54 protein-coding genes (2 of these 54 only partly in view) are annotated in these 57,671 nt (G+C 37.9%); 22 read left to right on the forward strand and 32 right to left on the reverse strand.

What is annotated here, in order from left to right; all coding sequences use genetic code 11:
* The 7 genes from H4J76_RS05120 to H4J76_RS05150 form a co-directional block, all read right to left on the reverse strand.
* A protein-coding gene (locus H4J76_RS05120) for a methyl-accepting chemotaxis protein (RefSeq protein ID WP_182230210.1) crosses the window boundary here: on the reverse strand, positions 1 to 506 show its 5' portion. 1,513 nt of this gene lie to the left of the window's left edge; 506 of the gene's 2,019 nt are visible here — the first part of the coding sequence; its start codon is at positions 504 to 506; its stop codon lies beyond the left edge, outside the window.
* A gap of 224 nt (positions 507 to 730) precedes the next feature.
* Complete coding sequence (locus tag H4J76_RS05125; protein ID WP_182213743.1) at positions 731 to 1,552, reverse strand: symmetrical bis(5'-nucleosyl)-tetraphosphatase; 822 nt, start codon at positions 1,550 to 1,552, stop codon at positions 731 to 733.
* A gap of 16 nt (positions 1,553 to 1,568) precedes the next feature.
* On the reverse strand, positions 1,569 to 1,982 hold the full coding sequence (apaG, locus tag H4J76_RS05130) for a Co2+/Mg2+ efflux protein ApaG (RefSeq protein ID WP_259364818.1): 414 nt from the start codon (positions 1,980 to 1,982) through the stop codon (positions 1,569 to 1,571).
* On the reverse strand, positions 1,979 to 2,791 hold the full coding sequence (gene rsmA, locus H4J76_RS05135; RefSeq protein WP_070375746.1) for a 16S rRNA (adenine(1518)-N(6)/adenine(1519)-N(6))-dimethyltransferase RsmA: 813 nt from the start codon (positions 2,789 to 2,791) through the stop codon (positions 1,979 to 1,981). Before rsmA ends, apaG begins: the two co-directional genes overlap by 4 nt.
* Complete coding sequence (pdxA, locus tag H4J76_RS05140; RefSeq protein WP_220465259.1) at positions 2,788 to 3,771, reverse strand: 4-hydroxythreonine-4-phosphate dehydrogenase PdxA; 984 nt, start codon at positions 3,769 to 3,771, stop codon at positions 2,788 to 2,790. Before pdxA ends, rsmA begins: the two co-directional genes overlap by 4 nt.
* Complete coding sequence (gene surA / locus H4J76_RS05145) at positions 3,771 to 5,072, reverse strand: peptidylprolyl isomerase SurA (RefSeq protein WP_182213745.1); 1,302 nt, start codon at positions 5,070 to 5,072, stop codon at positions 3,771 to 3,773. Before surA ends, pdxA begins: the two co-directional genes overlap by 1 nt.
* Positions 5,073 to 5,092: 20 nt before the next feature.
* A complete protein-coding gene (locus tag H4J76_RS05150) occupies positions 5,093 to 7,351 on the reverse strand; it encodes an LPS-assembly protein LptD (RefSeq protein WP_182221739.1) in 2,259 nt (752 codons plus the stop codon).
* A 192-nt stretch (positions 7,352 to 7,543) separates the two neighbouring features.
* Here H4J76_RS05150 and H4J76_RS05155 point away from each other — a divergent pair, with 192 nt between their 5' ends.
* From H4J76_RS05155 to djlA, 3 genes are read left to right on the forward strand one after another with little or no spacing between them, the layout of a single operon-like run.
* Complete coding sequence (locus H4J76_RS05155; RefSeq protein WP_182221738.1) at positions 7,544 to 8,560, forward strand: aminoglycoside phosphotransferase family protein; 1,017 nt, start codon at positions 7,544 to 7,546, stop codon at positions 8,558 to 8,560.
* Complete coding sequence (murU, locus tag H4J76_RS05160; RefSeq protein ID WP_182221737.1) at positions 8,557 to 9,246, forward strand: N-acetylmuramate alpha-1-phosphate uridylyltransferase MurU; 690 nt, start codon at positions 8,557 to 8,559, stop codon at positions 9,244 to 9,246. Before H4J76_RS05155 ends, murU begins: the two co-directional genes overlap by 4 nt.
* A gap of 37 nt (positions 9,247 to 9,283) precedes the next feature.
* Positions 9,284 to 10,075 (forward strand): co-chaperone DjlA, encoded by a 792-nt coding sequence (djlA, locus tag H4J76_RS05165; RefSeq protein WP_070375740.1) that lies wholly within the window; start codon positions 9,284 to 9,286, stop codon positions 10,073 to 10,075.
* 100 nt (positions 10,076 to 10,175) lie between these two features.
* Here djlA and folA read toward each other — a convergent pair whose 3' ends face one another.
* The 4 genes from folA to rplU form a co-directional block, all read right to left on the reverse strand.
* A complete protein-coding gene (gene folA, locus H4J76_RS05170; RefSeq protein WP_182221736.1) occupies positions 10,176 to 10,667 on the reverse strand; it encodes a type 3 dihydrofolate reductase in 492 nt (163 codons plus the stop codon).
* A 182-nt stretch (positions 10,668 to 10,849) separates the two neighbouring features.
* Positions 10,850 to 12,007, reverse strand: a complete 1,158-nt coding sequence (gene cgtA / locus H4J76_RS05175; RefSeq protein ID WP_070375739.1) for an Obg family GTPase CgtA — start codon at positions 12,005 to 12,007, stop codon at positions 10,850 to 10,852.
* Between the two features lie 326 nt (positions 12,008 to 12,333).
* Complete coding sequence (rpmA, locus tag H4J76_RS05180; protein ID WP_070375738.1) at positions 12,334 to 12,588, reverse strand: 50S ribosomal protein L27; 255 nt, start codon at positions 12,586 to 12,588, stop codon at positions 12,334 to 12,336.
* A gap of 16 nt (positions 12,589 to 12,604) precedes the next feature.
* Complete coding sequence (gene rplU / locus H4J76_RS05185; protein ID WP_070375737.1) at positions 12,605 to 12,916, reverse strand: 50S ribosomal protein L21; 312 nt, start codon at positions 12,914 to 12,916, stop codon at positions 12,605 to 12,607.
* A gap of 227 nt (positions 12,917 to 13,143) precedes the next feature.
* Between rplU and ispB the strand changes: the two genes are divergently transcribed.
* Positions 13,144 to 14,115: an octaprenyl diphosphate synthase gene (ispB, locus tag H4J76_RS05190; RefSeq protein WP_182221735.1), complete on the forward strand. Its 972-nt coding sequence runs from the start codon at positions 13,144 to 13,146 to the stop codon at positions 14,113 to 14,115.
* 2 nt (positions 14,116 to 14,117) lie between these two features.
* On the forward strand, positions 14,118 to 14,690 hold the full coding sequence (locus H4J76_RS05195) for a paraquat-inducible protein A (protein ID WP_182221734.1): 573 nt from the start codon (positions 14,118 to 14,120) through the stop codon (positions 14,688 to 14,690).
* A 165-nt stretch (positions 14,691 to 14,855) separates the two neighbouring features.
* Here the strand turns inward: H4J76_RS05195 and mdh are convergent, their stop codons facing one another.
* Complete coding sequence (mdh, locus tag H4J76_RS05200) at positions 14,856 to 15,791, reverse strand: malate dehydrogenase (protein WP_182213758.1); 936 nt, start codon at positions 15,789 to 15,791, stop codon at positions 14,856 to 14,858.
* Between the two features lie 225 nt (positions 15,792 to 16,016).
* Between mdh and argR the strand changes: the two genes are divergently transcribed.
* A complete protein-coding gene (gene argR / locus H4J76_RS05205) occupies positions 16,017 to 16,490 on the forward strand; it encodes a transcriptional regulator ArgR (protein ID WP_070375733.1) in 474 nt (157 codons plus the stop codon).
* 51 nt (positions 16,491 to 16,541) lie between these two features.
* Here argR and H4J76_RS05210 read toward each other — a convergent pair whose 3' ends face one another.
* The 5 genes from H4J76_RS05210 to H4J76_RS05230 all read right to left on the reverse strand — a co-directional run bounded on the left by H4J76_RS05210 (position 16,542) and on the right by H4J76_RS05230 (position 21,642).
* Positions 16,542 to 17,465 carry a Dyp-type peroxidase gene (locus H4J76_RS05210; protein ID WP_182213759.1) on the reverse strand — a complete coding sequence of 308 codons (924 nt, stop codon included), beginning with the start codon at positions 17,463 to 17,465 and terminating at the stop codon, positions 16,542 to 16,544.
* Positions 17,466 to 17,727: 262 nt separating this feature from the next.
* Positions 17,728 to 18,987, reverse strand: coding sequence for an ammonium transporter (locus H4J76_RS05215; RefSeq protein WP_182213761.1), 1,260 nt, complete (start codon positions 18,985 to 18,987; stop codon positions 17,728 to 17,730).
* Between the two features lie 10 nt (positions 18,988 to 18,997).
* Positions 18,998 to 19,336 (reverse strand): P-II family nitrogen regulator, encoded by a 339-nt coding sequence (locus H4J76_RS05220; RefSeq protein WP_070375731.1) that lies wholly within the window; start codon positions 19,334 to 19,336, stop codon positions 18,998 to 19,000.
* 431 nt (positions 19,337 to 19,767) lie between these two features.
* The gene (locus tag H4J76_RS05225) at positions 19,768 to 20,613 is read right to left on the reverse strand and encodes an HDOD domain-containing protein (protein WP_070375729.1); all 846 of its coding nucleotides are present in this window, start codon (positions 20,611 to 20,613) and stop codon (positions 19,768 to 19,770) included.
* A gap of 192 nt (positions 20,614 to 20,805) precedes the next feature.
* Positions 20,806 to 21,642: a DUF2797 domain-containing protein gene (locus H4J76_RS05230; protein ID WP_070375728.1), complete on the reverse strand. Its 837-nt coding sequence runs from the start codon at positions 21,640 to 21,642 to the stop codon at positions 20,806 to 20,808.
* Positions 21,643 to 21,788: 146 nt separating this feature from the next.
* On the opposite strand from H4J76_RS05230, the gene H4J76_RS05235 reads away from it, so the two are divergent.
* A complete protein-coding gene (locus tag H4J76_RS05235) occupies positions 21,789 to 22,082 on the forward strand; it encodes a GIY-YIG nuclease family protein (RefSeq protein ID WP_182213763.1) in 294 nt (97 codons plus the stop codon).
* Positions 22,083 to 22,193: 111 nt separating this feature from the next.
* Positions 22,194 to 22,901 carry a DUF3581 family protein gene (locus H4J76_RS05240; RefSeq protein WP_182230211.1) on the forward strand — a complete coding sequence of 236 codons (708 nt, stop codon included), beginning with the start codon at positions 22,194 to 22,196 and terminating at the stop codon, positions 22,899 to 22,901.
* A 22-nt stretch (positions 22,902 to 22,923) separates the two neighbouring features.
* Here the strand turns inward: H4J76_RS05240 and H4J76_RS05245 are convergent, their stop codons facing one another.
* The gene (locus H4J76_RS05245) at positions 22,924 to 23,451 is read right to left on the reverse strand and encodes a hypothetical protein (RefSeq protein ID WP_182230212.1); all 528 of its coding nucleotides are present in this window, start codon (positions 23,449 to 23,451) and stop codon (positions 22,924 to 22,926) included.
* Positions 23,452 to 23,586: 135 nt separating this feature from the next.
* Between H4J76_RS05245 and H4J76_RS05250 the strand changes: the two genes are divergently transcribed.
* Together H4J76_RS05250 and H4J76_RS05255 are read left to right on the forward strand one after the other, a co-directional pair.
* Positions 23,587 to 24,465, forward strand: coding sequence for a DNA ligase (locus H4J76_RS05250; RefSeq protein ID WP_182213768.1), 879 nt, complete (start codon positions 23,587 to 23,589; stop codon positions 24,463 to 24,465).
* A 48-nt stretch (positions 24,466 to 24,513) separates the two neighbouring features.
* On the forward strand, positions 24,514 to 25,128 hold the full coding sequence (locus tag H4J76_RS05255) for a LysE family translocator (protein ID WP_182230213.1): 615 nt from the start codon (positions 24,514 to 24,516) through the stop codon (positions 25,126 to 25,128).
* Between the two features lie 10 nt (positions 25,129 to 25,138).
* Here the strand turns inward: H4J76_RS05255 and H4J76_RS05260 are convergent, their stop codons facing one another.
* The 6 genes from H4J76_RS05260 to hemE all read right to left on the reverse strand — a co-directional run bounded on the left by H4J76_RS05260 (position 25,139) and on the right by hemE (position 34,439).
* Positions 25,139 to 26,068 (reverse strand): class I SAM-dependent methyltransferase, encoded by a 930-nt coding sequence (locus tag H4J76_RS05260; protein WP_182230214.1) that lies wholly within the window; start codon positions 26,066 to 26,068, stop codon positions 25,139 to 25,141.
* Between the two features lie 95 nt (positions 26,069 to 26,163).
* Positions 26,164 to 27,588, reverse strand: a complete 1,425-nt coding sequence (locus tag H4J76_RS05265) for a sodium-dependent transporter (protein WP_070375723.1) — start codon at positions 27,586 to 27,588, stop codon at positions 26,164 to 26,166.
* A gap of 239 nt (positions 27,589 to 27,827) precedes the next feature.
* Positions 27,828 to 28,670: an HDOD domain-containing protein gene (locus tag H4J76_RS05270; protein ID WP_083278183.1), complete on the reverse strand. Its 843-nt coding sequence runs from the start codon at positions 28,668 to 28,670 to the stop codon at positions 27,828 to 27,830.
* A 120-nt stretch (positions 28,671 to 28,790) separates the two neighbouring features.
* Positions 28,791 to 30,449, reverse strand: coding sequence for a M28 family peptidase (locus tag H4J76_RS05275; RefSeq protein WP_182230215.1), 1,659 nt, complete (start codon positions 30,447 to 30,449; stop codon positions 28,791 to 28,793).
* Between the two features lie 195 nt (positions 30,450 to 30,644).
* Positions 30,645 to 33,212 (reverse strand): EAL domain-containing protein, encoded by a 2,568-nt coding sequence (locus H4J76_RS05280; RefSeq protein WP_182230216.1) that lies wholly within the window; start codon positions 33,210 to 33,212, stop codon positions 30,645 to 30,647.
* Between the two features lie 159 nt (positions 33,213 to 33,371).
* The gene (gene hemE, locus H4J76_RS05285; RefSeq protein WP_182222449.1) at positions 33,372 to 34,439 is read right to left on the reverse strand and encodes a uroporphyrinogen decarboxylase; all 1,068 of its coding nucleotides are present in this window, start codon (positions 34,437 to 34,439) and stop codon (positions 33,372 to 33,374) included.
* 598 nt (positions 34,440 to 35,037) lie between these two features.
* On the opposite strand from hemE, the gene H4J76_RS05290 reads away from it, so the two are divergent.
* Complete coding sequence (locus H4J76_RS05290; RefSeq protein ID WP_182213778.1) at positions 35,038 to 35,580, forward strand: DUF2780 domain-containing protein; 543 nt, start codon at positions 35,038 to 35,040, stop codon at positions 35,578 to 35,580.
* 228 nt (positions 35,581 to 35,808) lie between these two features.
* Here H4J76_RS05290 and H4J76_RS05295 read toward each other — a convergent pair whose 3' ends face one another.
* From H4J76_RS05295 to H4J76_RS20270, 4 genes are all read right to left on the reverse strand, one after another.
* Entirely contained in the window at positions 35,809 to 37,218 is a 1,410-nt protein-coding gene (locus H4J76_RS05295; protein WP_182213780.1) for a hypothetical protein, read from the reverse strand.
* A 37-nt stretch (positions 37,219 to 37,255) separates the two neighbouring features.
* Positions 37,256 to 38,344, reverse strand: coding sequence for a hypothetical protein (locus H4J76_RS05300; protein ID WP_182230217.1), 1,089 nt, complete (start codon positions 38,342 to 38,344; stop codon positions 37,256 to 37,258).
* 67 nt (positions 38,345 to 38,411) lie between these two features.
* Positions 38,412 to 38,621, reverse strand: coding sequence for a hypothetical protein (locus H4J76_RS20265; protein WP_182230218.1), 210 nt, complete (start codon positions 38,619 to 38,621; stop codon positions 38,412 to 38,414).
* A gap of 144 nt (positions 38,622 to 38,765) precedes the next feature.
* Positions 38,766 to 39,254 carry a hypothetical protein gene (locus tag H4J76_RS20270; protein WP_182230219.1) on the reverse strand — a complete coding sequence of 163 codons (489 nt, stop codon included), beginning with the start codon at positions 39,252 to 39,254 and terminating at the stop codon, positions 38,766 to 38,768.
* Between the two features lie 219 nt (positions 39,255 to 39,473).
* On the opposite strand from H4J76_RS20270, the gene H4J76_RS05315 reads away from it, so the two are divergent.
* Both H4J76_RS05315 and H4J76_RS05320 read left to right on the forward strand, forming a co-directional pair.
* A complete protein-coding gene (locus tag H4J76_RS05315) occupies positions 39,474 to 39,911 on the forward strand; it encodes a hypothetical protein (protein WP_182169200.1) in 438 nt (145 codons plus the stop codon).
* Between the two features lie 37 nt (positions 39,912 to 39,948).
* Positions 39,949 to 40,158 carry a hypothetical protein gene (locus H4J76_RS05320; protein WP_182213787.1) on the forward strand — a complete coding sequence of 70 codons (210 nt, stop codon included), beginning with the start codon at positions 39,949 to 39,951 and terminating at the stop codon, positions 40,156 to 40,158.
* On the opposite strand, the gene H4J76_RS05325 is transcribed toward H4J76_RS05320, so the two are convergent.
* Positions 40,130 to 40,747, reverse strand: a complete 618-nt coding sequence (locus tag H4J76_RS05325; RefSeq protein ID WP_182213789.1) for a flavin prenyltransferase UbiX — start codon at positions 40,745 to 40,747, stop codon at positions 40,130 to 40,132. The genes H4J76_RS05320 and H4J76_RS05325 overlap by 29 nt on opposite strands.
* A gap of 2 nt (positions 40,748 to 40,749) precedes the next feature.
* Positions 40,750 to 42,141 carry a UDP-N-acetylmuramate:L-alanyl-gamma-D-glutamyl-meso-diaminopimelate ligase gene (mpl, locus tag H4J76_RS05330; RefSeq protein WP_182230220.1) on the reverse strand — a complete coding sequence of 464 codons (1,392 nt, stop codon included), beginning with the start codon at positions 42,139 to 42,141 and terminating at the stop codon, positions 40,750 to 40,752.
* Positions 42,142 to 42,308: 167 nt separating this feature from the next.
* Between mpl and H4J76_RS20145 the strand changes: the two genes are divergently transcribed.
* The 8 genes from H4J76_RS20145 (at position 42,309) to H4J76_RS05370 (ending at position 52,554) form a co-directional block, all read left to right on the forward strand.
* Complete coding sequence (locus H4J76_RS20145) at positions 42,309 to 43,487, forward strand: MOSC N-terminal beta barrel domain-containing protein (protein ID WP_182213793.1); 1,179 nt, start codon at positions 42,309 to 42,311, stop codon at positions 43,485 to 43,487.
* Between the two features lie 498 nt (positions 43,488 to 43,985).
* On the forward strand, positions 43,986 to 45,221 hold the full coding sequence (locus H4J76_RS05340; protein ID WP_182213795.1) for an alginate export family protein: 1,236 nt from the start codon (positions 43,986 to 43,988) through the stop codon (positions 45,219 to 45,221).
* Positions 45,222 to 45,416: 195 nt separating this feature from the next.
* Positions 45,417 to 46,001, forward strand: coding sequence for an aminodeoxychorismate/anthranilate synthase component II (locus H4J76_RS05345; protein WP_070375702.1), 585 nt, complete (start codon positions 45,417 to 45,419; stop codon positions 45,999 to 46,001).
* A gap of 115 nt (positions 46,002 to 46,116) precedes the next feature.
* The gene (locus tag H4J76_RS05350; RefSeq protein WP_182169190.1) at positions 46,117 to 47,262 is read left to right on the forward strand and encodes an HDOD domain-containing protein; all 1,146 of its coding nucleotides are present in this window, start codon (positions 46,117 to 46,119) and stop codon (positions 47,260 to 47,262) included.
* Between the two features lie 335 nt (positions 47,263 to 47,597).
* The gene (locus H4J76_RS05355) at positions 47,598 to 48,812 is read left to right on the forward strand and encodes an aspartate aminotransferase family protein (RefSeq protein WP_070375700.1); all 1,215 of its coding nucleotides are present in this window, start codon (positions 47,598 to 47,600) and stop codon (positions 48,810 to 48,812) included.
* 105 nt (positions 48,813 to 48,917) lie between these two features.
* The gene (gene astA, locus H4J76_RS05360) at positions 48,918 to 49,934 is read left to right on the forward strand and encodes an arginine N-succinyltransferase (RefSeq protein WP_182213797.1); all 1,017 of its coding nucleotides are present in this window, start codon (positions 48,918 to 48,920) and stop codon (positions 49,932 to 49,934) included.
* Between the two features lie 124 nt (positions 49,935 to 50,058).
* A complete protein-coding gene (gene astD / locus H4J76_RS05365; protein WP_182230221.1) occupies positions 50,059 to 51,528 on the forward strand; it encodes a succinylglutamate-semialdehyde dehydrogenase in 1,470 nt (489 codons plus the stop codon).
* Positions 51,529 to 51,732: 204 nt separating this feature from the next.
* Positions 51,733 to 52,554, forward strand: a complete 822-nt coding sequence (locus H4J76_RS05370) for a DUF1338 domain-containing protein (protein ID WP_182230222.1) — start codon at positions 51,733 to 51,735, stop codon at positions 52,552 to 52,554.
* A gap of 495 nt (positions 52,555 to 53,049) precedes the next feature.
* Here the strand turns inward: H4J76_RS05370 and H4J76_RS05375 are convergent, their stop codons facing one another.
* Positions 53,050 to 56,016, reverse strand: coding sequence for a TonB-dependent receptor (locus H4J76_RS05375; RefSeq protein WP_182213801.1), 2,967 nt, complete (start codon positions 56,014 to 56,016; stop codon positions 53,050 to 53,052).
* A 368-nt stretch (positions 56,017 to 56,384) separates the two neighbouring features.
* On the opposite strand from H4J76_RS05375, the gene H4J76_RS05380 reads away from it, so the two are divergent.
* Complete coding sequence (locus H4J76_RS05380) at positions 56,385 to 56,528, forward strand: hypothetical protein (protein ID WP_182230223.1); 144 nt, start codon at positions 56,385 to 56,387, stop codon at positions 56,526 to 56,528.
* A 192-nt stretch (positions 56,529 to 56,720) separates the two neighbouring features.
* Here H4J76_RS05380 and H4J76_RS05385 read toward each other — a convergent pair whose 3' ends face one another.
* On the reverse strand, positions 56,721 to 57,671 hold the final stretch of the coding sequence (locus H4J76_RS05385) for a TonB-dependent receptor (RefSeq protein WP_182213804.1). It continues 2,037 nt past the right edge of the window; 951 of the gene's 2,988 nt are visible here — the last part of the coding sequence; the start codon falls outside the window, past its right edge; the stop codon is at positions 56,721 to 56,723.

Raw genomic sequence — 57,671 nt, forward strand, 5'->3', positions numbered from 1 at the left:
TCGTGGTCGGCAAGGTCTAGTAACATCGTAGCTGCATCATCAGCTTTTTCTTCAAGGTTAGCTATTTTTTCTCTTAAAATAAGCGCTTGATTAATACTGGCTTGCCTATTACTAAAAACCAATCCTATTTCTTTTTCGAGTTCTGCATAAACTGAATCGACTTGACCTAGATTAGTTAATAAAGAATTTTCATTTCGCACCACTTGCTTTAATTTCTTCAGCTCAGTAGTAAAGTCATCTTTATCTTGATTATATGCCGTAAGATTATTATTAAGTGGCGTTAATTCGGTTTGATAATATGCACGTAAAGTAAGGTTACCTATTTGGGTTAAGGTGTTAGCAAGCTTGTTACTCCCTTTTAATGTCGGGATCGCCAACTCACTTTGTTGTACAGTAGAGCCTTTAATTATGTTCAAATTCCATAGAGATATAGCACTAGTTATTACTAGTAAGACTGCAATAATGGCAAAACCACCCATTATTTTCATTGCTACCGTTAAATTCATAAATGTCACCGTGTAAATAGATAGTATTGAGTACGAGTGTAAACTAAATTAATTGCTACTTCCTTGAATGCAGGCCTATATTTTCAAAGCCAATAATCATAGCTTATTTGTCATTATTGTCGATTAGATTATCGGTTAATATTGTTAAAAACTTAACCGTTAATTTTATTATAACAAGCTTAAGCTATTTTTCACCTTTAGTTATTGCTTTATCATAAGTTTTTTTATTTTTGTTTTGCACTGTGGCAAGGCTCAGTAAACAACTGCTTGTCAGACCATCGTAATAACGTTAGATGTCCGCCCCAGACGCACCCTGTATCTAATGCATAAATATTGTCAACAGGACAGTGCCCCATTAATGAAGCCCAATGACCAAATATCCAACTATAATTTGTTTGTTTTTGTGTAAACTCAAACCAAGGTTTTATATGGGCAGGTGCTTGCTCAACTGCAAGCTTACATGAAAACTCTAAGCCATAATCGAGTTGGCAATAACGCATTCTGGTCAGTGAGTTAACGGTCACTCGAAATTTTTCATCAGCAGATTTTGCCAAAGACCATAGATTAGGTTCTTCACCATACATTATGGCTAACCAATCATTTCTTAGCGCTGATGCTAGCTTGATATTAACATCGTTTGCTTGTTCCATAGCTTCTGCAGGTGTCCAAAAGGGTGGCAAACCTGCATGACTCATATAAACATTTTCATTGGGTAACTTTTGGATAAGCGGTTGACTAGCAAGCCAACCCATTAACTCATCAACGTCTGCAGCAGCTAATAATTCATCGAAACAATCGCTAGCTTTTGCTTTTTTCAAGCCACCATAAATAGCTAATAAGTGCAGGTCATGATTACCTAAAACCACTCGAGCACTATTACCCAGTGCTTTTATATATCTCAGCGTTTTTAAGGAGTCTGGACCTCTAGCAACCAGATCACCCGCTAGCCAAAGCTGGTCAGTTTCAGGCGAAAAGGCAACTTGGTCTAGTAAGGCGCGTAGTTCGTGGTAACAGCCTTGAATATCTCCGACAAAATAGATAGCCATAAACGAAGCGTCGCAGTTAGTTAAGAATGTGTGGCTGAGCTAAACCAAAAACAGGTATCTCAACTTGTTGCAAGTCATTATCATCACTTAGCATTTGGTAATGGCCCTGCATAGTACCGACTGGGGTTTTTAAGATACAACCGCTGGTATAAGTGTACGTGTTGTCTGGCGCTATGATAGGCTGCTTACCGATAACACCTTCACCGGCAACGGTAGAGGTCTTATTGTCGCCATCGGTAATCAACCAATAACGAGACAATAATTTAACCGGTTTATTACTATTATTGGCAATACTAATCGTATAACTAAATACATAGTTCTTTTCGTTTTCAATCAATTGTGAGGCAATATACTCAGTTTTAACACTGACCGAAATATCATATCCCATAGAAATCGATTCGACTGTAGTTAATGTTGAATCGTCCTTCATAACTCAACCGGGTTATCAGTTAAGAAATTTGCCAGTTTGATATAATCTGTGATCGGTAAGTTCTCTGCACGAAGTCTTGCATCGATACCTAAAGCCGCTAATTGTTCAACCGTAAACAATTTTTTAAAACTATTGCGTATCGTTTTTCTACGTTGGTTAAATGCCGCCAAACAAACTTGGTTAAGCGATTTAATATCTTTTACTGGATTTTTAATCTCACCATGAGGAATTAATCTCACGATAGCAGAATCAACCTTAGGCGCTGGCTTAAAAGCTTCTGGGCCTATTTGCATAACAGGGATAACCTGACACTGATATTGCGTCATGATTGAAAGCCGACCGTAGGCTTTACAATTTTCACTAGCAGCCATGCGTTGAACAACTTCTTTTTGCAGCATAAAGTGCATATCTTTCACGCTATCTTTAAACGTTAAAAGATGAAAAATAAGTGGCGTAGAAATGTTGTAAGGTAAGTTGCCAAAAATTCTTAAAGGTCGTTCTGCGGTCGCTATTTCACTAAAATCAAATTTAAGGGCATCCGCTTCGTAAATAGTAATTTTATCAGCAATAAAAGGATGATGACGTAAACGATGGGCAAGATCTCTGTCAAGTTCGACAACAGAAATAGCACCGGCTCGGTCAATAACCGGTTCGGTTAATGCGCCTAATCCAGGACCAATCTCGATAAGATTTTCTCCCGGCTCAGGGTCGATAGCATCAACAATTTTACTGATCACACCTTCGTCATGTAAAAAGTTTTGTCCAAAGCGTTTTTTGGCCTGGTGGCCTAGATGAGTTTTATTATTCATGATTGATTATTTGCTAATTTAATGGCTGTGGTGATTGCTTCAATAAAGCTTCCTGGGTCAGCTAAGTTGGTACCCGCTAATTCAAGTGCGGTACCGTGATCTACCGAGGTTCGAACAAAAGGTAAGCCTAAGGTAATATTAACCGAAGCGCCAAAGCCTTTATATTTCAAGACTGGCAAGCCTTGATCATGATACATAGTTAAAATGGCATCAGCATCACTTAAGTACTTCTCCTGGAAGATAGTATCAGCAGGTAATGGCCCAATAAGCTTGATGCCTTCATCTCTGAGTACATTTAAGGCTGGGATCATCACATCGATTTCTTCTCGACCTAGATGCCCATCTTCTCCCGCATGAGGGTTTATGCCACATACGTAGATTTTAGGCTCTTTAATACCAAATTTATTAATAAGATCGGTATTTAAAATACGAGTGACTTTTTGTAAACGTTCTGCGGTGATCGCTTTAGAAACATAAGCTAAAGGAATATGCGTTGTCACTAATGCAACTCTTAAGCCTTCTGTCGCCAACATCATCACGACATCGGCACAGTTAGCTTGGCTAGCAAAATATTCTGTATGACCACTGAAAGCGATACCCGCTTTATTAATTAACCCTTTATGCACGGGGCCAGTGACAATAGCATCGATTTCACCAGAGATATTTTTTTCACTGGCAATTCTTAATGTTTCAATGACATAACTACCATTTTCAGCATTAAGCTCACCAGGAATACAAGCCTCAGCCATATCGACAGACAATATCGTTAGTGTCCCGGCTTTTTGAGGTTTAGCGGCTTTCGAAACATCATAATCAATAAATGTGAGTGGTAAACCTAAAACTTCAGCGCGCTCTTGCATTAACTTTTTACAAGCAATTACCACAAGCTCAACGGGCCAATCTTGCTGAGCAATGAAAATGGTTAAGTCTGGGCCAATTCCTGCAGGTTCGCCTGGCGTGATAGCTATACGCTTTGTCATTATTTTGTATCTCGACTAAAAATCTCTACATAGGCTTCATCACGAAGCTCTTTAATCCAACGCGCACTTTCTAAACCAAACTTTCTATTGAATAAAATGCGACGAGCTTTACTTTCATTCATTTGTTCTGTCGCATCAAGTGTTCTTCGACCCGTTAATTGCGCTAAATGCCAACCAAATGAAGTTCTAAAAGGCTTATGCATTTCATCAACTTTTAATCGCGCTAAGGCCGCCTTAAAAGTAGGATCGTAAACATCAGGGTCTGACCAACCTAGATCACCACCTCGCACTGAAGTAGGTCCGTCTGAATACTCTTTAGCTAAGTCGCCAAAATCAGCTTCACCTGCGTTAACTCTGTCCATAAGGCCTAGCAGAATACTTTCAGCTTTGGCTTCACTCAAGATAACAGAAGGTTCAATCAATATGTGCCGTGCTTTCACTTCTTCTACTTCAACGATTTGCAAACCACGAATATCTATAATTTTTACAATACTAAAACCTAAACCGGTACGGATAGGTCCTAAAATTGATTCTTTTTTCTCACCATCAACAATTGATGAGAATAATGTCGGTAATTCATTGATATTTTTCCAACCTAAATCACCACCTTCTAAGGCATTTGACCCGCCTGAAGAAGCAATAGCAATTTTTGCAAAGTCACTGCCGTTATTAAGCAATTCAATTACTTTTTCAGCGCGAACTTTAGCGGCATTCATATCATCTTGTGTTGGATTCGCTGGGAACTCAATCAGTATGTGTCCCAGACGATATTCAACATCAGTATTAATTTTTTCTTCCATAGAAGAAATCAAATTAGCCACGTCTTGTGGTGAAACATAAATACGGCGACTAACACTATTGCGGCGTACCTCGCCAGAAATAAGTTCAGTTCTGACTAGTTCACGATACTTATCGTAATCTGTGCCATCTTTAACAAGATTCTGACGAAACTGGTCTAACGTTAATTTTTCTTCTTTCGCCATATTCGTTAGCGTTTCATCAAGTTGTGCATCACTCACTTGCACACCCATACGTTCGCCTAATTGAGTGATCAACGCATCGTTGATCAACTTTTCAGTGACCTGCGTTCTTAACGCTTTATCTGATGGTAAACTTTGATCATTTTTTAGTGCTTGTTTTTTTATGGTTGCGATTAGGTCTTTTATTTCAGATTCCAAAACAACACCACCATTTACAATGGCTGATACTCGATCAAGTTCAACTTGTTGTGCTTGTACTGGAAAAAAAGATGTTACCGTCAAAGCGCTTGTTAAAAGTAAAAATTTCAATGATTTTTTCATGTATCGTCTATTTCTTATATTTAATTATTGAGAAAGTAAGGGCGTTTGTAGCCAAATATACTTGAGTTGAACATATCTGTAATGTCTTTTGTTCTCATGCTAAATCTTAGCATAAAACCATTGTTGAATTCATCGCGATTTTTATTATTACTCGATGGTTCATCAAAGTTTGCTGTAATATAACGATGATAAGCAAAACTCAGTGACCAACAGCAACTTTGGTACTGTAAACCCGCATAAGTTTCTATGCTTCGATTTTGCTGTAAATCTTGAGTTACTCGGCTAATAACTTGCCAATTTTTATTTATGCTGACATTCCCCGCTAAAGATAGTTGCTCTAATGTTATACCTGAGACATCACGAGTGTATCGATGGTTCAATTGTATTGTTTGATTTTCACCAAAAAGATAATCAATACTGGTTTGACTCTTGTTGGTAACATCATCTTCTGTATTATATTGAATGTCGCTACTGAACTGCCAACTACTATTTATACGAGCGTAGACTTCTGCCGCTAATGCCGAAGCATCGGCTACAATTCCTTGGTTTTCTTCAAAGGTAAAATTACTGTCATTAAGATAAACAATTCGTCCTAAGCTGACCCTAAGTTGTTCTTGATTGGCACTGTCGAGTAAACGACTCGTTATTCCCCAAGAATATTGATTAGCTTGAGCTATCCTATCTAAACCACTAAAACGTTTATCACGAAATAGACCGTTATAGTCATCTTGTAGTGTGGTTGTATCATATAGCCCTATATTACTTTGATCTTTTTCAGGAATATAAAGATATTGCAGTTGCGGCTCTAAGGTTTGTGTAAAACTATTTCCCCAAAAATGACTTTGCCTATCAAAATTAACCCCACCATGAAAACGGACTTTAGGTAATGTTCTGCTTACACTTTCTTCAAGCTCACTTTCCAAAGGAATATTGTCTTGTTGGTAATGGGTTTGTAGTATTTTAAATTCTGAATTCAAAAACCAAGCTGGCGTAACCAAAGGGAAGGTTAAACCCGCTTCAACATGATAGCGCTGTGCGGTTACTTGAGTTTTATCGGCATTGTCAAAATTGGTGACTTCAGAATAGACATCGAATAACCCGTCTAAAACATCAATTTTTTGATGGCTGGCAAGTTCGAGTTGAGCAAGCGCTTTATAGTTTGTTTTATTATCGCCGAGTACTTCAAAGTCTTGTAATTTTACCTTGGCTTGCCAACTATCCGCAAAATAAGCTAATTCACCTGTTTGATATAAGTAAGCATCATTATCATTGTAGTGCTTACTACCAATATCAACTAAATAGTTATCATCACTAATTGTTGTGTAGTCAACGAAAGCGCGAAAGCGCTCTGAAAAGGTGCCAACATGTTGCATACGCACTAAATATCGTGCATCGGTGCTATTTTCTTGTTCATTGTCTTGATCTAGATATTCGAGATCAAATTGTCCTTGTTGTTCATCATGCAAATAACGAAATTCTGTCATTAATTGACTGCCACGCTTCAACATGTATTTTGGGGTAATCGTCGCATCAATATTAGGGGCAATATTCCAGTAATAAGGAATTGACGTGGTAAAACCTGATTTACCTGAATTACCAATTTCAGGATATAAAAAACCCGATTGTCTATCATCACCAATAGGAATCGTAAAATAAGGTAGGTACAAGACCGGCACATTAAAAACTGAAAACCTTGCATTATAAGCTTCTAAATAACGTTCATCTTTAGAAATATTAATTTCGCTGGCATTCATTTGCCAATCAGGTGAAGCGCCATAACAAGTAGTAAAAGAAGAGTCAATTAATGACAAGGTACCTTCTCTAGACACAGAAATAATACCAGCACCACCGTGTCCTGCTATTCCCGCGAGTTGATACTGAGTATTTTTCAAGGTAGTCGCGCCGAGCGATTCACTTATGTTCAATTGGTCGGCAAAAATATCAATGCCTTTATTTTGAAAGTGAATATCGCCCGTGGCCTTAACCGATGAACTTTCTCTATTAAGCTCAATCTCATTAGCAAGAATTGTCTGCTGACTGTTAATCAACATTACATTGCCGGTAAATTTAGCGACTTTATTTTTATTAATACCCGATTTATCAGCTAAAATAGTGATCGCTTTACTCTTTTCAGTAGATTGAGTAGCGGTTAACTGTGGGTAAGTCGGTATAGGGCATTGAGCCATACCATCGAGAATATCGGTAACTTGTTGAGCAACACTATATTTAGCCATTGATAAACAAGTAATTATTAAAATTAAATAGCGCGGAAATGACATTAAAAGTCCGATAGATGAATGATTAAAGCAACAAAGATGAAAGCGAGCCACATTTTATACTCAAACACTTAGATAATATAGCAATTTTCTTTAGGGTGCTAATTCGGTATATTGGTAATACGGGTTGGCATTACTCATTTATGCCCTCACCTAAGATAACTATTAGTACCATTTACTTGAGGAATAGAAAACTTGCCAAGCTCTCGAATTCAAGCGTTACACCTATGGTTGGATAAACAATTTTCAGGCGAACATATTCAATTGACCCCCTTAACTGGCGATGCTGGCTTTCGCTGCTATTATCGTTTTTCGATAAAGGGTCGTTCATTTATCGCCGTTGATGCCCCTAAAGATAAATCTAATAACGCGGCTTTTGTTTTTATGCAAAAGAGTCTTAAGGATAATAATGTCTTAGTGCCTGAAATTATTGCGGCTGATTTATCACTAGGTTTTCTTTGCTTAGCTGATTTTGGTGAAACGCTATTAGCTGATATTTTATCGACTGAAAATATCATTATCACCTATCAAAAAGCTATCGATATTTTACCAAAAATTCAGTCTGCATTGCCCAAGAATACTCAAGAATTACCGCATTATGATCAAGCATTTGTTGAGCTTGAACTGAATATTTTCTCACAATGGTTATTAACTGAGCACCTATCAATTATATTAACTACTGAAGAGCAACAGCAGTTAATAGATTGCTTTTCAATATTAACAGAAAATATGCTGAGCCAACCGCAAGTCTTAGTGCACCGAGATTACCATAGTAGAAATATTATGATCCTCGAGGATAATAATTTCGGCATTATTGACTTTCAAGACGCGGTCATTGGTCCTATCACTTACGATATCGTCTCGTTACTCCGTGACTGCTACCTGAAATGGCCGAACGAGTCTGTTTCATTGTTACTAAACCGCTATATAGATATAATGACAGAGCACTATTCATTAAACGATATCACTCGCCAGCAATGGCAGCGCTGGTTTGATTTAACTGGCTTACAACGCCACATTAAAGCGAGTGGTATCTTTGCCCGTTTACATCATCGCGATAATAAAAGCGGCTACTTAAAAGATATTCCGCTAACACTTAGCTACCTTGTTGAGATCAGTGAAAAATACCCTGAATTAGCCTCTTTACATCAGCTTTTATTAGTAAAAGTACTGCCTGCGATGCAAAATCTTAAAGCGGGTACATTAACATGAAAGCGATGATTTTAGCCGCTGGTCGTGGTGAACGTATGCGCCCCTTAACGGATCATTGCCCAAAACCTTTACTCAGAGTAGCTGGGATCCCGCTAATCGAATACCATATTAATAAACTCGCCCAGTGTGGCATCACAGATATTGTTATTAACTATGCCTGGTTAGGAGAGATGATCGTTGACTATTTAGGTGATGGTAAAAAATTCGGGGTTAATATAAGCTACAGTCCAGAAAATAGTGGTGCACTTGAAACGGCTGGCGGTATTATTCAAGCGCTACCTTTATTAAGCAATAATAACGATAATGAAGCCTTTATGCTGATAAATGGCGATATATTTACTGATGTTAACTTTGCTAACTTACCGACATTAGCCAAAGACCGGTTAGCGCATATCTGCTTAGTTAACAATCCTGATCATAATATAAAAGGTGATTTTATTTTTGATAACAATCAACTCACCAATATTGTAAATCAGTCAGAATCAACACAGAAAAATACTTACACCTTTAGTGGTATTAGTTTATTTCGCGCTGATTTTTTTAAAGATAAAAATGCCATGCCAGCATTAAAGCTTGGTCCGATGCTCAAAAGTGCGGTTAGCGACGGTACGGTTTCAGCAAGCATACTCGATTGTGCATGGACCGATGTTGGTACGCCAGAACGTTTAGCGTATCTAAATAGATAAGTTAATCAATTAATAACACAAACAGGTAATATTGATAATGAGAATATGGGGAAAACTTTTAGGCTTTATATTTGGTTTTATGCTGAGTAAAAACCTACTAGGTGCATTAATAGGCATGTTTATTGGTCATAACTTTGATAAAGGCAGAGGCCTTAATTTCAATAATCTTTCAGGCTCGAAAAGCTCAGAAAGTGAACGCCAGAGCGCATTCTTTTACACTTCTTTTTCAGTGATGGGCTACATGGCAAAAGCGAATGGCTTAGTGTCAAAGCATGAAATTGAATTCGCCAATGCTTATATGGACAAATTATCGTTGCAGGGAGAGTCAAGACAACAAGCGCAAGATGCCTTTAGAGAAGGTAAAATGGCGGGTTTTCCACTGAACGATAACCTTGCAAAATTTAAACAAGTTTGCGGAAATCGTCATGATTTATTATTACTCTTTTTAGAGATTCAAATTCAAGTCGCTTTTGCTGATGGTCACCTAGACAGTGATGAACGCCAAGCCTTACACACCATAGCGCAGCAATTAGGCTTTTCAAGTAAAGAGCTTGATAGACTCTTAGAAATGATTATCGCTGGTGCACAATTTCATCAAGGTCAATCAGGTAAAAGCTCTCAATCTCAATTAGAGAATGCCTACAAAGTGTTAGGTGTTGCAGCAGACACACCTGAAAAGGATATTAAGAAAGCTTATCGAAAGTTAATGTCGCAACATCATCCTGATAAGTTGGTTGCTAAAGGTTTACCACCAGAAATGATGGAAATTGCCAAACAAAAAGCACAAGATATTCAAGGGGCATACGAGTTAATCACTAAAAACAAATAACCGCTAATGCCTGTTATTACCAGCAGATATTAGTGCCTAGCTTGCTAGCCGCTCAATGAAAAACGCATACTAGCGTATGCGTTTTTTTTCTTTAAGGTGTTTATTTTCGTTGATAAACACAAAAATCCACATCAAAACTATTTTTGTCATCGGCACTGAGTTTAACGCTACTGGTTAGTTGCCAATCTTCCACCGTATTATATTCAGGAAACTGAGTATCGCCATCGATATCGGCTTTGATATGAGTAATGTAAAGACGGTTAGCGAGGGGTAAACAATGGCTGTAAATAGCACCACCACCAATGACCATCACTTCGTCTACTTCACCCGCTAGCAGTAAAGCTTGCTCGACTGACGTAGCACTGTCTACACCATCAGCGCGGTAGTTTTGGTCACGTGAAATAACAATATTTTGTCTACCTGGTAAAGGACGACCAATAGATTCATAGGTCTTTCGCCCCATAATAATCGGCTTACCTAACGTCGTTTTTTTAAAATAGGCTAAATCAGCCGGTAAGTGCCACGGCATATTATTATCTTTGCCAATAATACGGTTATCAGCATGGGCGACAATCATCGAAAGTAGGGTCATTAACATGGTCTCTCTAAAGGGAATAATTCACTATGTGCTTAATGAAATAACTCATTATTGTTTCACGGGCTTATTTAACATCACTCATCAGGGGATAATAGCGATTTACCCCCTAAAAAAAAAGCTCAAGTAAATTATACTTGGGCTTTTTTATAACAACTAACTAAATGAACAGTGAATAATTACTTACGATATTCAACTTCTACATCGTATTCATCTTCATCCCAGTCTTCGTCACCTAATTCGTCTTCAACGCCGGATACCGCTTCTTCGTGGTAAGTATCCCACTTGAACTCAACCGTTTTATCTTCTGGTGTTTCTTCGATTTCTGGAGGAAGCCCTTCGATAAAAGTCATCACGCCTTGCGTTAGGTCAGCGGTACCAAATTTATTGATAGCAGAGACACTTCGTACTTCGCCAGTCCAATTTAAGCCAGCAACAATACTATCTGTTAGCGCTTTCGCTTCATCTTCTAACATTAAATCAAGCTTGTTAAACACTAACCAGCGCGGTTTAGCAAAAAGTTTTGCTGAATGACGCTCTAATTCACTGATAATAGTTTTAGCGTTTTCAAGCGGATCAGAGCCATCGGCAGGCATTACATCAACAAGATGTAATAAAATTCGACAACGCTCTAGATGCTTAAGAAACTGTGTACCTAAGCCTGCGCCTTCTGCTGCGCCTTCAATCAAACCAGGAATATCAGCAATAACAAAACTACGTTGCGTATCTAGGCGAACTACACCTAAGTTAGGCGCCAACGTAGTAAATGGATAATCTGCTACTTTAGGTCGAGCCGCTGAAACACTGCGTATCAAAGTAGACTTACCTGCATTAGGTAAACCTAACAAACCTACATCGGCGAGTAACAATAGCTCAAGCTTGAGACTACGTATTTCGCCCGGTGTGCCATCGGTTTTTTGACGAGGAGCGCGGTTAGTACTACTTTTAAAACGCGTATTGCCTAAACCATGCCAGCCGCCTTTAGCCACTAACATTTTTTGTTCATTGCGGGTTAAGTCACCTAATTGTTCACCGGTGTCTACATCCATAGCACGTGTACCAACAGGTACTTTCAAAATTAAATCTTCTGAACCTTTACCCGTACAATCACGACTTTGACCATTTTGACCGCGCTTAGCACGATGAAAACGCTCGAAGCGGTAATCAATTAAGGTATTCAGGCTTTCGTCAGCCATTAAATAAACGTCACCGCCGTCACCGCCGTCACCACCATTAGGTCCGCCGTATTCAATGTACTTTTCTTTTCGAAAACTTACACAACCGTTGCCGCCGTCTCCGGCCTCAACTCTAATTTCAACTTCATCAACGAATTTCATGGTGCTTTGAAACACTCCAAGATTAAACTATTGCCTTATTATAAGTTATTTTTTGCACTTACGAAAACAAAGTTATTTTTTATACAAAATGAATACCCTTTAAACTAATTAAAGTTACATCATTAAAAGTAAATAAATTTTCAACAACGAGGCGCTTGGTTAAGCAATAGCTGACTATTGGGATTGAAGCAACGAAGTTATTGACTATTTAGGTCATTTAAAAATGAGCCATTAATTAGTGCAATAAGTATTAGATACTCAAGTAATTAAGTATCAAAAAAAAACCCTGCTTAAAGCAGGGTCTTTATTAAGTTTGAGTAACGTTACTAAGCAACAATACTTACAAACTTACGGTTTTTAGGACCTTTAACATCAAATTGTACTTTACCATCAGTTAAAGCAAATAATGTGTGGTCTTTACCAATACCCATGTTTGTTCCAGCGTGGAATTTAGTACCACGTTGACGAACAATAATGTTTCCAGCTAATACAGCTTCGCCACCAAAACGCTTAACACCAAGGCGTTTAGCTTCTGAATCGCGACCATTTCGTGTACTACCTGCAGCTTTCTTATGTGCCATCTTAAATCGCTCCTAATTAGCCGTTAATGCCAGTAATTTTCACTTCAGTGAACCATTGACGATGGCCCGCTTCTTTACGTGAATGCTTACGACGTTTAAATTTAACAATTTTAACTTTATCAGCACGGCCTTGATTTACAATCTCAGCTACTACTTTACCGCCAGCAATGTAAGGCGCGCCTACATTAACTGCTTCGCCGTCAGCGATCATTAAAACGTTATCGAATTCTACTGTTGCACCAATTTCAAGCTCAAGCTTTTCAAGGCGAACTGTTTGTCCTTCAGTTACGCGGTGTTGTTTACCGCCACTTTGGAATACAGCGTACATACCTACTCCGTAAAGCGTCATTTTATTTAGACGCTAGATTTTAAAATATAGGGCGCGAATTCTACGCGAAGATTTTTATTCAGGCAAGTCTAATTCGCATCTATTTCTATTTAATTTACTTATCGATAAACTATTCCGCTACAGCCCTTTATTGCTAAATATTTTCGTGTAAACTCATGCTTCATAAAATCTCTCAAATACAACAACAAAGGTAGCTATAGCCTTCTATGGATATCAAACACATACAAGCCCTCGCTCAAAAAGATATGACAGCGGTAAATAATGTTATTTATTCGCAAATAAATTCTGATGTTGCGTTAATTAATCAGCTTGGCGTTTATATTGTCAATGCCGGTGGAAAACGCATGCGTCCCATGCTAACGGTTCTCGCCGCACGTGCTTTTGGTTATCAAGGTAATGATCATATCTCTATTGCCGCCATTATTGAGTTTATTCACACCGCGACCTTATTACATGATGATGTTGTTGATGAATCAAACATGCGTCGTGGTCGAGAAACCGCTAATGCCCTATTTGGCAATAGCGCCAGCGTACTCGTTGGTGATTTTCTTTATACTCGCTCTTTTCAGATGATGACCAAGTTAGGCAATATGAGAATAATGGATATATTGTCTGATACCACTAACATTGTTGCCGAAGGTGAAGTCTTGCAGTTAATGAACTGTAATGACCCTAGCACCACCGAAGAAAGTTATTTTCAGGTTATCTACTGCAAAACAGCGAAACTATTTGAGGCCGCAACACGTTTAGCAGCAGTTATTGCCGGGCAAGATGAAAAAATTGAAAAAGCGATGCAAGAATACGGTAAATACTTAGGCACGGCTTTTCAATTGGTTGACGATATTATGGACTACACCGCCGATGCTAAAGCGATGGGGAAAAATATTGGTGATGATTTAGCTGAAGGCAAGCCGACTTTACCATTACTTTATGCCATGAAGCACGGTAATGCGCAGCAAAAGCAGCTAATAAGCGACGCTATTGAACATTGCAATGGTATGGAGCATTTAGACGAGATACTCGCTGCAATGGAGCAAACAGGCTCTCTCGTGTACACACAAAAGCAAGCAGAGCGAGAAGCGGATAAAGCCATTGATGCGTTAAAAATATTACCCGAGTCTGAACATAAGCAAGCGCTGATATCTCTGGCCCATATTGCTGCAAATAGAAGCGTATAATCATGAAGACCCATTTCGGCTTTTATCTTAATCTTCTTGCTATTTTGTTATTTATTCCAGGGATATTATTACCGATGTTCTCTTTGAGCATGGATGTTAGCGCCACTATTGCCGGACCTGCGCTGACCTCAGAGTTAATTAACAAAGAGCTTTCCCTGTTAACTACAATTCAAGAGCTGTGGCAGAACGATCGTTTATTAGTGTCTGTGCTCATTTTTATTTTCTCTATTTGCATTCCTTTGTTGAAAACGGCTTTAGTGGCTTGGTCCTATTTTAAGAGGAAGACTCAGCTAGAAAGAAAAATTATTAGCTTTGTTGGTGCGATTGGAAAATGGTCAATGGCTGACGTTTTTGTTGTGGCAATATTTTTAGCTGTTTTGTCTACTAACCATGCAGAAACAGCAAGCCAACAAACGTTAAGTATTATGGGCTTTAAACTCAATTTAATGATCAGCAGTGAAACACTGTCGGCTGTCGGCCCTGGTTTTTATTTCTTTTGTGCTTATTGTTTACTGTCATTAGTTGGTACGCAGCTGAGTCAAAGTGGTCTAAACAAAAGCCAGCTTAACGACTAGTCCTATAATCTGTTCATCGATATTATCTGTAACAGCATTATCATTGATTATTTTTAGAAATAAAAAAACCGCTAGTCTTTACAGAGCAGCGGTTTTTTTTATTGCAAAAACATCAGCCAATAAATATAAATTTACTGAATGAAGCTAATGCTAACGTTCAACAAATTAACCTTTGATGAAGTTAATACCTTCAGTAATGTCAGCTTTCAATGTGTCTAACATATCAACTTTCGCTTTTTCTTCAAAAGCACTTAGTTTACCGTAAGATAAAATTTCGCTAACGCCATTTACGCCTAAACGTACCGGTTGTGCGAAAAATTGTGCATCTTCACCTGCGCCTTCAACGTAAGCGTAATCAACCACGTCTTCGCCTTGTAAACCTTTAACTAAAGACATACAAAAACGAGCTGCAGCAGCGCCCATAGATAAAGTAGCAGAACCACCACCGGCTTTAGCGTTAACAACTTCAGTACCTGCGTTTTGAATGCGAGGTGTTAAAGCAGCAATTTCTTCATCAGTAAAAGTAACACCTTCAACTTGTGAAAGAAGTGGTAAAATAGTGGTACCTGAGTGGCCACCAATTACTGGAACTTTAACTTCAGCAACGTTTAAGCCTTTTAATTCAGCAACGAACGCTTCACTACGAATAACATCTAGCGTAGTAATACCAAAGACACGAGCCGCGTCGTAAGTACCTGCTTTTTTGAAGACTTCAGCAACGATAGGAACCGTGCCGTTAACTGGGTTAGTAATAATACCGACTAACGCTTTAGGACAGTTAGCAACAATGCCTTCTGCTAATGTTTTAATAATGCCCGCATTAACCGCGAACAAATCAGCACGATCCATACCTGGCTTACGTGGCATGCCTGCTGGAATTAAAACGATATCAGCGCCTGTTAATGCGTCGCCTAATGCGTCAGCACCAAAACCTTCAACGGTAACAGCTGTAGGTATGTGTGATAAATCAACAGCAACACCTGGAACAACTGGTGCTACGTCATACAAAGATAGCTCAGAACCCGCTGGTAATTGAGTTTTTAATAATAATGATAACGCTTGGCCAATTCCGCCAGCAGCGCCTAAAACAGCAACTTTCATTTGATGTCTCCGGTAGTTAAAGAATATTTGAGTAAATACGTAAATTTTCGTGCCCAAAAGATATAGCATCGGCCACTAAAAAACAATTAATATTAAACTATATATGGCATTAGGATACCGTATAATACTTTTAATGAAATAATACTTAGGTCTTACTTCCTCATCATTAAGAATTTAAGATTAAAAAAAGTGTAGTAGAAAAATAACAAAGAGTACCGTTAAATTATGACAGTTTCACAAAAACAAGAAGCATTAACACAAGCTTTTAAAGATTTATTAAAGCAAGAGCAGTTTGGTTCTCAAGGCGATATAGTTGATGCGTTGAAGAAACAAGGTTTCGATAATATCAGCCAGTCAAAGGTTTCACGTATGCTCAGTAAATATGGCGCAGTTCGCACCCGCAACGCTCGCCAAGAAATGGTTTATTGTTTACCAGCTGAACTAGGCGTTCCCACAGCGAAAAGCCCTTTACGCCAACTAGTGATAGATATTGAATACAATGAAGTCATGATTATTGTTAGAACAAGCCCCGGCGCTGCCCAGTTAATCGCTCGCTTACTTGATAGCTTAAGTAAAAGCGATGGAGTACTGGGTACGATTGCCGGTGATGATACTATTTTTATTGCCCCAACCCATGTTGGACAAATAAAAGAAACCATTGCTAAATTAGAGTTACTTTTTTCAAGAAACTTAAATTAAGCTGAGTTCGAAGACAGTGAGCCATAGTAACATCGCGATTTTACCGGTTTATTAAAGTGCCAACTTAGCTAAAAAATTCAAACTTGGTGCAAAAAAAGATGCGCCAGTTTCTGCTTGGGTATATTTAAGTAGATGATCAAAATGACCATGAGCATCACTTTGAATCATGGCTTTTAACATCATCTCAAATGGCTCAGGCGAGCGGCAATAAGAAACAAAAAACAAGCCCTGTAACTTCATATCACCATACGGCATACTTTGTCGTACTATTTCGATAGCGTTACCGTCTTCGTCTTTAAGGTTTACTCGCTTAGTATGCGCGGTCGCTGGTTTATTTTCATTGGAATATTCTTCATTATCCAGTTTTGTTCGTCCAAAAATATCTTCTTGGTCTTTAACCTTTAAGTTATCCCATAAGTTCAAGTTATGGCGATAACGTTGAATATGTAAATAACTGCCTGCTGCAAACTCTTCACTCTCTTCATTCGCAATTAGCGCAACTTTGCGGCGGTGTGAACCTTGTGGGTTTTCTGTGCCATCGACAAAACCCGTTAAATCACGACCATCAAGAAACCTAAAGGCACGCACTTGCTCAGCCAGTTCAACGCTGTTGGCTAATAAAGCACAAACCTTGGTACTAACAATATGATTAACGTCTGCACGGTCGCTTCTTATTTCGATATAAAGATCATAACTATCAGCCGGAGCTGCGCGATCATCACATTCAAGCGCGGAAAAAGGCTTTAAATTTTTAGGTCTTCCTTGTGGATACAACTCATCCCAATAGTTAGCACCGATAGCAATAACACCAGCTAAGTTAGATTCTGAAAAACGATCTGCGTAATGATCGAATAAGGCAGGTAATCGAGAAAGTGCGTGACGAACATGAGCATTTTTATCATCTAAAACATTAAACATCAGATAATAACCGTGCAAACTAGGTTCTGCGCAAATACCGAATTGTTCTCTTGCCATCAAAATTCCCAAAAATGTAATGTATATTAATATTTCAATTTTACACAGTTTCTTAAAATTCACAGTAAATCATTTACGATAATAAAATAAGATAAAACCGTGTTGCTTTTTACAGCTATGCCAACGCACTTTTATTAGTATGGGCGCAAGTACTGATAATTTCTGTGCAGCTAAAAGTATTAGCCTTTATCTTGTACATAAAAAAACAGCCCTGAGGCTGTTTTATGATTTATCTTGTTAATATAGATAACACTAGTTGGTATTAAGTAAACTCAGGGTAAGCTTCCATACCACAATCTGATTTATCCATACCTTGATACTCTTCTTCTTCAGTTACACGAATACCCATAACTTTCTTAAGTACATACCAGACCACAAAACTTGCACTAAATACCCAGACAAAGATGGTTGCTGCACCGATTAATTGTCCACTAAAGCTTGAAGCAGGGTTAGTAAGAGGAACAAGCAGTAAACCAAACAAACCAACGACACCATGTACTGAGATAGCACCGACTGGATCATCTATTTTCAGTTTATCTAAACCAACCACTGACAAGACAACGATGACACCAGCGACCATACCAAACAAGGTTGCTTGCAATGCCGTGGGTGTTGAAGGCTCAGCAGTAATAGCGACTAATCCCGCTAATGCCCCGTTTAATGTCATGGTTAAATCTGCTTTTTTAAATAGTAATTTCGCAAAAATTAACGCGGCGATAGCGCCACCAGCGGCCGCTGCATTGGTATTTAAAAAGACCATAGCAACTGAATGTGAACTGTTGATATCGGCAAGCTTTAAAACTGAACCACCGTTAAAGCCAAACCAACCCATCCATAAAATAAATGTGCCTAATGTCGCCATAGGTAAGTTAGCACCTGGAATGGCATTAATACGACCATCTGCTCCATATTTACCCTTACGTGCGCCAAGTAACAAGACACCCGCTAATGCTGCTGATGCACCTGCCATGTGGACAATACCCGAGCCAGCAAAATCAGAAAAGCCTAAGTCACCTAGGGTGTACAAACCAAAGACAGCATTACCGCCCCAAGTCCAGCTACCTTCAAGTGGATAAATAACGGCAGTTAACACAACGGTAAAAATAAGGAATGCCCATAATTTCATGCGTTCAGCGACGGCACCAGAAACAATCGACATCGCTGTTGCAACAAAGACCACTTGAAAGAAGAAATCAGACGCTTTGGAGTATATAGCTCCGCCATTAAAACCATCTTCACGGCCAGAAAATTCTTTTAATACCGCATCAGCATCGATTGTTTCGATGCCAGATAAGAAGAAACCACCACCGTACATAATTTCGTAACCGCAGGCCAAATACATCATGCAAGCAATAGCATAAAGCGCGACGTTTTTAGTCAAAATTTCTGTGGTATTTTTTGCACGCACTAAACCGGCTTCTAACATAGAGAAACCCGCGGCCATCCACATAACAAGAGCACCACATATCAAGAAATAGAAAGTGTCCATTGCATACTGTAATTGAAAAATATTTTGTTCCATGATTTACCCCTTAAATAGCTTCAACATCTTGCTCACCAGTACGAATACGTACAGCTTGCTGTAAGTCATAGACAAATATTTTACCATCGCCAATTTTACCTGTGTGCGCCGACTCGGTAATTGCTTTGACTAAGCGTTCAACAACATCATCATTGACAGCAATTTCAAGTTTCACTTTCGGTAAAAAGTCCACTTGATACTCAGCACCACGATACAGTTCGGTATGACCTTTTTGTCGTCCAAAACCTTTTACTTCACTGACGGTTAGTCCTTCAACACCAATTTCAGAAATTGCTTCTCTGACATCATCCAGTTTGAAAGGTTTTATTATTGCGTTAACCATTTTCATTATGTTTAGCCTTATTTATGATTTGTACATAACAATACAAATGTTATGCCAAAGACTAAAATACTTAATATTCATAAGGTTAAGATTAACAATAAAAAAAAGGCTATTTAAAAGCACTTCGTTGGTGCATGAAATTTTATCAATGACAGTAATTGGTGCATGATTTAATTAGCATGCAAGGAAGTCCCGTTTGTTAAATAAAACTATTAGCGGTGTTAGGCAAGGAAAGGTTAATTAGCAAGGATGGCAAAGACAGTTCTGCTATCTGAGAGGTTTATTACTCGGTGACAACTCATGATTAATGAGTGTATTAGCTGCGCAGACAAGGTAAGTGCAATAAAAATTGAGATGAGGTTAGCTCAGCAAAGAAAAGCTATTGCTAAATAGATCACTGCCCTCACCCACAGTTATTATATCAAAAGATATAGCGGTTAATAAAGCATAGAGGCACTTGGGTTAAGTACAGCAAGGATACTTAAACGTTCCATATCACAGAAGTCGCTGGCATCACGCAACAGCTCTTGTTGCACTGATAACGCATCGAGTTTTTCATCACTAATGACATCGGCTTGGCAATGACTTTTGCATTGGTGGTTCAGTGTCATTATTCGTTTAGCAATATAAAGTAACTTAGTTTCGTCGGTACTATGTTGAAACTCCTCTTCATCTTGATAACGTATAGGTTCAATCAAGCTGTAAGGAAGTTGCCATTGTTTTAATAATTCAGCGGTAATGTCAGCGTAGGAAAAACCCAGTGTTTGTAGTTGTTTAGTCCAAGGCAATTCATCTGAATTAATATGCTTACATTGTTCTACTTTTTCAGGCATAAATTGATGTATGACTAATTCGCCTAAATTATGCAGCAAACCTAAAATAAATAATCGTTCCGCATTAGGTACGTTTAGTTTAGTGCCTAAAAATTTAACCGTTAATGCACAGTCAACACTACGCTCCCAAAAGTCATCTAAATATTCGGGACTGGCTTTTAGTTTTCTAAAGGCATCAGTGGTAAAATAAGCAATAACTAAGTTGTAAACTTCGGTAATACCCAAGATTAAAACCGCTTTAGAAATAGTGTCTATTTTACCAGGATAGTTAAAAAAAGAGCTATTTGAGAGCTTTAAAATAGTCGCTGACAAGGCGGGATCAAGTAAAATGACATCCGCTATATCATCAATAGTTGATGATTCGTTATCAATTAACTCTTTAATGCGGATAAAAGAATCCGACAATACAAATATTTCACTCGCCTGTTCGGCGTATTCAACAGCATTCATAACAAAAATCCTAACAAGAAATATAGGGTTGTTTTTATATAAAAATAAAACACTCAGCAAATAAATTGAAAGCTAACACCCGCTGATGGCTCAGTTTTTCAATAATATACAAGGTATTAGCAATGACCTAAATTTTACTCAAGTATAGACACTATATTAATAATAAGTGACTTATTTTCAGAAAAAGTCTAATTAGTCTTCAACGGTTAAGGCAACTTGGTAAGAGCCAAATTTTCTAATATTAATAACCCCCTTATCAAAAATAAGATATTGGCCTTTTATCCCTTGTAATAATCCTGAAACTTGGGGGGTTTTATCAAAGTTAAAAGAGCCGATCTTTTCTAAGTACTGTTCAACAGGAAAGTTCAAATTGACTACTGGTTCGTCAAGTAATTCAACGGCGTCTGCACCAAAGCGTAATTTAATATCGTCTAACTGTGCTGCAATTTCAGGTAGTAATGCTTGTGCTTTCGCTTTTAAATCAACCATTTCACCCGCACCTTTTAACATAGCTCGCCAGTTTGTTTTATCGGCAATAAACTTAGCCAGTGCTATTTCAACTAAACCCGATTGTAAGCGTGTACTTACTCTGAATAGTTTTAAAGCTTGTGTTGCACCTTGGTCAATCCAGCGGGTGGGTATTTGAGTATGGCGAGTAATGCCAACTTTAATGCCAGAGGTATTCGCTAAATAAACATAATGATTAACCATGCAATTTTTTACGCCCCATTCAGGCTCACGACAAGTCCCCTGAGCATGATGGCAAGTTTCTGGTTTCATAATACACATATCGCATTGAGCGAGCTTTTGCATACACGGATAACAAAAACCTTGCGAATAACTTTTCTTGGTTACTCTTGCACAATGACGACACGCTATTTTACCTTGGTAATCTAAAGTAATATTTTTCCCAATTAACGCATTCATATCAATGAGCTGATCGCCTATAGGTAATTGGTAATGAACGAGTCCGTTTTCATCTAACTGAGCAGTCATTTTACTCAAAGCACCTGCATCGTAATGGGTCATTTATTGTCTCGATATGTTTGATGGAGAAATTTAAAGGGCATGGTATAAAACTCTGTAAATGACAGCCAGCTTTTTATCGATTTCGGCAACAAAAATTGCGATACTATTGTTATATCAGCAAAACCTTTACAGCCAAGCCAACTTGTATGCAAAAAAAAGAACCAACCGCCAAGCCAACTTGGTTTGTTTATTATTTACGTTGTGCAGACAACAGTTTATACGCGGGTATTACTACCGACCTAATTCGCCGTTTAGGTGAGCATAATACTTGTAATAAAACAGGGGCTAAATATACGCGGGTTCGGCGGCCGGTCGAATTAGTTTACGCTGAGCCCCAAGAAAATCGTCAACTCGCTTGCAAGCGCGAATATCAACTAAAGAAGTTTACTAAGCTTAAAAAAGAGACCTTAGTGAAAAACTTTAAGCCAATAATTTTTTAGAAAAGCCCTGATAGTACTGGTCTGCTTAGTATTACTTTTATTAGATAATTTCCATTTGTCGACAAGTAACTGCTAGTATACGGCGGTTTTCACATAATAGATGTATGCAAAATGTTTCTAGAACGTTACTGTAATATTACAAACAATCAAATTAGTTTTTCTCGTCAGCAAGGTAGCGATTTCGCTAAAATAGTTGCCGATGATTTCAATCCGCTGCACGATGCCGATGCAAAACGTTTTTGCGTGCCAGGTGATTTACTTTTTTCATTAGTGCTAGAAAAGTCAGGTTTATCACAAAATATGGGCTTTACTTTTTCAGGTATGGTGACCGATGGCATTAAACTCAATTTTCCTGAAAAAATTGTCGAATCAGCAAGTATTCTTGATGATAATGCAAAAGAATATATGAAAATAGAGGCTTCAGGACAGTGTACAACTAACCGTCAATCGATCGATGCTTTGATCCGCGCCTACGTTGAGTTCTCTGGCCATACTTTTCCACATATTTTAGTGAAATTGATGTATGAAAAAAATGTCATGATCAACCCAACACGTCCAATGGTGATGTACGAGAATATGTTTATTCATTTAGATGAAGTTGATTTTGCCGACGTGCAATTGCAATTAACAACGCCTAGCTTACTCATTGACGGTAAACGGGGTAAAGCAACCTTGCCTTTTGACTTAGTCGCTGATGGCAAAGTGATTGGTCATGGTAAAAAGCACATGTTACTCAGTGGCTTAAGAGATTATGACCAAACCACTATTGATAGTCTCGTTAATCATTACAATGATAAAAAAGCGCAGTACTTAAAATAACCCCTTAATAAGATGATGCGAGTTAAAATTTTATTAACATCATTTTATCAAACGCTAGCTGTTGTGTTCTTCTGTTTTCCACACAAAAAGCAAACTTTTTAATTGTTTTAGGTCGCGAGCATTGCTTTGGCTGTTGATAGTACTCCAGCCATGCTCGCAACTTTTCTCCTTGATAGCGAGATTTTAAGACCAGCGCAGCTGAGGTTTCGAAGGGATCTATACGGTTTTCTTTAATATCACTAGCTGAACTTCTCGATAACTGCTGACCTTTAACAGATATTTTTATCGGCTTTTTTTTCTGTTTATTTTGCTTATTTACTATGGGCTTTTTTAATCGACTTTGTTGACATTGCCACCATTTTGTTCGAGCACTTTCTTCTTGTTTTTTCAAACGTTCACTTCGTTTTACACTATGACCTTGTCTTTGCTGAGACTGAATATTAGCTAACTTATCTTCATAGCGCTGACAGTGTTTTTTCCCAGCAAAGCTTTGCTGAGAAAAAATTAAAGTCATACTTATAAAAAAAAGTTTAAAATGTACTTTATACATAGCTCCTCCTTGAACTTCGCAATAAAACAACAACTAGCATTAACAGCTTAGTACATTTAATTAACATTACATTAGCAATCACAAAAAAAACTTCTATACTAAAACCTATCGAGAAATGAGCAAGGATGTTCAATTTTGAAAATATTCACCTTAAAATATTTTGCCATATTCACCAGTTTTATCCTTTGGCCACAAGGCTACACCTCAGAGTTACCAAAAATTCAGCTGGCTACGCCTTATAAAGCAGAGAGTAAAACCCCGATAAAGATCAGCGAATATTTTGTTAGTGAAAAACTTGACGGTATTCGAGGTTATTGGAACGGTAAAAACTTATTAACCCGTGGCGGTAATCTTATCCATGCGCCAAAATGGTTTACTCAAGGTTGGCCATTAACCTATCTTGATGGCGAACTATGGAGCAAGCGCGCTGAATTTGAAAAGATCAGCAGCTGTGTTAGAAAGCATGCCCCCCAACAGCAAATCACGATAAGTTGTTGGCAGAAAATACGCTTTATGGTTTTTGATTTACCCAAGCATTCAGGTACTTTTAGTGAGCGTATTAAGCAAATGAAAGCTGAGATGGCAACAACTGACAATCACTATTGGCAAATCATAAAACAAGAGAAAGTAAACTCAATTGCGATATTGAATCAACGATTAGCAGACGTGGTCGAAAAAGGCGGGGAAGGACTGATGCTACATCATCAAGCCGCCTATTATAAAATAGGGAGAAGCCAAGACCTGATAAAATTAAAACAATATGATGATAGTGAAGCGATCGTTGTTGCTTATATCGCAGGTAAAGGCAAGTACAAAAATATGATGGGATCGATAAGAGTAAAAATGAAGTCAGGCTTACTCTTTAAAATTGGTAGTGGTTTTACTGACGAACAACGTAAAAACCCACCAAAGATTGGTAGCACAATTACCTTTAAATACATTGGTAAAACAGCGCGAGGTGTGCCAAAATTTGCTAGCTTTTTACGTGTGCGTACCTTAGCGTTGAGCCAGTAAAATAGACAAAATTACGATTCAATCCTTTAAAAAAGAGAATAATAATTAATGGAATTTCACTTATGGTTATCTTTTGTGGTTATTTGTATGATGGGCGCTTTATCACCAGGCCCGAGTTTAGCATTAGTCATCAAAAACACCCTCGCTGGCGGAACACCACAAGGTTATGCGACGGCGATTAGTCACGGTTTAGGCGTTGCACTTTACGCGGCCATTACAGCAACAGGCATAGCGGTAATTATCGTTAAATCGCCTTTAATATTTAGTATTATTCAATATGCAGGCGCTGCTTTTTTACTTTACTTGGGGGTAAAATCATTATTAAGTAAAAAAAATAACCAAGTATTTTCTCAAGATGACTCCGCGGCAAAAACACAGGTAAATGGCTGGCGAGATGGCTTTTTAATTGCCTTTTTAAATCCTAAACTTGCTATTTTCTTTCTCGCATTATTTAGCCAGTTTTTAGCAGGAGATGCCAGCAGTGAACAAAAAGTAATAATGACCGCCACCGTAGGTGGCATTGATGCTTTATGGTATTGCCTAGTAACTTTTACACTATCGCGCGGTAATATCATTAGTAAGTTACGTGAAAACAGCCATATTGTTGACAAGGTAACCGGCAGCTTTTTGATATTACTTGCAGCACGAATAGTGATTAGCTAAGTCTGGCTTATTAAGACATTTCAATATAGCGAAAATAAAGTACTTTCAAGCCCTTACCTGCTTCAGCCTCAACAAACACCTCAGGGTTATCAATACGATGCTGAAATTGACACTGAGGGCACTCTCTAGCAACTTCAGCTAACAAAAAGTCTTCACTTAAATCAGGGGAGTTTAAACAGAGTATAACATCACTATTATTTGCCATTAATACCGGCAAACGTTTAATGATTTTCTGGTAATCTCGCTCGATATTGACACTCCCTTTTTGGAATGAAGGTGGATCGCAAATTAATAAATCATAAGGACCATATTTTTTTAACTTGCCGTAAGACTTAAATATATCGACACCTTCATATTTTACCTTACTCGCTTCTTGCTTATTAAGTTTATGGTTTTCACGTCCTGTTGATAAAGCGCCTTTACTCATATCAATATTAACGACTTGCTCTGCACCACCGGCGATGGCAGCAATAGAGAAAGCACAGGTGTAGGCAAAAAGGTTTAACACTTTTTTACCTTCACTGTTATCTTTGACCCACTGGCGGCCATTACTCATATCAAGAAACAGTCCAGAATTTTGTGCCTTCCCCAAACTAAGGTGATATTGCAAACCATGTTCTTGTGCCTTTAATGCGGTAATCTCTTCTCCCCAGAGTACTTCACTTGGCGAAAATTTTCGGCTGCGATACTGCACTTGGATAGATAGACATTGTGGTAGCAACTGTTGGATCACGATAACTTGTTCACTTAACCAAGCCTCTTCAACCTCTTGGTAAAGCGTAATAAGCACAACGGGTGAGAACCAATCAACATTAACATGGGTTAAGCCAGGGTAAGCATGACCACGACCGTGAAATAATCGCTGACAATCGACGAGCTTATTTTCATTTTGAAGATGGACTAAAATAGGTTGAAGATGTGTTTGAAGCGTTGAATTCATAACTTAATTTTTTATGGCCAAAAATAAAGCCGCATAATAACAAATTATGCGGCTTTACGTTCAAATCGTTTGCCTGTTTAGTCTAGATTAATAAACTAAAATCCAAAAATACTAAAAGCAAAGAATTTTTGTGTCACCGTATTCAAGAAAATACCCAAGACAATGACTGGAATAAAAGTGCCTAATGAAAAGTTAACGTACTTTTCTACCCAAGAGCCTTTATAGGTATCGTTACCAATAGCCAGCTCTTCTGACAAGTTATGCTTTTTCCAACGATAGCTAACGAAAACACATAATAAAAAGCCGTTTAACGGTAAAATAGTATCGTAGAAAATATCATAAACCACGTCAAAGAATGAACGTGTGCCCCCAGCATAACTGGTAAATTCAGTAAAGAATGACACCATACCAAAAGAGACCATAGCAAAGACTGTTAGCGCGCCACCAACAATCATTAAAATTGATAAAGCTTTTCTGCGGCTATGTTTCTTTTCAGTCACTAAGTAAGAAACGGGTACTTCAATAATAGATACCAGTGATGTTATTGCAGCAAAAAAGACCAACAGGAAGAAAAATGCCGCAACAGCACTCGCACCAATATAACCAAGCGACACTTGTAATGCTAAAAATATTTTAGGTAAAAAAGTAAAGATCAATGAGACTGAGCTGTCACTTAATTCCGCTGGGTTAACATTCGGGTTGAATGAAAACACTGCAGGTAAAATCATTAAACCCGCAGTAAAGGCAACAGCGGTGTCGGTTAGTGCAACCAGTTTTGCAGAATTAACTATGTCGGTTTTATTATTAATATATGAACCGTAAGTAATTAAAATCCCCATACCGAGTGATAGCGAGAAAAAGGCTTGTGACAATGCGCCATTAATGACTGAAGGAGTAATTTTATCAAAATCAGGAACAATAAAGAATTTCACACCAGCAAAAGCATTTTCTAGTGTTAAGACGTAAACCACCATAATTATCAACATCACAAATAATGTTGGCATTAAAACTTTTGCCGCTTTTTCTATGCCCTCTTTGACACCTGCCACTAAGATGAAGTTGACAATAGCCGCTACGGCAAACATAGCAACAAATAAATAGGGACTGTTGATGAACTCACCAAAACCATTGCCACTGGCTAAGTAATCTAATTTACCCGCGAGTGTTAATGCAACATAGCCAAAAATCCAGACCGTTAGCACCATATAAAAAACCGCAATCATAAAGGGAGTTAAGACACCGAATATACCAGCGATACCCCAACCTCTACTGCCGCCACTTAACGCTTTGTAGGCGCCAACAGGTTCTTTTTGGGTTTTTCGACCAACGGCCATTTCTGCAATCATTACCGGTAAACAAATTAAAAATACGAATATTGCATACATGATTAAAAATGCGCCACCCCCATTTTTAGCTGCGTTTACTGGAAAGCCAACTAAATTACCAATACCAACAGCAGAACCTGCTGCTGCCAAAATAAATCCAAGTTTAGAGCTAAACTGCTCTCTCGATGCGCTCATAAATGTCCTTAATTATAATTATTTGTAGGGCATATTTTGTATAGTTTATTAACTATACGAAAAAAAGAATTGCCTGATGCTAGCAGGCTTTATAATTAATGTCTTCTTTTAGAACGAAGGTATTAGTAATTAAGTGTATAAATATAGTTGCACTTAGACAACAACCAGCCAAACCATTGAAAAACAGACAATAAAAATAATATATTTAGCAAGATACGCTTCTGTACAGCCCCGTTTTGCTATTTTGAGAAGAGCCCACCATTCATAATAGTAAGAATATTTTCCGCTTCTTCTGCCGCAAACACTATTGCCTGAGCTAAATCATCACTTGAAATATTTAAATTCGCGCATAAGCTTTCATCAACACTATCATCATAATCAAACTGATCAGGGTGACTATCAACTAAAGCTAAGCGAGATGCTAAATAGAGTACCTTGACATCTTTATTAATTTGAATAGTTTTCGCTTCATTAAAGTGACGGATCGGTAAAATGATTTTTTCAGGTATTTGCCATATCTTTAACAGTTCGGCAGAAATATCAGTATAAGTAAAACCCAAGGCTTGCTTTTGTAATACCCAAGGCAATTGTTCTGCTGAATATTTTTCACATTTTTTTGCAATCTCAGGGGTTATCTTTGCGACAATCAATTCACCAAAATTTTGCAAGAGTCCGGCAACAAAAAGCCGTTCAATATCTCGTATACCTGCTTTAATGGCTAAGTTTTTAGTCGCTAAGCCACAAAAGATACTCATTCGCCAGAAGCGTTTTAAATCGATAGCCTGATTTGAAAAATGCTTAAAAGCGGTTGCCGCAACATCCACTAACATCATGTTATAAATAGCTTGCGTACCTATAATGGTAATGGCACGTGAAATAGTACTTATTTCGCCAGGAAAACTATAAATCGCACTATTTGCTATTTGTAATAAACGCGAAGTCATCGAAGGATCGACACTGATCACATTAGCAAAGTCTTCAATGCTTGAATCTTCATTGTCCATTAAGGCTTTAATTTTAAAGCAGGCATCGGGAAGCGCAAAAGAGCCATTGGCTTGAAGCGCATATTGGTGAGCATCCATTGGGTTATCAATCATTTTTTATAGAATAATATTAATAGTGTAGCTTGTTGCTTTAAAACAGAAAACAAAAAAACGCAGTGATCTTCATCACTGCGTTTTTATATTTTCTATTGAGGTGTTTTACTGAGCGAAAGTTTTTCCAAAAAAATCACCTTGGTTCCATGTTGGACGCTTATCACCATTAGCAATTTCTAAACCTATCATCATATTCACTTCGGCAAAACTTGCCGCGGCATCGTAACGAATAGGTAAGGTTATTTCATCACTGTGCTGATGATAATGATTTTTAAGAAAATCACCAAATACCGCACCACCATCTATTTCAGGATCTTTAGATTTAAAGCCCGTCATTAAGAATACAGATGGAATACCAGCTTTTACAAAGCTGTAATGATCGCTGCGAGTAAATAACGCCTGCTCTGGCATAGGATCATCACTTAACGATAAATTAATTTTTTCGGCAGCACTCGCAACAATAGGCCCTAAACTTGAGTGTGTAGAACCGAAAGCAATAATATCGGCGAACGGATACAAAATTAATGGCATATCTAAATTAACATTGGCGACCATTTTTGATGTAGGTACCGTTGGGTTTGTTGCAAAATAACTAGATCCTAATAAGCCTTTTTCTTCAGCCGTTACCACCACGAACAAAATAGAACGCTTTGGCTTTTCAGGCATAGCCGATAACAAACGCGCAGTTTCTAATAGTATTGCAACGCCTGAAGCGTTATCAAGCGCACCATTATTGATTTTATCTTCTTCATCACCATGACTACTAAGACCGATATGATCAAGATGCGCACTAAAAACAACATACTCATCTTTTAGACTTGGATCGCTTCCTTCAATAGCAGCAATGATATTAGGGCTAGTGATCTCTTCATGACGACTTTTACTGGCCATTTCAACGGTTGATTTTAATGCAAAACCTTTAATGGCAACATTGTTTGTATCGTCGCTAAGTATATCCGCTAAGGTTCGCTCAGCACCAACAAATAAAACCGCTGCAGACTCGGCACTGATATAAGCTCCGCCTTTCAACTGGGGATGTTTACCAAAAGGTATTCCGTCTTTATCTAACCAGTTAAGCCTTGGTGCATCGGCATAACTAGCCGTTTTAGTAAAGGTGCGTACTGCATCGCGTTTTGGCGTATGAATCGTGATAAAACCAACAGCACCATTTTTAACAGCATTTTTTAATTTTTCACTACCCGAGCCAATATGAGCGCCTTCTTCTGAAGGTAAATCGTCTGGACGGCCTGTTAAGACGACAACAACTTTTCCTTCAACATCAATATCTTTATAGTCGTTATAACCAAAATCTTCAGAAACAACGCCGTAACCAATGAAAACAGTTTCCGCTGATATAGCCGATTCTGTCGATGTACTGTCGCCCGACATAATAAACGCATCTTTAAATGTGAGCGCAACTTCACCATCGCTATTGATTACCGATAACTTAGCACTATTTTCTTCAAGAAACGCTTTACGAAAAGTAACTTGCTGCTCAAATCCTGCTTGCTCACCCATAGGCGTTAAACCTAATTGCTTGAAGTATGACTTTACGTAATTAGCCGCAATTTGGTAACCATCGCTGCCGGTATCTCTGCCTAACAATGTATCGTCGGCTAAAAACTCTATGTGAGCTCGAATATTGTTTTCATTAACTTGTGGTGCTTTTTCGGCAACAGTTGTCGTTGCTTTTTCGCTTTGTCCACACGCAGATAAGAATGCGATAGTTAATAAACTTACGCTGGCTATTAATTTAAATTTCATTGGTTTTTTCATATTATGACTTAATTTTTTTTAAGATCGGTAGATTTATATCGACCGTCACTATAATGATTGTAAAAATAAAACGCTAGTATAGTGACAAAGTTATTGGTTAACACTAATGGCAATTAAAGCTGACAGGTCAAAGGGAAAAGTACTGTTAATACCAATAAGGTGTGGTGGTATTATTTAGATAAACTACTTGAGTAAATATTTTTCAGAATCAGCCGCAGCCATAGGCTTAGCATAATAATAGCCTTGGCCATACCGACACGCCATAGCCGTTAGTAGTTCGGCATCGGCTAAGTTTTCAATACCTTCTCCAACCGTGCCCATATTCAAATTAGTAGCTAAATCTATAATTGTTTTTATGATTGCTTGATGATTATCATGTTCATGAGCGTTGTTAATAAATGAGCGATCAATTTTCAGCACATCAATAGGAAAACGATGTAAGTAGCTAAGACTTGAATAACCGGTACCAAAATCGTCAAGCAGAATTTTAACGCCTAGCACTTTTAAAGTATTCATATTCTCTAGCACTAAATCACTATTTTCTAATAAAGCACGCTCAGTTAATTCGACTCTTAGTTGGCTAGGTTTAATGCCCACACGTTGAATTATTTCTTCAATATCTGCGGGCAGAGTTGCACTAAAAAAGTGATTACCATAGAGGTTACAGCTCACATATAAATCGTTACGACCACAGATTGCTTCCCACTGTTTTAACTGTAGACAAGACTTTTCCAGAATAAGAAAATCAATCGCCATGACTAAATTCGTTTCTTCAGCTAACGGGATAAAATCATCGGGATAAACAAAACCACGCTTATTGCTCTGCCAACGCGCCAGTGCTTCAAAACCAACAACAGTTTCAGTTTTTAAATCAACGATAGGTTGAAAGTAAGGAGAAAATTCACTATTGGCTATTCCATCACGAATATCGGCTTCTAATTCCAGGGCATGTTGCACTTTTTTCTGCATGCTAGAATCAAACACTTCATAACGTCCCTTACCTTTATCTTTTGCATGATACATGGCGGTATCAGCATCTCTGAGCATAATATCAGCACTGTCATAACGTTCATTATTAAACAACACGCCAATACTTGTGCCAATAAAAATACTTTGATTTTCAATAGTAAAGGGCGTCGCTAAAAAATCAGTGATACGTTGCGCAATATCATAAGCTTCATGATTAGATTCGAGGTCTTCAATCAAGATAACAAATTCATCACCACCTAATCGAGCAACAGTGTCTTTGTCTCTGACCAGTACTTTTAACTCTTTGGCTATTTCTTGTAAAAGTAAGTCACCGGCATGGTGGCCTAAGCTATCATTAACGACTTTGAAACGGTCAAGATCTAAAAACAACACAGCAAATTTAAGATCTGCTTTTCGTTTATGACAGGCGATAGCGTGGTTTAATAAATTAATAAATAAAGTACGGTTAGGTAAACCGGTTAGAATATCGTGCGACGCCGTATGTTGTAACTTCTCTTCAGCTTGTTTTCTTTGCTTGATTTCATCTTCTAATGCCACAGTTCGCAGCTTAACTTGCTGCTCTAGAAGGATATGAGACTGTCGTTCAACTTCTAATATGTCGCGCCTTTGGATCGCTGATGCAACATGCTGAGAAACAAATTTCAATAGCTCGGCATCTTGTTCGGTAAAGGTTGTTGCTAAATTATAACTTTGTAAAACCATTGCTCCCAACACAACACCTGAATGTATTAATGGCACGCCCAGCCAAGATTTAGTTTCTTTTTGTGGCTCTTTTGTCTCACCTTCTTGATACAAGGCATACATTTTCGGGTAATTAAGTAATTGAGTTTCACCGGTACGAATAATATATTCGGTAAAGCCATTCCCTAATACCCTAGGCTGCGAGTCGACGGCTGCATTTGTGGAGTTTTGATCTAAATAATAAACAAAAGTTAGTGTTTTTGAATGTTGATCATATTTAGTAATATAAAAGTTTTGTGCGTTAATTAACTGACCAACAATATTATGAACCATCGAATAAAATTCATCAATATGGAGCGTAGCATCATTGGTTAACTCTGATATTTTGAAAAGTGACTCTTGCAATAGTTCTGATTTTTCTCGTTCTCTAATTTGCTTCATTAATTCGCGAGTGCGAGAATTTACCGCATTTTGTAAACGCTCATGGTCGTGTAAACGGGTCATAGCGGTAACTATATGCTGAGCGGTAAATTCCATTAGCTCAAGGTCATCTACTTGGTAACGGAGTGCTTCGGAATAACTTTGTACGGCCATAACGCCAATAACAACACCATCATTAAGTAATGGTACACCAAGCCAGTCAGTGCTATCGGAGCCAAGACGTTTGATTGAATTATTAATTTCTAATTCAGTCACAATTTCAGGGGTCGCCAAGAGTGGTTTAGCCGTTTCAATAACATAGCAAGTCATAGAACCTTCAAATGCTTCAAGGGGTGACTTACCTAGAGGATAATCATCTTTTTCATCCACATCATAAACGAACTCTAACGTTGAAAGGGTTTGGTCATAAAGGGCAATATAAAAATTTTCAGCTCTCATCACTGATGCAATGGATTGGTGAACTTGACCATAAAACATACTTAAATCTGCACAGTCATGAGATAACTGGTTTAACTTAAAAAGTGCAGTATAACGATCTTCGAGCTTACGGTATTTGTCTAGCAAAGAAATGGCTTCCTTTGCTAGCAAGCTATCGCTCTCGTTCAGCTTATCAAGTTCGTTATTTAAAGGGTCTGTCATACATTACAACTTGGGGTGAGAGTAATAAATTTACTCTATATAATGACGATATTTAAGCAAAATATCCACTAGATGAAATAAAATACTAGCAATGAGTTAGCTCATTATTATAAAGGAGCACAAGGCTCCTTTATAATTTATTGCTTAACTATTAATATATTACTTATGGTAAGGCTTACTTAAACGATGTACTGATTCTATAAAGTGGCCCGCATGTTCTGGATTCACATCAGGATGTATACCATGACCTAAATTAAAGACATGTCCAGTACCACCGTCACCAAAGCCGGCAAGAATTTTGTCAACTTCTTGCTCAATACGAGGTAATGGCGCGTAAAGCATTGAAGGATCCATATTACCTTGTAAAGCAACTTTGTCGCCAATACGGGCTTTAGCATTTTCAATATCTATGGTCCAATCAAGCGCTACTGCATCACAACCAGTTGCCGCAATAGACTCTAACCACATACCGCCATTTTTAGTAAATAAGGTTACCGGTACTTTACGCCCCTCATTGTGACGAGTTAAACCATCAACAATTTTAGCCATGTACTGTAATGAAAATTCGTTATAATCACGTGGTGATAACACACCACCCCATGTATCAAAGACCATAACAGATTGCGCGCCGGCAGCAATTTGTGCATTCAAATAAGAAATCACTGAATCCGCTAACTTATCTAATAGCATGTGTAATGTTTTTGGCTCAGCAAACATCATTTTTTTGATTTTGGTAAAGGCTTTTGAACTACCTCCTTCAATCATATAAGTCGCTAATGTCCATGGACTACCTGAAAAACCAATCAGAGGTACTTCGCCCTTTAATTCTTTACGAATAGTACGTACCGCATTCATTACATATTGTAATTCTACTTCTGGATCGGGTATGCCTATTTTTTCTACATCAGCTTTACAGGTAATAGGACGCTCAAATTTCGGCCCTTCCCCTGTTTCGAAATACAAGCCTAAGCCCATAGCGTCAGGAATAGTTAAAATATCGCTAAATAAAATGGCGGCATCAAGCGGAAAACGACGTAACGGCTGAATGGTAACCTCACATGCAAGATCAGCATCGCGGCATACCGACATAAAATCGCCAGCGTTTTTGCGAACTTCACGGTATTCAGGTAAGTAACGCCCTGCTTGTCTCATCATCCATACTGGTGTGTAATCTACAGGCTGACGCAAAAGCGCGCGTAAGTAAGTATCGTTTTTTAATTCAGTCATGAAGTATCTTCCCATTTTTATATGCGCGCATTCTACCATTAGCAATTTTTTGGGTCTATGTTCTAAATCAATTCGTTGCTGTAATAATTAGATCTATTTATGATATAAAAACAATAAGCGATTAGTAATCAGTCACTTAATTTCAATAAACATAATTAATTGTAACAAAAGTTACTTTATACGAAAAAAATCGTGGTATAAATGCTCTATTAAAGTTGTTGCGTTAGCTTTTTCGCTTTGTTATAAATTGCCCCGCGTTAAAGAAGTACACAAATAAAAATAATAATAATAAAAGAAATAACTAAAAAGAAGCTAGTATAAACTAGACCTACAGCGAGCAATTCAAGCCTTACACTTTGTAAGGCTTTTTTATTGCCTAAAGAAAAGTATCGCGTTAATAGGCCTTATGAACATAGGCAATGGTTAAGTCCTGTAAAGAATAAACACGCTTGTATAAATAGTTAAACTCTCTTCAAAACTTATTCTTTGGTTGTGAATTTCTAGCAATTTAACCGATATATTTGCTCCTATTAAACTGTAAAATGTCGTACAATTACCTTAATTTATTAATAACTTTTAATCATTACGGAAATCCCCCATGAAAAAAATTATCATTTTATTAACTATTTCAACATTAAGCAGTTCGGCTATGGCACAGGAAACTAGCTGGTTTGATAGCTTAAAAAGCTTTGTTGGAATGGGCGAAGTTGAAGAGCAAAGTGTAAAATTGCCAAGCACTGAAGGTTTAGTTGAACAATTAACAAATTCATTAAATGTTAATACTGAACAAGCAGCTGGCGGTATGGGTGCTATCTTTAATTACGTAAAAAGTAATGTTTCAACAGAACAGTTTAGTCAGTTAGCTAAATCATTACCGGGTGTCGATGGACTTGTTAGTCAAATGCCTGATATTAGCGAACTTAGCTCTGGCAAAGGCTTAAGCGGTTTACTTGACAAAGCTTCACAATACAGTGATTCATTAAAGTCTATTAATGATATAAAAAAGCAATTTGAAGCATTAGGTTTAAATCCAGAAATGATAAGCAGCTTTGTATCTAGTGCTCAAAGCTACTTAGACACTCCACAAGGGCAAGACGCAAAACAAGTATTAACGCAAGGTTTAGGCAAGTTACTCGGGTAACTTGATCTATTAGCGACTAATCGCTGCAGCTAATTTCACTGAGTTTACTAAAACAGAACTTCAGTGAAATTAGCAAATATTGATTTTTAACGACTCAATATTGATCTTTAACGACTCATTATAGACTGTAATTAATATACGCTAATTACCGCTTCATATAACGGCTTTCCTTTATTATAATCATCAAAGAGCAAAAATAACGAATACCCTACCGACGCTAGACTGTAATTAATATATGCTAATTACCGCTTCATATAAGGGTTTTCCCTTATTATAATCATCAAAGAGCAAAAATAACGAATACCCTACCGACGGTATTTCGATACCATAATTACTTTCATAGGCATCGTCAGGAAAAGACTGTTGAAGTTGTTCAAATGATCCCCCTTGAATAAAATCCCCCAAAGCCCAAATAGCTTTTGAATTAGCGTTATCGTTTATAAAGACTTCTTCCAACAAATGAATTTCAACAAGTTCAGTAGCGTTTACCTTTAACATTAAATGTTGGTTATAAAGATTGATAGTGATCCCTCTTGGCAATACTATCCGCCCTTTAGCTTCACCAAGCTGCTCTGCAAGGTTATTAACGTTTATCTCTTTGTTTGATACTAGGGCTAAATACGCCTGTGTAATTGCCTCGTTTTGAATCACTTGATCATCAAAAGGCAGCATACGACTTTCTTTATAGTTGCTTTGCTCCATAGAGAAGCCACCCAACGTATATTTCTTTTCATTGGTATGAGAATTTTTACTGGCAATAAAATTTAGTGTTAGCACCTTGTCTTGGCTATTAAAGACTAATTGATTCTTTTCATTTAAAGGTTTATCTAACGCTAATGCAGAATAAACTTCCTCTAAAAGTGCTTTTCGACCGACCTTATTGTTGATCTTCCAAGCATTGGCATCAAAAAAATCAAGTAAAGGAATTTTATTCAAAATACTGGCTGATAAATATGGCAAAGTACTTTGTACCTTTACTAATTTATCCAATTGAAAATGCAACCAATGGTGTCTTCCGTAACCTATAATCAACTCATCAGCCAGCAAGGTTAATTGCACATTAGGCTCACCAAATTTTTTGATGACTTGTTGATAGCTATCGCCCAACTTTACGCCATAAAGACCGTTAGCCAAAGATACCTCAGTATTGATAACTTCAGGCCGGCCAACTCTAGAGTCAGCAGAAGTCAATTTGAAGGTCATCATACTTTTTGCTTTAACACCGTCATGATTATAAGCGGTAAATCTTTGATGGATGACATGTGGAGTGCCCATTTCATGGGCTACTTTTTTCTGTTGACACTGCACAATTAGCTTAGCAAAAAAACGTATTTGTTGTTGCCCACCCTTTTCATCTAAAACGTTAATATCTTCTATTTTTTTATCGATGATAATCACACCATTGGCGCCAGCATCTATCGCTTTTTGTTGTAATTGATTTAATAATCTCTTGGTAGTTTTAGCCATTTGCTGCGCTTTAGCCATACCAATAACACTCGTTTCTTTAATGACTTGGTATTCACAATTAGGGTAGTAGTCAAGAATAGGTGGCAGTACGACTTCCTCAACGGCTGAAAAAGCAAACAAGGAAAAGAGTAAAAAACAACTAAAGGTAACTATTTTTAGAAAAATGTGCATTAAGGTAACTCCGCTATAATTCATGAATAACTTATATTTATAATAAAATAGCTTTATCAATTACTAACTTTTTGGTCAGTGCATTGATGGCTGGGTAGCGTAAATAAAAATCATTAATATCAATATCTTCAACCTTTGCTTGTAAAGGTTCAGTAACGTTAACATTGATGTGGCGGTTTATATTTTTACTTCTTCGCTCTGCTTGAAGAGGATAATTTAAAAATAAACCTTGTGGATCAAGGACCTCACTCTCCATAGTTTGCCATGCTTGATACCAACTTGCATGGCGATCACCGGAAGCTAAGTTTGTCGCTAAAGACAGGTTAACCACTAGGTTTTTATAGGACGAGTAATTTGTTCTAGCGCCAATAAAAGTGGCTTGGCTATTACTTTTTGCCGTTTCAGAGTCAAACATAGATAACAGTTCGATGGTGTTATCTGTTAATGATTTATTTAAATCTATCAGTAACTTTGCACTTAGGTGCTTAGCGAGCTTAGGTAGATAATCTCTCTCGCGCTCAATGAGCGTTAGTTGGGCTTTAATTCCACGCTGTAATGCAAACCCTGTTGGTAGTATTGACTCGAGGTCACTGCTGTTTATTCGACTTAGCGCTTTGGTTAATTTGGCTTTACTTTGCGTTAACTGGTTGATCACGCTATTAACCTTTATTAAGTCCCAGTCATCAACAGGTCGATTAAGACATTCCTGATAAATTTCAGGTAGATCTGTTGGCCGACTAGTAAATGATTCGCTAATAAATTGCATTATTTTTATTATCGGCACTAACTTTTTAGCTGCCTGTATTAATACTTTTTTATTTTCGGTACTGGGGAAGTGCTGATGAGAATCATGACTTAACAGATAAGCTAAATAGTAATCGCCCTGAGCAAGGTGAACTTGTGCCGCTATTAATTTATCTTGCGCTTTTTCGGCAAGCGTTAATTCAGCTTGGTATTGTGAGGGTTTTAGTTGAACCAGTTTTTTTAATGCGGTGATTGAGTGAGTGAGGTTGAGTTCTTGCTTAGCTTGCTGATATGCCTGCAAGGCTTCGCTATGTTTCGTTGGACTACACGATACGAGTAAAAAAAGTAATCCTACTATAAAAATTCTTTGATAAATAGCCATTAGATAAATTCCATTTTACATTAACGTTTATGTCTAAACTGAATATAAAGTATCAACTAATCAATAACTAATCAAATAGTTGTTCAATATTGAGTTCAAGTTGCTTGTCGCTTTTTGCCGTATTACAAGAGTTGCTCAAAGCGAACAACTTTTCCTTTTGTTGTATGATTTCTGTGGTGATGGTTTGGTTATCTTCGCTTAAGGTCAACAAGCCAATACCACTGCCATTAAATGAAGTTACATCGTTAGCTGAGTCAATGTAATTAGGCCTTCTCACACGGACCTTCATCCGCCTTCTTTTTGTAAACCAGTTAAGCGGTGAATAAGTCGCATACAAATATTTATTTAGCCTTTCTAAGGTATGTAATAAAGCGGCCGGAAATTCATTTTTTAAACCGCTACAGGTGACTTGTAATATTTTTTAGCTGTCACGACGAAAACGGTAAGTCACTTTATAAACAAAAGAATAGTGCACATCACCTGTAAGAATAATAAAATTAGGCGGTGTTTTATTGTGTCTAAAAATATTTAACATCACATTAGCTGTGCCAGAGTGTGCCATCCAGTTTTCAGCATCTACTGCTAAAGGCTTTCCCCAAAAAGTAAAAATACGCTGAATAGTTTCAATCAACTTAACCCCATAAATAGGTGCAGCAGAGACCATGATAATATTAGGCTCATTAATTAACGCTTGCTGTAGGGCTGATAATGACTGCCAGTCCATTAAGCCAGAAGGTTTGCCGGCATTACTTTCAGAGTACCATCGCTGGGTGCGTGTATCTAATACAACGATTTTAGGTGAGGTATTTAAACTATAATGCCATTCATCCCATTTGAGTATTTTATCAATAAGTTCACTATGGTTTAAATCCCCAGGCGAACTCAATACCGTTTGGGGTACTCTAATCAAGCCAGAGAATTTTTCAGGCCTATTACCCCAAAACTTGGCATAAGCAATATCCTATTAACGCCTTACCTATAATTTTTTGAAAACGTAAAATTATGTAAGCCACCGTAAACAATTAACATACAATTTTTAAATATTTTTGGCTTGTAACTCTCGGTAACATCTTTTCATACTCCTTGTGCCCTCCTTTTTATATGCACAATAAATTATTGAGAAAACACCATGAAAAGATTATTACTTAGCGCTTTACTATTTGCCGGATGTGCAAGCCATGGGGTTGACCGAGCAGAGCAACACCAAATAATTAAAGAATTTTATGCGACTATTGCGTCGGTTACTCCGGTAACTTTATCTTCAGAGGTCAAAACAGGTATTATTACCGGTGCTGGCATTGGCTTATTAGGCGAACTTGACGGTAACCATAAAGATATGATTGCAGGGACCATCGCTGGGGCATTAGTTTTTGGGTTATTTACCGCTTTATTTGAAGGGAGTAATGATGCTTTTCAGTACCATCTAAATTCCGCCATCCAAGGTGAATTTGATGTCATTCAAAAGCAAAAAATTCCTGAATCAGTAAGTTGTGTAAAAGTGCGAAGTGGTAAAACGGTTACGTTAATGGCAGCCTCACCTGAAAACTGTTCTAACTTATTTAAATAACTTATACTGATTTCACATAGGATTCTAGAGCAAAAATATGCAAAAGTTATTATCTACTTTACTGATACTTTTTTTATTTTCTTGTGGCTCTGTGTCAATGAGCAATGGTCGACAAAAAATTATAATTAATGGTCAATCAACTCCTTGCGATATTCACCGCAAAGAGATCGATCCCAATTGTAAAACAGAGAATAAAAGCCAAACACCACAAGTAAATATTAAAGCTGATAACCCCAGCGCGGAATAATCGCTTGTTCAATACCTAAATGATCCAACATTCTGCCCACCATAAAATCAATTAAATCATTAATCGACTTGGGGTGATGATAAAAGCCAGGTGCCGCTGGCATGACAGTAACGCCCATTTGTGAAAGTGTCAGCATATTTTGTAAGTGTATGGTAGAAAAAGGTGATTCTCGTACCACTAAAATCAACTGCCCTCTTTCTTTAATAACAACATCGGCAGCACGCTCAATCAAGTTGTCACTCATACCTAAGGTAATAGCGGCTAATGTGCCCGTTGAACAAGGACAGACAATCATTTTTTTAGGGGCAGCAGAGCCAGAAGCCACGGGAGAGAACCATTGTTCTTTGCCAAAGACTGTGATTTGTGAAGGTTTTGCCTTAAATTTTTCACTGAGAAATTGAGTGGCGCCGTCAGGTGAACCCGGTATTTTAATGCCAACTTCTGTGTCAAGAACAACTCGTGCTGCGCTTGAACATAAAACATAAATTTGTACATTCGCAGCAACTAAACATTCGATTAATCTTAATGCATAGGGAGCACCAGATGCGCCGGTAATTGCGACAGTAATTTTTTCTCGAAACTCGTTCATAACTATCCTTTCTTTGCTAATTGATCTAATATTTTTTGGTGAATATTGCCAAATCCACCATTACTCATCACAACGATAGTATCGTCTGCTTGTGAGTTGTTAACGATATGACTCACTAAAACATCGATATCTGTCTCAACAAAACACGGCTGTCGGCATTCTTTAATCAGTGTATTTACTGACCATTGCACTTGCTCGTCTTGAAATAAATAGACAACGTCTGCTTGCGCTAATGATGCTGGAAGGGTGTCTTTATGAACACCTGATTTCATGGTGTTTGATCTTGGTTCTAATACCGCGATTACTCGACATGATTGATCGCCTTCACCGTTAGCACTTACATTCGCTCGAACACCGGCTAACGTTTTAGCAATAGCGGTAGGATGATGGGCAAAGTCATCAAATACACGTACCTTCCCTACTTCACCGCGCAGCTCTAAACGCCTTTTGGTATTAATAAACTCAGCCAGTGCATCAATAGCAACATGGCTAGGAACGCCGGCATGTCGAGCAGCGGCAATAGCCATTAAACCGTTATCGATATTAAAATCACCAATTAAGTTCCATTTTACTGTGCCTTGTATTTCATCCTTAAAGTAGACAATAAACTCACTACCATCGCCAGTAAGCTTTTCTGCATACCAGCCAGATTTACTAAATTCATTCTCGACACTAAATTCTGTGGGTGTCCAACAACCTTGCGCTAAAGTTTCAGTGATGGCTGATTCATTTTTGGGTGACAACACTAGGCCGTTACTTGGCACCATACGAATAAGATGATGAAATTGGCGTTGTATATCAGATAAGTCATTAAAAATATCAGCGTGATCAAACTCCATGTTATTAATCACTAATGTGCGCGGACGATAATGAACAAACTTAGAGCGCTTATCAAAAAAGGCGGTATCGTATTCATCGGCTTCAATGATAAAAAAGGGGGCGTCACCTAAACGTGCCGAACAATCAAAATTTTGTGGTACACCACCAATTAAGAAACCCGGTTTCATATGAGCATACTCTAGGATCCAGGCAACCATAGAGCTAGTGGTAGTTTTGCCATGAGTACCCGAAATAGCGATGACCCAACGGTCTTTTAAAACATTATCTAATAACCACTGCGGGCCAGACGTGTAGGCGATATTTCTATCGAGTACGTATTCAACCATAACATTGCCGCGTGACATGGCGTTGCCAACAATCACTAAATCAGGCTCATCTTTTAAATGTTCTGTTAAGTAGCCTTGTTTTAACTCAATACCTAATTGTTCAAGTTGTGTGCTCATTGGCGGATAAACATTAGCATCGCAACCTGAAACACGATGCCCCAGCTGTTTTGCAATAGCGGCGATACCGCCCATAAATGTGCCGCAAATACCTAAAATGTGAATATGCATGTTATGTCCGTTAAAGCTTGGTTACCTTGGCAATGCTGTGGTAACCAGTAATAAAAATAAGATCAAAATAATCTCTGATAATATACCTGATAAGATAGTAAAAAGGCATTGCAATGCCTTGTTAATTTAGTAAGTATGCATAGCCATACTAAATTAAAGGATGCGACGTGCGATCACCTTCACTACAATCACTTCATATTTACCCGATTAAATCGGCTGCTGGTATTTCATTATCGACTAGTTGGGTTGATGACTTGGGCTTGAGCCTTGACCGCCGTTTTGTCATAACAGATAAAAATGGCCAATTTATAACCGCTCGCACTGAACCAACACTTTGCCTTATTAAGGTTAATTTATCTGCACAGGGCTTAATATTAACCGCTCCAGATATGCCAGCGCTGCATCTACTTTATCAAGAATTGTCACCCATTTATAAAAAAGTAACGGTATGGCAAGATGAAATACAAGCACAGTATGGCCATGAAAATTTTGATTTATGGTTCAGCCAATTCCTAAAAAAACCTTGCCAGCTTCTTTATTTTGGTAAAAAATCACAGCGTTTAGTTAGCAAAAGTCATAAAAAAATTGCCTTTGCTGACGGTTATCCACTATTGCTTACCTCTCAAGCCTCACTCGATGATTTAAATAACCGGCTAACTCAACAATCAATCCCTGCGATTACCATGAAACAATTCAGACCTAATATTGTGGCTAACCTCTGCGATGCCTACGCCGAAGACACTTGGCAGCATATTCGTATTGGCGAGGTTGAATTTGAAGTAACTAAGCCTTGTTCACGTTGTATTTTCACTACAGTGAACCCTAACAATGCCGAAAATCATCCACAGCAAGAACCGCTAACAACCTTAATAAACTACCGACAAGTGGCCAGTGGAGATGTGATGTTTGGGCAAAATTTAATTGCGCTTAATCAAGGAAGTATTCAGCAAGGTGATGAAATTGTTATTTTAAAGAAGCAAAATCCACCTATATTTATTGCCAAACCAACAAAAAAAACAGCTAACAAAAAAACGACTGCACAAGCCAGTGTTAACAAGGAGCCAAAAAAAATGCGTAAAGGAAAAGTTAATTTAAACTTTGAGTCATGGAACAAAAACGTTATTGGCAACACAAAAGACTCTATTTTAGAACAAGGTGAATCAGCAGGAATGCTACTTCCCTATTCATGTCGTGGTGGCATGTGTGGTCGTTGTAAAATAAAACTAATAGATGGTGATGTTAAACAATTAGCTAACGACGGTTTAAGTGACGATGAGAAAGAACAAGGCTTTGTTTTAGCTTGTAGCTCAGTGCCACAATCAGACTTAGTGTTAGCAAAAAGATAATAAGCAACCGCTTTTATTGAAAAATAATTCCCGATAAACCTTTGATACATATATCGTAACGTGACTAAAGTGAACGGCAATTGATACCGTTCTCTTTTTAACGACTATCCATTTTTTTATAACTCACCTTGTATGAACAAGCGTTGATAAGCAGATATGCTTTACTTTAGCGCTGAGATAATTCAATCCTCTTTACTATATTTTATCTGCTATGTATTTAGCATTTTATCATTCTACTTTTAATCCGCTCTAACAGTATCAAGCTAATGTTTGATGTAAATCAACAATAAAACAGCTGCATCATTAGACAAAATCACAACTTGATTTAAATCAAACTTTGCATTTTGGCAAAGTGACAAAATCAGCCCATTAATTAGTTCTCAAGAAATAAACATTAAACCATATTAAATAACGCCACTGTGTGTGACCTCCTTGTTTGGTCGCAATAACGTGTGTCGAGCCGAAAGATACATACATAAAATAGATAGGATATACACGATGAAATTTACGAAAACAAAATTATCACTGGCTTTAATTACCGGTTCTATTATTTCTGCGCCTTTTGCAATGGCAGACGATGCGGCATTCAATTCAGGTATTAAAAAAGCACTAACAGACAGTAAAGTAAATGTGAGCTTACGCGCCCGCTATGAAGGTGTCGATGAAGACGGTGCAAATGGCACCACAGATAAAGATGCAACAGCGTTAACAATAAAGTCTCGTCTAACCCTACAAACAGGCAATTATAAAAAATGGTCGTTAGGCCTTGAGGTTGATAATGTAACCGCCATTGTTGATGATTATAATGACTTAACCTTTGATTACTCTGGCAGTGATGCTGTCGTTGCTGACCCTGAAATAACCGACGTTAACCAGGCTTTTTTACAATACAATAGCGAAAAAGTTAAATTAACAGCAGGTCGCCAACGTATTTTACATAATAATCAGCGTTTTATTGGTGGTGTTGGCTGGCGTCAAAATGAACAAACCTATGACGGTTACCGTATTGAATATACCGCAAGCGCTGCACTTTCCCTCGATTACAGCTACATCTATAACGCAAACCGCATTTTTGGCGATGACAAAAAAGGTGACGATCTTTCAGGTGCTTTTCATTTTGCGAATGCTGCCTACAAAATTAATACCGAACACAAAATATCAGCATTTGCCTATGTATTAGACTTTGATAGAGCACATGCAATGTCTTCAAGCACCTTCGGCGCTCTTTACAATGGTAAATTTGGCGCGGTAAGTGTTAACTTAAGTGCAGCAATGCAAAGCGACGTTGGTGATAACCCCGTAAATTACGATGCTAACTACTACAATGCTGAGATAGCCACTGACTTAGGTCAAGTTACATTATTAGCAGGCATTGAGGTTTTAGGCAGTGATAACGCTAAAGCAGCATTTAGTACACCTTTTGCGACCTTACATAAATTCCAAGGTTTTTCAGATAAATTCTTAAATACGGGTAGCAGTACTGGTATGCCAAATGGTGTTGAAGATACATACATTACCGTTAAAACAAAATTGGCTGGAGTTAAGTTAGCGGCAACATTCCATGACCTAGCGGCAAATGAAGGCAATATAGACTATGGTACAGAATTAGATCTTGTCGCCGCCTATACCTTTAAAAAGGATTACGACTTACTGGTAAAATTTGCCCGTTACAGTGCTGATGAATTGAGTACGGATACCAGCAAACTATGGATACAAGTTGCAACTAAGTTCTAGAAACTTACGCTTGAACATCATCTTAATTAAAGGCTGTTACGTAAGTATCAGCCTTTTTTATGTGGGGTGTCTGTTATGTTATTAAAAAACCAACAAAAACAACAACAAAGCAGCAAAGTAGAAATATATAATGAATTGTCAATGATGAGCGATTAGAATAGCCGCGTTTATTATCTTCCTACCCAAGGGACTATTTTGTTATTAATGCTCGACAATTACGACTCTTTTACTTTTAATTTAGTACATTACTTCCAAGCATTAGGGCAAGAGGTCGTCGTTGCACGAAATGACCGAATAACTTTAGCTGAAATTAGGGTACTATCACCCCAGTATATTGTTATTTCTCCAGGTCCATGTTCTCCAAATGAAGCGGGATTATCATTAGAGATAGTTAAACACTTTGCCGGTAAAGTGCCAATTTTAGGTGTTTGTTTAGGTCATCAGTGCATTGCACAACACTTTGGTGCAAGTATTGAAAAAGCACTTGTCGTGATGCATGGGAAAACAAGTAGAATAAAACATAACGAAAGTGGCTTATTCCATCAATTAAATAACCCTTTAACTGTGACACGCTATCATTCATTAATTGTTAATAAAGACACTTTGCCTGATTGCCTTGAAGTAACGGCTTGGAGCAAAGATGAACAGGGTAAAAACAATGAAATTATGGCCTTAGCCCATAAAACATTGCCTATTGTAGGTGTACAATTTCATCCTGAATCGATTTTAACGGAACAAGGCATGATGTTACTGAAGAACTTTATTACTCACTGCAAATAAAACAAAAAAATTAGCGTCAGGCGATCACTCTCATTTGTCATCATTCATACTTTTGTGTATGTCGCCGATAAAGACTATTCAAGTTCAACTTTATTGGAAAACACCCTATTAGCTCATGCAGATATTTGAAAACAACGACCTAGTCGCCCCAATATATAAAAGAGCGATGAGCTTAATGATCAGTAAAGGCTTTGCTGAAAAGCAAAGTGGAAAAGTGTCTGTTGCTGTCCATCAAAACAGCGAACAAGCTAATCGCCGCAGAGAATTACTTGCGGTTGAAGAAGAAGCAAATAAAAATAAAATCATTCAGGCCCACGGAGAAAGTTTCTTTACTGAGCAAGTCATGGCTAAATTTTTTACCCATGTGACAACTGAAGTAAACAAAAAATTTGATAACAAAGAAAACCTCTACAACAAAATATTAAAAATTGAAGATGCCATTCCCAGTATTATGGAAATACTGTCAGTGCGCGCCGCTTCGATTAATCGTATTATTCCTTTAGCTAAATCATTACCTTGGTTAGCAAATGAGCTAATTAATCTGGTCAATAAACCACAGTATCGTAAACGGGCCGATGTCCAAGTTACTGACGCAAGTTTAGCATTAAGTTATATCGGCTTAGACAATTTAAAGTTAGTCATGCCAACCTTTATGCTCAAACATTGGTTACCTAATAGCACGGCTCCTTACACGTTAATGAAAAGAAAACTTTGGAATGACAGTTTGGCTGTTGCCATGTCTTCCTCAGTATTGGCTAAAAAAGCAGGTATGGATGAATTTTCGGCTTTTGCTGCTGGCATGTTTAGTCACCTAGGACTAATCGCTGTTTCTCGCTGCTTTTTAACCACTTACAGTGAGTTACATACCGCAGAATTAAAAGCTGCTTACGAGAATAAAGATAAAAAACTTCATGATACATTAGTTGCCTTTGACGCTTCACCAGACTTATTAATCGAACAGCTAATAACACGCAGTAGCAAGATATCAGCAGATTTAGTGGAGTTGATGCGTCTAGACCGCTTGCAAATTACCGAAGCTATATTTGATCTTGCCTACACAGAAACATTAGAAAAAATGTGCCCACTAGCGCAAATAGTCACCAAAGCAAAAGCGTATGTTGCTTTTAGAAGCTTAGCTAAAGATGATTTAATCAGTAATGATGAAGCTAAGTTACTGTTAACAACAGTACGAATCACACCACAAGAGATCAATTTATTAAAGAAAAGCGACATTGATCACATAAAATTAAATTTTAAATAATTTTTGATTAATTATGAAAAGTTTACCTATTGTTAATAACCCACTGTGTTCGTTACCTCACGAGCAATTCCGTTAGTAAGCCTATAAAACTCTCTTTATATAGTTATGCATCTATACTGAATAAAACATGGCAAGCCTTTGTTTTATAAGGTCTGCAGTCATTTTGAGCAAGACAGTACTTGTTTTCTCTGTCATACTTAGCGCCTAATTTTTAGCTTCATCATTTTTATGTCTGCTGAAAAATAAACTAATATAAGGTTTTTACCTGCTGAGCTATTTTGCGGTAATGCCAAGATACACTGCACAGCAGTGTTTAATAACTTGAGGTGTGAACAATGACTAACCATTTTCCTGTAGACCGTAAATTATTTGATGACGTAATGGTACCTAACTATGCGCCGTCAACGGTAATCCCTGTACGTGGTAAAGGCTCTCGTGTTTGGGATCAACAAGACCGTGAATTTATTGATTTTGCTGGCGGTATTGCGGTTAACTGTTTAGGCCATTGTCACCCAGCATTGGTTGGCGCATTAAAAGACCAAGCTGATAAAATTTGGCACTTATCTAACGTAATGACGAATGAACCCGCTTTACGTTTAGCTAAAAAAATGGTTGATCATACTTTTGCAGATAAAGTTTACTTTGCCAACTCGGGCGCTGAAGCAAATGAAGCAGCCCTTAAATTAGCTCGTCGCTGGGCACTTGATGTTCATGGCGCAGGCAAAACACAAATTATTGCATTTAATCAAGGTTTTCACGGCCGTACTTTCTTTACCGTTACTGTCGGTGGACAAAAAGCTTATTCAGATGGTTTTGGCCCTAAGCCTGGTGATATAGATCACGTTGACTACAACGACCTAGAAGCACTAAAAGCAATTATGTCTGATAAAACTTGTGCCATAATGATTGAACCATTACAAGGTGAAGGCGGTTTAGTTTCTCCTACACAAGAGTTCATTGAAGGTGTGCGTGAACTTTGTGATCAACATAACGCTTTACTAATCTTTGATGAAGTACAGACAGGTGTTGGCCGTACTGGCGACTTATATGCTTATATGGGTCTAAATGTTGTACCTGATATTTTAACAACCGCAAAAGCATTAGGTGGTGGTTTTCCAATCGGCGCGATGATAACAACAACCGAACTTGCTAAACACCTTAAAATAGGTACTCACGGTAGTACTTATGGTGGTAACCCATTAGCCTGTGCTGTAGCTGAAGCTGCATTTGATACGGTTAATACGCCAGAAATTTTAAATGGTGTAAAAGAAAAAGCAAAACGCTACGTTGCAGGTTTAAACGCAATTAATGCTAAGCATAAAGTATTTAAAGAAATTCGTGGTAAAGGCTTGTTAATTGGTGCGGTACTAACCGAGCAGTATCATGGCAAAGCAAAAGACTTTTTAAACGCTGCTTTAGAAGAAGGTGTTATGACCTTAGTTGCTGGCGCAAACATTATTCGTTTTGCTCCTTCATTAGTTATTCCAGATGCTGATATCGATGAAGGCTTAGCTCGTTTTGAAAAAGCTGTTGCTAAACTAGCAAAATAGTCATTGTTAAATTACCTTAATAAAACAATTACACCGTTGAAATTGTAGTTATTTTTCTAAAATGACTGCAATTTCATTTTTCTTTGTAAAAAATGAGATCTTTCTATGATTATTATACGCCCTATTCAAGCGAGCGATTATGACTCTTTACATCGTATTGCGATAGAATCAGGACACGGTTTTACATCACTACCTGTCAATGAAGGCTTATTAAAGCAACGTATCGCTCATTCTGAGTATTCTTTCGATAAAGATGTGTCGCACCCGTCTAGCGAAGGTTATCTGTTTGTAATGGAAGATACTGACACGGGTCAGGTTGTTGGTACAAGTGGTATTGAAGCCGCTGTAGGTTTAGAAGATGCTTTTTACCATTATCATTTAGGTAAAGTCGTCCATAATTCTCGTGAGTTAGGCATTTATAATACCGTAGAAACATTGTCACTGTGTAATGACTACACGGGTGCATCTGAAATTTGTACTTTGTTTTTGGGTGAGAGTCACCGAAAAAATAAAAATGGCCGTTTTTTGTCTCGTTGTCGCTTTTTGTTTATGGCTGAACATCACGAGCGCTTTGCAGACACAGTTATCGCTGAGATGCGTGGTATATCTGATGAAGAAGGACGATCTCCTTTTTGGAATTGGTTAGAAGAGCATTTCTTTTCGATGGACTTTCCAACAGCCGATTACTTAACCGGTATTGGTAAAAAAGTCTTTATCGCTGAGTTAATGCCAAAGCATCCTATCTATGTCAGTTTATTAAGCAAAGATGCACAAAAAGTGATTAACGAAGTTCATCCTAAGACATTACCTGCCTTGCGATTATTAGAAGCCGAAGGTTTTGCCCGCCGAGGATACGTTGACATCTTTGATGGTGGCCCCACGGTTGAAGCACAAACAGCCAAAGTAAAAACAATTCGAAATAGTGGCAAGTATCAAGTCATTATTGGTGAGACAGATGATAAAGCTAATTTTATTATTTGTAACACGAAAGTTGCAGGTTTTAGAGCTGTTCAAGCAAAGGTATCGCTAAGAGCAACTGCTGAACAGGTGTTGATGTCAGACGATATCGCTAAAGCACTGCATGTAAATGAAGGTGATTTTGTACGCTTAGTTCGCAATTAACGTAAACCTTGATTCTCTAAGCAATCATTTTATTTCACTGAGCAGCGCGCAGTGAAATAATAATTAGTTCATTAGGTGGGTTTTTATGTCACCTGGTAACGTCGTAAAGTATAAGGACAGAAAAATGTCAAAAGCAATACAATTAATTAATGGTCAGTGGCAAGCAGGTTTAGGTCACGATGTTAGCTCGTTAAACCCCGCAAGAAACACAGTTATTTGGCAGGGAAAGTCTGCTTCTAAAGAACAAGTTGATATTGCGGTAAAAAGTGCGAGAGCGGCGTTTGAGTCATGGGCAGACATGAGTCTTGAAGCTCGTATTGCTATTGCTGAAAACTTTGCTGTGCTTCTTGGTGAGAACAAAGAAAATCTGGCAATAACTATTGCAGAAGAAACAGGTAAGCCTCTTTGGGAAACCCGTACAGAAGTTGGCGCCATGATGGGTAAAATAGCGATTTCTGTCAAAGCAAACAATGAGCGAACGGGTACTGTTGAAAACCCAATGCCTGGCGCAAAAGCAATGATACGTCATAAGCCTCATGGTGTTGTTGCCATTTTCGGTCCTTACAACTTCCCTGGTCATTTACCTAACGGACATATTGTTCCTGCATTAATAGCGGGTAACACAGTTGTATTTAAACCAAGTGAATTAACACCAAAAGTTGCTGAAGAAACCTTAAAACTTTGGTTACAGGCGGGTTTACCAAACGGTGTCATAAATCTCGTACAAGGTGAAGTTGAAACAGGCAAAGCGCTTGCTTCACATCCACAAATCGATGGTTTGTTTTTTACCGGTAGTTCAAATACTGGCCATTTATTACATGAACAATTTGGCGGCCAACCGGGTAAGATTTTAGCTTTAGAAATGGGTGGAAATAACCCACTAATCGTTAAAGATATTAGCGATGTTAAAGCGGTAGTACATGATATTATTCAATCAGCCTTTGTTACTACAGGACAGCGTTGTACCTGTTCAAGACGCTTATTTATTGAAGCAGGCGAACAAGGTGATGCTATTATCGCTAAGCTTATTGAAGCGACAAAAGCGATTAAAATAGGTTATTTTGACGATGAAGAACAACCTTTTATCGGTTCAATGATTTCTGAAAAAGCAGCGTTAAGTCTTGTTGCTGCACAGCAACAGTTACTAGATTTAGGTGCACAATCATTAGTTGAAATGAAGCATTTAGAAGCAGGTACTGGTTTTATTTCTCCGGGTATTGTTGATGTAACATCGATTAAAGCTATGCCTGATGATGAGCATTTTGGTCCATTATTAAAAGTATACCGTTACACAGATTTCGACGCGGCGATCAATGAAGCAAACAACACTTCATTTGGTTTGTCTGCTGGCCTATTAAGTGACAGCGAAGATTTATACAACCACTTCTTCCGTAGAATACGTGCAGGTATTGTTAATTGGAATAAACCAATTACAGGCGCAAGTAGTGCGGCTCCATTTGGTGGTATTGGCGCAAGTGGTAACCATAGAGCAAGTGCATTCTATGCAGCTGATTACTGTGCTTACCCAGTAGCCTCTGTTGAAGCACCTAAAGTGTCATTACCAGCAACATTAAGCCCAGGCTTGAGTATTTAGGCACACTTACAGTAATGTACGCTAATAAGTTAATAATCAAAGCTGGGCTTCGTCCCAGCTTTTTTAAGAATATAGATCAAATCTAGCCATTCAGCCTGAATAGTTAGCAGTGACACGCATTCTCATAAATCCTTTTAAAATGAACGCCTCTCTTTAACTATTCATTAGTCACTAATTTTACCTACTCCTACTACGGATATTTACATGACAAATATTAATTCAATTCAACACCAGCAAGTTACTGACTTGTTTACTAACATTTGGCAAAACTATATTGAAGTTACGCCTTCTGCCGATAAAATTCATCATTTACTCAGCTCAGGAGGCGATTTAATCAACGATCATGTTGCTTATCGAACCTTTGATAGTGCGAAGGTAAATTTAGATAAATTAGCCACGATCTTAATAGCGCTAGGTTATAAATATTCTGGTGAATATGACTTTTCAAGCAAAAAACTTAATGCAAAACATTTTGAACACAGTGATGCGAGCTTGCCAAAAGTTTTTATCAGTGAATTACGCGTCAAAGAATTCTCAGTTAATGTTCAAAACATTATCGAAAAAATGGTTAGTGCTATAGACGATGAGAAGGTTGCACAGAGTAGTTTCTTGTATTCTGGTACACATTGGCAAGTAAGCAAAGCAGAGTACCAAACTTTGTTAGCAGAGAGTGAATATGCCGCTTGGGTGGCTGCTTGGGGATACCGTGCAAACCACTTTACTGTCAGTATCAATCACCTAGATAACTTTTCGACTATTGAAGAGGTAAATATCGCCGTTAAAGCAGGTGGGTTTTTATTAAACACGACCGGCGGTGAAATCAAAGGCGACTCAATCGTTAAACTTGAACAATCGTCAACCATGGCAGATAAAGCTATTGTGAAATTCTCAGATGGAGAAGCAGAAATCCCTAGCTGTTTTTATGAATTTGCTAAGCGATACCCATTAGATTCTGGCGAGCTATATGCTGGTTTTGTTGCGGCTTCTGCAGATAAGATATTTGAAAGTACCAACGTAGCAGCCTAATTGTTGTTCAACAACCCATCAATGGGCTAGGTTATAGCGAGCAGAAATAAAGCCCTGCTCGCTAAATTTTTACAACAATAACATTACTTTGCATAGTCCTCCCTTTTACTCCATGACATTAGTCACATTACCGATTACAAATATCAAACACCTTTCATTGGTGCTCAGCCTTTCTATTTTGGCACTGAAATCGGATCCTTTGGTTCGAATAAGAACTTATCCTTTTCCTATATTATGATTAGTTTTTCCTGAACTAGTATTTAAAGCATCGCTGACGACTGAAAGGGATTAACCCTTACTATTTATTCTCTGCTATTTATAGGTAAGCGTTTCATTTAACGCCCTCTAATTTTTAATGTCTGGCATTTACCCTTATATAAATACAGCAAACGTTAAAGTTCAGTGAACAATAAATATCGCTTGTTAAATATTAACCATAAAAAAACCCGCTAAGTAGCGGGTTTTTTAACAACTAAATTATTGTTTAAACAATTTTTAGAAGCGGATTGAAGCGCTTAAACGAACATAACGTGGAGTCTGCCAGTTCTGTGCTAAGCCGTAAGTTGGGCTAACAAAGTAGTTACCTGAACCGTCTTCATTGAAATCAGTTCTAGATTCATCATCATAAATCTCGTCGAATTCAGATGCTGTATCATTGTTAAATACGTTGAAAACATCTGCACGAAGATTTAAGTCAAAGTCTTCAAATTCAATGTCGTAACTAGCCGTTAAATCAAGGTTCCAAAGAGAATCTGTTGTACCTTCTGAACCACGTTTAGCTAATTGACCGCCTTTGTAGAAAGACTCTGAACCATATGCCTGAGCAAATATATCAGTTGGGTGAATACCAAATGCACTTCTTGGCTTACCTGCTTGCCATGAGAAGTTTGCACCAATATTCAAGTCATCAGTAACTTGGTAAGAACCAAATACTTTAACTGAATGACGACGGTCATTTGGTAAGTTACCATCACCACCATCTAATAAACCAGGTTGGTCAAAGTTAGTTGTTAAACCAGCGTCATCTTGACCGTTGTCTGAACGAACTAAACCTTCGTTGTTACCCCAGCTATGTGACCAAGTGTAAGTACCAGTTAACATCCATTTGCCATCCCACTCTTTGTTAACAGTTACGTCAACAGCAGCATATTTACGGATAGCTTCAGGGTAGTTTAAGTCAGATGCAGGAATAGTGTATTCTTGATTAGCTAAAGGACCAGCATCACCATCAGGGTCAGTCGTTACAGTAATGTCTGTACCTGGGTTAGTTAGTACATAGTAATGGAAACCTGTACATTCAGTACAAGCTGAACCGAATTCACGATTAACATATTCATTAAAACCAAAATCGATTGCAACATCTTCAATAGTTGTTGCTAGTTCACGGTAAGTACCTTGAACTGCCATGCTCCATTCGTCATTTAACTGGAACTGGTAACCGGCAATGAATTCATCTGAATACATAGGGTCGATGCTTGAATCAACGATTGCGCCTGCTTCTGGAACATCACCGTTTGAGAATACATCTTGAGGACGACCAGTGTAAGTACCACCAGTTAGGTTAGGAACTTCTAACCCATCGCTGCTCATTCCGTCGTAGTTGTAGTAATCTTGAACATAAGTTTCAGCACCGGCTAAACGAATGTTAGTGTTAGCAGCGATTGGAAGATAGTAACGACCGTAGCTTGCCCATATTTTAGACTCGCCATCGCCCATAACATCGTATACAGCGCCTAAACGTAATGCCCATTGGTTTTCAAGTTTAATGAAAGATTCACCAATACCATTCTTGTTTTCAAATGAATCGTTACGAATACCAGCATTAATAACTAGATCGTCTGTAGCTTGCCATTGATCTTGAATGTAGTATGCAAAGTTTTCTGATTCAAAAGAACCACCGCTGCTGTATGTACGGTGACGTACATAATCAATCGTAGTATCATCTTCACCGATTACGTATAAGTAGTAAGCGCCACCAGAGTTAATTGTTTGTTGGTTTGCCGTTAGTGATTCTTTATCAACACCAAAACGTATTTCATGATCACCTAAGTACCAATCAGCATCGATACGAACAACTTGACGCTGATCATCACCTTCACCAATGCTAAAGTTAGCAAAGTTACCACCAGGAACAAACGCTCCTGTTCTAGTGAAGTTACGGTAAATAGCTGGGTTAGCATCTAAAACACTACCAGCTGTACGGTCTGTTTCATTGATACCGTATTGAACTGATACTGAAAAATCGTCAGTAATAATAGACGTTAATTTAGCTGTGTAGTTCAAACCACCATTGTCTTCAAAACTTTCTTTTGGTTCAGCACCAGTAGAACCAATATAATCAGTTCTCAATGTAGTTGTAGTACTTTGATCAGAGAAAGCTGAGATTTCAAGGATATTGTTTTCAGTAATATACCAATCTACTTTTGCACCCCAGAAAGAATCATCATCTTTTTGTGAGTATAAACTTTGTGCAATACCATCTGGAGTAGAAGCTTGTCCACCGTTGTATTCAAATTCATCGCTACGCGGGCTGTATAGTGCGTAATAGAAAAGAGTATCTTCGATGATAGCGCCACTTGCCCATAAGTTAACTTCGTAGAAGTCATTCTCATCGCCAGTGTTATCAATACGTAAAGTACCGTCATCACGTTTTTGTGATTGCTTATCTTCTCTTAAAGCATCTGGTTCGTAGTAAACATTTACGCCAGCTTTAAATTCGTTTGAACCACTTTTAGTTTTTGCGTTAATTACGCCACCAGTAGCACGACCAAATTCAGCCGAGTAACCACCAGTTTTAACTTCAAATGTATCATACATTTCAAATGGTGGTTGACTAGAACCAACACCTGTACGGAAGTTAGTAATGTTAAGACCATTCACATAGTAAGCATTTTCAGCTACAGATGCACCACCAATAGATGGGTTGTTACCAAAAGCAGAATCACCTTTAGTTGTACCCGGTGCTAATAAAGCAACACCAGTGAAATCACGTGCAACAGGTACTCTATCAAGAGTTAAAGTATCAACAACGATACCTGTGCTTGAACTTGTGATATCAACCATAGCAATAGCTGAACCAGTAACTTCAATACGCTCAATATCATCAGCAGCTAGAGTCATGTTAAGGCTAACTTTACCGCCCATACCAACTTTAACATCTTTTTGAGCTGTGATTTGGAAGCCATCTTTCATTGCTGTAATGTCATACATTCCAGGAGGAAGAAGCGGGAAGCGGAAAGAACCTTCGCTATCAGAAACAACAGAGCGGGTTAAACCAGTTTCTTTGTTTACAATTTTAATTGTAACTGAACCAAGAACTTGACCACTTTGGCTAATAGAACTACCAGTAATATAACCTGTTGTGTTATTTGCCATTGCAGGCATTGCTGCACTCAATGACATCGCTACTGCTACAGCAGTAATTGATTGTTTAAAGCTACGCTTTAAATTAGAATTTTTCATATTAGTGTTTCTCTCTGGACTTATAGTTTAAATATTTATTGTTTTAAATTCTTTGAATATTTCAACAAATTGTTACATTAGGTAACAATATCCATTAATTCTGCCTGAATATAGAAATATTACAACCCCTATTACAAAAATGTTTTTGAACTTTTTTATTAGTACCTAACCAACTGTTTACCAATGAAATAATCAACCTATTAACCAAACCATATCCAAATATGTATCGATTTATAGACGCTACAAACAAAAAAAAAGCCTTTTTGTAACTTTTTTGTAAAAATATTTTATACAAAATATCCGTATTAATTGAAATATTCCAAATATCAGTAATCAAATTAAGCTATAAATCACTTGAGGGAGCAACAATGAGTTCTACTTTATATAATACAATTCAATTTAACTGCAGCTATGTAGCTGAGCGATTTAAAAAACATAACGATTCGCCTCGCCCAGAAATAATGCCAATGTTTGATTCATTCCCATATTTATATGACCCATTAAAAGATTAAGGGGTAATTTTCGTTAATGTTTAGGTAAAGTGTTGAGTAGAAAAATAATGATCAGTTTAGATGAGCAAGCAGCCAAGGTTCTACGCGACGACAGTTAACGCATGAAATAAACCTAGTTAATAACTGAGGTATCTAGATATATAAAAAAAAATGCCAGCAAGATGCTGGCATTTTTATTAAGTTATCATTTAATTAGAAAGAAAGACGCGCACCTAAGTATAGTCTTCTAGGTTGAACCCATTCAATAGCTTCACCAAAGGCATAAATACCGTCACCCGCTTTAAGATCTTGTTCACGTACACCTGCTTGATCATCCAAGACATTAAACATATCTACAAAAAATTCTGCTTTGTATTCATCAAAATCATAAACATATTTAACACGAAGATCTAAAGTACCATAGGAAGCACTAGTGTTAGCTGCGACCACACCATCTTGAACCCAACGTGAAGAAATACCGCCAAAATCATAAGCATTATCTTCACGTAACGGGAAGTGACGACTACCGCGAGCGTAGTTAGTACTATAAAGTGTCCCCGAGTTCCAGTTGTAAACAGCACCAACTTCAATGCCATTGTCAAAATAATAACTACCTGCCAGTTTCGCTAAGTATTTAATATTACCCGGTTGATCACCCCACATATTAGGTGCGGCTGGATCTAACTCTAATACATCACCTTGGTAATCAGCGTTGCCATCTGAGTTTGAATTACCTTGCGCATCGTTATAAGTAAAGGACGCAAGCATTGACCAATTGTCTGTACGGCGTTTACGGAAAGTTGCCTCAAGGCCTTGATATTCACGTTTTGCACCAGACAGTGTGCCGATAACAAAGTTTGATTCAGGAGCTTCTGAATATCCAAAGTATGAATAAGGTAAGTAAAAGGGTGAATTTACTAATGCTTCATTATTTGGATCTGAGAAAGTTCCTAGGTCATAATCTTCCATGATATCTTTGGTTACACGCTTAGTGTAAGTAAGATCAATACTCATATCGTCAGATAAGGCTTGCGTATAACCAATTAATAACTCGTCCGTGTAGGGCGTTTTAATACTGGGAGCGAAAAAGGCATCTTGACCACCCTTTTGACCACCACGTGTACGGAATGTTAGCCAGCGGTCACCAGCAAAAACTTGCTCTTC

Origin of the sequence: Colwellia sp. BRX9-1 (assembly GCF_014077195.1) — a bacterium.
Lineage (GTDB): Bacteria > Pseudomonadota > Gammaproteobacteria > Enterobacterales > Alteromonadaceae > Colwellia_A.

Bases quoted from the DNA above. Each gene is read 5' to 3' on its own strand.
- H4J76_RS05280 (WP_182230216.1), bottom strand. From the start codon at position 33,212: ATGACAGACCCTTTAAATAACGAACTTGATAAGCTGAACGAGAGCGAT.
- H4J76_RS05235 (WP_182213763.1), top strand. From the start codon at position 21,789: ATGCAAAAAAAAGAACCAACCGCCAAGCCAACTTGGTTTGTTTATTAT.
- hemE (WP_182222449.1), bottom strand. From the start codon at position 34,439: ATGACTGAATTAAAAAACGATACTTACTTACGCGCGCTTTTGCGTCAG.
- H4J76_RS05380 (WP_182230223.1), top strand. From the start codon at position 56,385: ATGAGTTCTACTTTATATAATACAATTCAATTTAACTGCAGCTATGTA.
- rpmA (WP_070375738.1), bottom strand. From the start codon at position 12,588: ATGGCACATAAGAAAGCTGCAGGTAGTACACGAAATGGTCGCGATTCA.
- H4J76_RS05215 (WP_182213761.1), bottom strand. From the start codon at position 18,987: ATGGAACAAAATATTTTTCAATTACAGTATGCAATGGACACTTTCTAT.
- H4J76_RS05230 (WP_070375728.1), bottom strand. From the start codon at position 21,642: ATGACCCATTACGATGCAGGTGCTTTGAGTAAAATGACTGCTCAGTTA.
- H4J76_RS05325 (WP_182213789.1), bottom strand. From the start codon at position 40,747: ATGAACGAGTTTCGAGAAAAAATTACTGTCGCAATTACCGGCGCATCT.
- H4J76_RS05270 (WP_083278183.1), bottom strand. From the start codon at position 28,670: ATGGATGCTCACCAATATGCGCTTCAAGCCAATGGCTCTTTTGCGCTT.
- H4J76_RS05210 (WP_182213759.1), bottom strand. From the start codon at position 17,465: ATGGCAAGAGAACAATTCGGTATTTGCGCAGAACCTAGTTTGCACGGT.
- murU (WP_182221737.1), top strand. From the start codon at position 8,557: ATGAAAGCGATGATTTTAGCCGCTGGTCGTGGTGAACGTATGCGCCCC.
- H4J76_RS05370 (WP_182230222.1), top strand. From the start codon at position 51,733: ATGACAAATATTAATTCAATTCAACACCAGCAAGTTACTGACTTGTTT.
- folA (WP_182221736.1), bottom strand. From the start codon at position 10,667: ATGACCCTACTTTCGATGATTGTCGCCCATGCTGATAACCGTATTATT.
- H4J76_RS05265 (WP_070375723.1), bottom strand. From the start codon at position 27,588: ATGAGCGCATCGAGAGAGCAGTTTAGCTCTAAACTTGGATTTATTTTG.
- astA (WP_182213797.1), top strand. From the start codon at position 48,918: ATGATTATTATACGCCCTATTCAAGCGAGCGATTATGACTCTTTACAT.
- surA (WP_182213745.1), bottom strand. From the start codon at position 5,072: ATGAAAAAATCATTGAAATTTTTACTTTTAACAAGCGCTTTGACGGTA.
- ispB (WP_182221735.1), top strand. From the start codon at position 13,144: ATGGATATCAAACACATACAAGCCCTCGCTCAAAAAGATATGACAGCG.
- H4J76_RS05315 (WP_182169200.1), top strand. From the start codon at position 39,474: ATGAAAAGATTATTACTTAGCGCTTTACTATTTGCCGGATGTGCAAGC.
- H4J76_RS05245 (WP_182230212.1), bottom strand. From the start codon at position 23,451: ATGTATAAAGTACATTTTAAACTTTTTTTTATAAGTATGACTTTAATT.
- H4J76_RS05150 (WP_182221739.1), bottom strand. From the start codon at position 7,351: ATGTCATTTCCGCGCTATTTAATTTTAATAATTACTTGTTTATCAATG.
- H4J76_RS05220 (WP_070375731.1), bottom strand. From the start codon at position 19,336: ATGAAAATGGTTAACGCAATAATAAAACCTTTCAAACTGGATGATGTC.
- apaG (WP_259364818.1), bottom strand. From the start codon at position 1,982: ATGAAGGACGATTCAACATTAACTACAGTCGAATCGATTTCTATGGGA.
- pdxA (WP_220465259.1), bottom strand. From the start codon at position 3,771: ATGACAAAGCGTATAGCTATCACGCCAGGCGAACCTGCAGGAATTGGC.
- cgtA (WP_070375739.1), bottom strand. From the start codon at position 12,007: ATGAAATTCGTTGATGAAGTTGAAATTAGAGTTGAGGCCGGAGACGGC.
- mdh (WP_182213758.1), bottom strand. From the start codon at position 15,791: ATGAAAGTTGCTGTTTTAGGCGCTGCTGGCGGAATTGGCCAAGCGTTA.
- H4J76_RS05125 (WP_182213743.1), bottom strand. From the start codon at position 1,552: ATGGCTATCTATTTTGTCGGAGATATTCAAGGCTGTTACCACGAACTA.
- astD (WP_182230221.1), top strand. From the start codon at position 50,059: ATGTCAAAAGCAATACAATTAATTAATGGTCAGTGGCAAGCAGGTTTA.
- H4J76_RS05255 (WP_182230213.1), top strand. From the start codon at position 24,514: ATGGAATTTCACTTATGGTTATCTTTTGTGGTTATTTGTATGATGGGC.
- H4J76_RS05225 (WP_070375729.1), bottom strand. From the start codon at position 20,613: ATGAATGCTGTTGAATACGCCGAACAGGCGAGTGAAATATTTGTATTG.
- H4J76_RS05275 (WP_182230215.1), bottom strand. From the start codon at position 30,449: ATGAAATTTAAATTAATAGCCAGCGTAAGTTTATTAACTATCGCATTC.
- H4J76_RS05340 (WP_182213795.1), top strand. From the start codon at position 43,986: ATGAAATTTACGAAAACAAAATTATCACTGGCTTTAATTACCGGTTCT.
- djlA (WP_070375740.1), top strand. From the start codon at position 9,284: ATGAGAATATGGGGAAAACTTTTAGGCTTTATATTTGGTTTTATGCTG.
- H4J76_RS05320 (WP_182213787.1), top strand. From the start codon at position 39,949: ATGCAAAAGTTATTATCTACTTTACTGATACTTTTTTTATTTTCTTGT.
- H4J76_RS05260 (WP_182230214.1), bottom strand. From the start codon at position 26,068: ATGAATTCAACGCTTCAAACACATCTTCAACCTATTTTAGTCCATCTT.
- H4J76_RS05300 (WP_182230217.1), bottom strand. From the start codon at position 38,344: ATGGCTATTTATCAAAGAATTTTTATAGTAGGATTACTTTTTTTACTC.
- H4J76_RS05240 (WP_182230211.1), top strand. From the start codon at position 22,194: ATGTTTCTAGAACGTTACTGTAATATTACAAACAATCAAATTAGTTTT.
- H4J76_RS05290 (WP_182213778.1), top strand. From the start codon at position 35,038: ATGAAAAAAATTATCATTTTATTAACTATTTCAACATTAAGCAGTTCG.
- argR (WP_070375733.1), top strand. From the start codon at position 16,017: ATGACAGTTTCACAAAAACAAGAAGCATTAACACAAGCTTTTAAAGAT.
- H4J76_RS05295 (WP_182213780.1), bottom strand. From the start codon at position 37,218: ATGCACATTTTTCTAAAAATAGTTACCTTTAGTTGTTTTTTACTCTTT.
- H4J76_RS05355 (WP_070375700.1), top strand. From the start codon at position 47,598: ATGACTAACCATTTTCCTGTAGACCGTAAATTATTTGATGACGTAATG.
- mpl (WP_182230220.1), bottom strand. From the start codon at position 42,141: ATGCATATTCACATTTTAGGTATTTGCGGCACATTTATGGGCGGTATC.
- H4J76_RS05350 (WP_182169190.1), top strand. From the start codon at position 46,117: ATGCAGATATTTGAAAACAACGACCTAGTCGCCCCAATATATAAAAGA.
- H4J76_RS05375 (WP_182213801.1), bottom strand. From the start codon at position 56,016: ATGAAAAATTCTAATTTAAAGCGTAGCTTTAAACAATCAATTACTGCT.
- rplU (WP_070375737.1), bottom strand. From the start codon at position 12,916: ATGTACGCTGTATTCCAAAGTGGCGGTAAACAACACCGCGTAACTGAA.
- H4J76_RS05195 (WP_182221734.1), top strand. From the start codon at position 14,118: ATGAAGACCCATTTCGGCTTTTATCTTAATCTTCTTGCTATTTTGTTA.
- rsmA (WP_070375746.1), bottom strand. From the start codon at position 2,791: ATGAATAATAAAACTCATCTAGGCCACCAGGCCAAAAAACGCTTTGGA.